Annotated in this window: 48 protein-coding genes, 2 pseudogenes and 1 riboswitch; of the genes and pseudogenes, 43 read left to right on the top strand and 7 right to left on the bottom strand. The window is 37.1% G+C overall.

All coding sequences use genetic code 11. The features are described 5' to 3' along the window. Positions 1–194 precede the first annotated feature (194 nt). Together CLLU_RS06675 and CLLU_RS06670 are read right to left on the bottom strand one after the other, a co-directional pair. Positions 195–3545, bottom strand: a complete 3351-nt coding sequence (locus tag CLLU_RS06675; protein ID WP_106008831.1) for a cell wall-binding repeat-containing protein — start codon at positions 3543–3545, stop codon at positions 195–197. Positions 3546–3668: 123 nt separating this feature from the next. Continuing rightward, entirely contained in the window at positions 3669–4115 is a 447-nt protein-coding gene (locus CLLU_RS06670; RefSeq protein ID WP_106008829.1) for a hypothetical protein, read from the bottom strand. 179 nt (positions 4116–4294) lie between these two features. Between CLLU_RS06670 and CLLU_RS06665 the strand changes: the two genes are divergently transcribed. The 4 genes from CLLU_RS06665 (at position 4295) to CLLU_RS06650 (ending at position 8365) form a co-directional block, all read left to right on the top strand. Next, the gene (locus tag CLLU_RS06665; RefSeq protein WP_106008827.1) at positions 4295–5647 is read left to right on the top strand and encodes an MATE family efflux transporter; all 1353 of its coding nucleotides are present in this window, start codon (positions 4295–4297) and stop codon (positions 5645–5647) included. Between the two features lie 410 nt (positions 5648–6057). Next, positions 6058–7002 carry a sensor histidine kinase gene (locus CLLU_RS06660; RefSeq protein ID WP_106008826.1) on the top strand — a complete coding sequence of 315 codons (945 nt, stop codon included), beginning with the start codon at positions 6058–6060 and terminating at the stop codon, positions 7000–7002. 74 nt (positions 7003–7076) lie between these two features. Then, positions 7077–7973, top strand: a complete 897-nt coding sequence (locus CLLU_RS06655) for a tRNA 2-thiocytidine biosynthesis TtcA family protein (RefSeq protein ID WP_106008824.1) — start codon at positions 7077–7079, stop codon at positions 7971–7973. Positions 7974–8077: 104 nt separating this feature from the next. Then, positions 8078–8365, top strand: coding sequence for a hypothetical protein (locus CLLU_RS06650; protein WP_170065741.1), 288 nt, complete (start codon positions 8078–8080; stop codon positions 8363–8365). Positions 8366–8427: 62 nt separating this feature from the next. Here CLLU_RS06650 and CLLU_RS06645 read toward each other — a convergent pair whose 3' ends face one another. Beyond that, positions 8428–8838 carry a hypothetical protein gene (locus CLLU_RS06645; protein ID WP_106008823.1) on the bottom strand — a complete coding sequence of 137 codons (411 nt, stop codon included), beginning with the start codon at positions 8836–8838 and terminating at the stop codon, positions 8428–8430. Between the two features lie 173 nt (positions 8839–9011). Continuing rightward, the gene (locus CLLU_RS06640; protein WP_106008822.1) at positions 9012–9452 is read right to left on the bottom strand and encodes a cell wall hydrolase; all 441 of its coding nucleotides are present in this window, start codon (positions 9450–9452) and stop codon (positions 9012–9014) included. A 270-nt stretch (positions 9453–9722) separates the two neighbouring features. On the opposite strand from CLLU_RS06640, the gene CLLU_RS06635 reads away from it, so the two are divergent. The 19 genes and pseudogenes from CLLU_RS06635 to CLLU_RS06545 all read left to right on the top strand — a co-directional run bounded on the left by CLLU_RS06635 (position 9723) and on the right by CLLU_RS06545 (position 34777). Continuing rightward, a complete protein-coding gene (locus CLLU_RS06635; protein ID WP_106008821.1) occupies positions 9723–10784 on the top strand; it encodes a cell wall-binding repeat-containing protein in 1062 nt (353 codons plus the stop codon). A 265-nt stretch (positions 10785–11049) separates the two neighbouring features. After that, a complete protein-coding gene (locus CLLU_RS06630; protein WP_106008819.1) occupies positions 11050–12102 on the top strand; it encodes a Fic family protein in 1053 nt (350 codons plus the stop codon). Positions 12103–12742: 640 nt separating this feature from the next. Next, positions 12743–16222 (top strand): cell wall-binding repeat-containing protein, encoded by a 3480-nt coding sequence (locus CLLU_RS06625; RefSeq protein WP_106008817.1) that lies wholly within the window; start codon positions 12743–12745, stop codon positions 16220–16222. A 175-nt stretch (positions 16223–16397) separates the two neighbouring features. Then, a pseudogene (locus tag CLLU_RS06620) lies at positions 16398–18097 on the top strand (ATP-binding protein). Between the two features lie 113 nt (positions 18098–18210). Beyond that, positions 18211–21522 carry a cell wall-binding repeat-containing protein gene (locus CLLU_RS06615; protein WP_106008816.1) on the top strand — a complete coding sequence of 1104 codons (3312 nt, stop codon included), beginning with the start codon at positions 18211–18213 and terminating at the stop codon, positions 21520–21522. Positions 21523–21799: 277 nt separating this feature from the next. Further along, positions 21800–22876 (top strand): Rpn family recombination-promoting nuclease/putative transposase, encoded by a 1077-nt coding sequence (locus tag CLLU_RS06610; protein ID WP_242977507.1) that lies wholly within the window; start codon positions 21800–21802, stop codon positions 22874–22876. Between the two features lie 397 nt (positions 22877–23273). Further along, positions 23274–23717, top strand: a complete 444-nt coding sequence (gene hsp18, locus CLLU_RS06605; RefSeq protein WP_106008814.1) for a heat shock protein Hsp18 — start codon at positions 23274–23276, stop codon at positions 23715–23717. A 113-nt stretch (positions 23718–23830) separates the two neighbouring features. Then, a complete protein-coding gene (locus CLLU_RS06600; RefSeq protein ID WP_106008812.1) occupies positions 23831–24379 on the top strand; it encodes a transposase in 549 nt (182 codons plus the stop codon). 51 nt (positions 24380–24430) lie between these two features. Beyond that, positions 24431–24736, top strand: coding sequence for a DUF4160 domain-containing protein (locus CLLU_RS06595; RefSeq protein ID WP_242977506.1), 306 nt, complete (start codon positions 24431–24433; stop codon positions 24734–24736). A 14-nt stretch (positions 24737–24750) separates the two neighbouring features. After that, positions 24751–25053: a DUF2442 domain-containing protein gene (locus CLLU_RS06590; RefSeq protein WP_106008810.1), complete on the top strand. Its 303-nt coding sequence runs from the start codon at positions 24751–24753 to the stop codon at positions 25051–25053. 68 nt (positions 25054–25121) lie between these two features. Further along, a riboswitch (cobalamin riboswitch) is annotated at positions 25122–25304 on the top strand. Positions 25305–25519: 215 nt separating this feature from the next. After that, complete coding sequence (locus CLLU_RS06585; protein ID WP_170065740.1) at positions 25520–26635, top strand: BMP family ABC transporter substrate-binding protein; 1116 nt, start codon at positions 25520–25522, stop codon at positions 26633–26635. A gap of 89 nt (positions 26636–26724) precedes the next feature. Next, a complete protein-coding gene (locus CLLU_RS06580; RefSeq protein WP_106008808.1) occupies positions 26725–28242 on the top strand; it encodes an ABC transporter ATP-binding protein in 1518 nt (505 codons plus the stop codon). Continuing rightward, positions 28235–29311 carry an ABC transporter permease gene (locus tag CLLU_RS06575; RefSeq protein ID WP_242977505.1) on the top strand — a complete coding sequence of 359 codons (1077 nt, stop codon included), beginning with the start codon at positions 28235–28237 and terminating at the stop codon, positions 29309–29311. The genes CLLU_RS06580 and CLLU_RS06575 overlap by 8 nt, the downstream gene beginning before the upstream one ends. Beyond that, on the top strand, positions 29308–30222 hold the full coding sequence (locus CLLU_RS06570; protein WP_106008807.1) for an ABC transporter permease: 915 nt from the start codon (positions 29308–29310) through the stop codon (positions 30220–30222). The genes CLLU_RS06575 and CLLU_RS06570 overlap by 4 nt, the downstream gene beginning before the upstream one ends. Positions 30223–30353: 131 nt before the next feature. Further along, positions 30354–31193, top strand: coding sequence for a dimethylarginine dimethylaminohydrolase family protein (locus CLLU_RS06565; RefSeq protein ID WP_170065742.1), 840 nt, complete (start codon positions 30354–30356; stop codon positions 31191–31193). A gap of 271 nt (positions 31194–31464) precedes the next feature. After that, a complete protein-coding gene (gene hsp18 / locus CLLU_RS06560) occupies positions 31465–31908 on the top strand; it encodes a heat shock protein Hsp18 (RefSeq protein ID WP_106008804.1) in 444 nt (147 codons plus the stop codon). 107 nt (positions 31909–32015) lie between these two features. Then, positions 32016–32687 carry an MgtC/SapB family protein gene (locus CLLU_RS06555; protein ID WP_106008802.1) on the top strand — a complete coding sequence of 224 codons (672 nt, stop codon included), beginning with the start codon at positions 32016–32018 and terminating at the stop codon, positions 32685–32687. 96 nt (positions 32688–32783) lie between these two features. Beyond that, positions 32784–33719 carry a DUF1861 family protein gene (locus tag CLLU_RS06550; protein WP_106008800.1) on the top strand — a complete coding sequence of 312 codons (936 nt, stop codon included), beginning with the start codon at positions 32784–32786 and terminating at the stop codon, positions 33717–33719. Between the two features lie 2 nt (positions 33720–33721). Next, positions 33722–34777, top strand: a complete 1056-nt coding sequence (locus CLLU_RS06545; RefSeq protein ID WP_106008799.1) for a glycoside hydrolase family 130 protein — start codon at positions 33722–33724, stop codon at positions 34775–34777. Between the two features lie 44 nt (positions 34778–34821). Here CLLU_RS06545 and CLLU_RS06540 read toward each other — a convergent pair whose 3' ends face one another. Further along, a complete protein-coding gene (locus tag CLLU_RS06540; RefSeq protein ID WP_106008797.1) occupies positions 34822–35778 on the bottom strand; it encodes a helix-turn-helix transcriptional regulator in 957 nt (318 codons plus the stop codon). A gap of 143 nt (positions 35779–35921) precedes the next feature. On the opposite strand from CLLU_RS06540, the gene CLLU_RS06535 reads away from it, so the two are divergent. The 3 genes from CLLU_RS06535 (at position 35922) to CLLU_RS19100 (ending at position 37756) form a co-directional block, all read left to right on the top strand. Next, positions 35922–36623 (top strand): metallophosphoesterase family protein, encoded by a 702-nt coding sequence (locus CLLU_RS06535; protein ID WP_106008795.1) that lies wholly within the window; start codon positions 35922–35924, stop codon positions 36621–36623. A gap of 184 nt (positions 36624–36807) precedes the next feature. Next, positions 36808–37305 (top strand): hypothetical protein, encoded by a 498-nt coding sequence (locus CLLU_RS06530; protein ID WP_106008794.1) that lies wholly within the window; start codon positions 36808–36810, stop codon positions 37303–37305. Further along, positions 37220–37756 carry a DUF4351 domain-containing protein gene (locus tag CLLU_RS19100; protein ID WP_242977504.1) on the top strand — a complete coding sequence of 179 codons (537 nt, stop codon included), beginning with the start codon at positions 37220–37222 and terminating at the stop codon, positions 37754–37756. Before CLLU_RS06530 ends, CLLU_RS19100 begins: the two co-directional genes overlap by 86 nt. A 90-nt stretch (positions 37757–37846) precedes the next feature. Here CLLU_RS19100 and CLLU_RS06520 read toward each other — a convergent pair whose 3' ends face one another. Further along, positions 37847–39403, bottom strand: coding sequence for a cell wall-binding repeat-containing protein (locus CLLU_RS06520; RefSeq protein ID WP_106008793.1), 1557 nt, complete (start codon positions 39401–39403; stop codon positions 37847–37849). A gap of 258 nt (positions 39404–39661) precedes the next feature. Between CLLU_RS06520 and CLLU_RS06515 the strand changes: the two genes are divergently transcribed. The 3 genes from CLLU_RS06515 (at position 39662) to CLLU_RS06505 (ending at position 42511) form a co-directional block, all read left to right on the top strand. Further along, complete coding sequence (locus CLLU_RS06515; RefSeq protein ID WP_106008791.1) at positions 39662–40807, top strand: TolC family protein; 1146 nt, start codon at positions 39662–39664, stop codon at positions 40805–40807. A 19-nt stretch (positions 40808–40826) separates the two neighbouring features. After that, positions 40827–41990 (top strand): TolC family protein, encoded by a 1164-nt coding sequence (locus tag CLLU_RS06510; RefSeq protein WP_106008789.1) that lies wholly within the window; start codon positions 40827–40829, stop codon positions 41988–41990. A gap of 122 nt (positions 41991–42112) precedes the next feature. Next, positions 42113–42511, top strand: a complete 399-nt coding sequence (locus CLLU_RS06505; protein ID WP_106008788.1) for a hypothetical protein — start codon at positions 42113–42115, stop codon at positions 42509–42511. A 49-nt stretch (positions 42512–42560) separates the two neighbouring features. Here CLLU_RS06505 and CLLU_RS06500 read toward each other — a convergent pair whose 3' ends face one another. After that, positions 42561–44315 carry a WG repeat-containing protein gene (locus tag CLLU_RS06500; RefSeq protein WP_242977503.1) on the bottom strand — a complete coding sequence of 585 codons (1755 nt, stop codon included), beginning with the start codon at positions 44313–44315 and terminating at the stop codon, positions 42561–42563. Between the two features lie 185 nt (positions 44316–44500). Here CLLU_RS06500 and CLLU_RS06495 point away from each other — a divergent pair, with 185 nt between their 5' ends. From CLLU_RS06495 to CLLU_RS18940, 14 genes and pseudogenes are all read left to right on the top strand, one after another. Further along, on the top strand, positions 44501–45373 hold the full coding sequence (locus CLLU_RS06495) for an SLAP domain-containing protein (protein WP_106008786.1): 873 nt from the start codon (positions 44501–44503) through the stop codon (positions 45371–45373). Positions 45374–45625: 252 nt separating this feature from the next. Continuing rightward, positions 45626–47347 (top strand): cell wall-binding repeat-containing protein, encoded by a 1722-nt coding sequence (locus CLLU_RS06490; RefSeq protein ID WP_158255890.1) that lies wholly within the window; start codon positions 45626–45628, stop codon positions 47345–47347. A gap of 151 nt (positions 47348–47498) precedes the next feature. After that, positions 47499–48833: a cell wall-binding repeat-containing protein gene (locus CLLU_RS06485; protein WP_106008782.1), complete on the top strand. Its 1335-nt coding sequence runs from the start codon at positions 47499–47501 to the stop codon at positions 48831–48833. Between the two features lie 186 nt (positions 48834–49019). Further along, positions 49020–50048, top strand: coding sequence for a DUF2140 domain-containing protein (locus tag CLLU_RS06480; RefSeq protein ID WP_106008780.1), 1029 nt, complete (start codon positions 49020–49022; stop codon positions 50046–50048). A gap of 68 nt (positions 50049–50116) precedes the next feature. Next, the gene (locus CLLU_RS06475) at positions 50117–50800 is read left to right on the top strand and encodes a YveK family protein (RefSeq protein WP_106008779.1); all 684 of its coding nucleotides are present in this window, start codon (positions 50117–50119) and stop codon (positions 50798–50800) included. Between the two features lie 33 nt (positions 50801–50833). Further along, positions 50834–51601 (top strand): tyrosine-protein phosphatase, encoded by a 768-nt coding sequence (locus tag CLLU_RS06470; protein WP_106008777.1) that lies wholly within the window; start codon positions 50834–50836, stop codon positions 51599–51601. A gap of 31 nt (positions 51602–51632) precedes the next feature. Next, the gene (locus CLLU_RS06465) at positions 51633–52355 is read left to right on the top strand and encodes a CpsD/CapB family tyrosine-protein kinase (RefSeq protein ID WP_207655951.1); all 723 of its coding nucleotides are present in this window, start codon (positions 51633–51635) and stop codon (positions 52353–52355) included. Positions 52356–52470: 115 nt separating this feature from the next. After that, the gene (locus CLLU_RS06460; RefSeq protein ID WP_106008774.1) at positions 52471–52695 is read left to right on the top strand and encodes a DUF1659 domain-containing protein; all 225 of its coding nucleotides are present in this window, start codon (positions 52471–52473) and stop codon (positions 52693–52695) included. Positions 52696–52782: 87 nt separating this feature from the next. Next, complete coding sequence (locus CLLU_RS06455) at positions 52783–53001, top strand: DUF2922 domain-containing protein (protein ID WP_106008772.1); 219 nt, start codon at positions 52783–52785, stop codon at positions 52999–53001. A 243-nt stretch (positions 53002–53244) separates the two neighbouring features. Beyond that, positions 53245–53892 carry a sigma-70 family RNA polymerase sigma factor gene (locus tag CLLU_RS06450; RefSeq protein ID WP_106008771.1) on the top strand — a complete coding sequence of 216 codons (648 nt, stop codon included), beginning with the start codon at positions 53245–53247 and terminating at the stop codon, positions 53890–53892. 599 nt (positions 53893–54491) lie between these two features. Next, entirely contained in the window at positions 54492–55139 is a 648-nt protein-coding gene (locus CLLU_RS06445; protein ID WP_106008853.1) for a sugar transferase, read from the top strand. Between the two features lie 62 nt (positions 55140–55201). Further along, on the top strand, positions 55202–56287 hold the full coding sequence (locus CLLU_RS06440) for a mannose-1-phosphate guanylyltransferase (RefSeq protein ID WP_106008769.1): 1086 nt from the start codon (positions 55202–55204) through the stop codon (positions 56285–56287). Positions 56288–56300: 13 nt separating this feature from the next. Next, on the top strand, positions 56301–57434 hold the full coding sequence (locus CLLU_RS06435; RefSeq protein ID WP_158255889.1) for a glycosyltransferase family 4 protein: 1134 nt from the start codon (positions 56301–56303) through the stop codon (positions 57432–57434). Between the two features lie 28 nt (positions 57435–57462). Continuing rightward, positions 57463–57671 (top strand): annotated as a pseudogene (locus CLLU_RS18940) (hypothetical protein); the annotation flags it as partial.

The raw sequence follows: 57671 nt of genomic DNA, 5'->3' as shown, positions 1-57671 counted from the left end.
GACAAATATATACATTTTATCAATATATTTCACTTATTGATTATAATATTCTACATTGGAAACGAAAATCCTTCTTTCAAAGGCAAATTCTTATAATATTTTTTTGAAATTTTGTAATATATATTATCGAAAAAGCTGATGTGCAATCAAGTTGTACATCAGCTTTCTCAACATTTAATTTTGTAATATTGCCTCTACTGCAGTAGCTGATCCACTATGCTCTGAGAAATTACACCCTCGCCGCCTAAAATGTTAACCTCATTGACATTTAACTTTTTATCTTTAATATAATTTTTTACATTATCCGATAAAATACTGTCCAGAAGTATGATAGGTGCTTTTTCTTGTCCAGCTGCTGCCGAGCCGCAGAGTGCGTCTGCGAAATCTTTGCCCGATGCCAGATAGACATTGGAAAGATCAAACTTATCGCTGAATTTGGCCAGCACGGCAAGATTTGTGGAATACCTGTCTGTGCCGGATATTCTCTCAGCATTGGAGATGCCTTGGAGCAGGCTGTCCTTTACAACGCCATTTCCACCTATTACATACACCCTGGCATTGCTGTCACCTATGAATTTTGCAGTATTGCTTTCCATTTCATTTCCGTTTGTTAAAATTACTGGACTCGATGAAAGTGCTGCATAGGAGGATACTGAAAGTCCATCAGGGAAGTTGGCGCCCGAACACAGGAATATCTGAGCAGGAGTTCCAAGTTTTTTAGCCACGGCCAGAGAAGTGGAATATCTGTCAGCTCCAGCTATTCTTTCGGTACTTATGTTCATGTCCTTTATAGAATTTTCCACCAGGTCCGATATTACACCGGTGCCGCCGATTATATAAACTTTTTTCACCTTTAATCTTGAAAGCTCTGATGCTGTGTTTTTATTCAGTGAATTGCTGGAAGTCAATAGTACAGGTGCATTCAATTGTTTTGCAAAAGGAACGGAGCTTAGAGCATCTGCAAAAGCTTCACCTGAAACCAGCACCGCAGCATCTGCATTGGTCCATTTATTCTGGGATATCTTTGCAGAGGTCTCATATCTGTCGGAGCCTCCCAACCTTACCTGTTCCTGTGAAATCAATTTTTTATCCGATATTATATAATCACTTGTGTGGCTTATATCAAATTCTATGCAGTTGTCGGAATCAGCCTTCAATCCGCTTTCTATGCTGTTCAATGCTTTGCTGCTTTCATTATAATAATATACATTCAAAGTGTTCTTATCTTTGTCCTTGAGCCAATTGCCGTCAAGCTTGATTTTCACTGTTGATTTTCCTGGAAGTTCACCATTGTTGAAGAAAGAAGCTACATAAACATCTGTATCCTGTACCTTGTTTTCTATTGACTGTTTGTTAGGTGATGCAGAATCTTTAATTGCTGCAATATCTGCTGTCATATCAACATCTTTAGAAGTTGATATATCATTTCCATTAAAGGTCCATTCTATATTATCTGCTTTAAATACCAATTTTTTATCTGTACCCTTTGCAGCTTCAAATATATCTTTTGATATTTTCTTGTTGTCATTTACGTCTATATTTATTGAAGCATTGTTTTTGGCTTTTTTTATGGAATTTACTACAGAATCGGCATTTGAGTTTTTCACATTTACGGATGATCCTGAAGAGCTTCCGCCTGAACCACCGCTTGATCCGCCTGAAGAAGATGGTTTACTTATGGTATAGCTGTCTGTGGCTTCCATGGTATCCGTTCTGTAGGTGTTGATTGTGAAACTGTCATCTGTTATGCTCACATCTGAAAAAGTAGGCACCTTCAGTTGCTCTTTTTTAGCTTCATAGTAGTTGTTTTGGTCAGGCTCCTGTAGTTCATAGTATTTACTTCCGCTGGCGGAATTTGCAGTTACGTATAAAACTCCCTTTGGATTTGTAATCTTGGTGTCTCCTGCAGCACTTACTGCCTTGCCGCCCAGCATCTGGTAGGTTCTGGTGTAGCAGTGATCATGTCCATCCAAGACCACATCTATTCCCAGCTTTTCAAATACTTCAGGGTGAGTATTTCTTCTCTCGGCTATATCTGCATCTGTTTCGTGATTTGCAGAGCTGTAGATTGAATGGTGCATGCTGACTACTTTCCACTTTACGTTTGGATTTGCATCTATAGCTTCTTCCATGAATGCTTTGTGGTCTTCAGCGTTTATATCGTTGCTGTTCAGCATCATGAAGAGAGTATTCCCGTATACAAAATAGTAGTCATTGCCGGTTGTCCCGTTACTATGATCCTGTTCATGACCGTTGTCTGTAAAAATACCATATTTATCGGACATGTTGGGGTAATTGAAATGTGTACTGTGTCCTGTTCCATATCCCTCATGGTTTCCTGCAATTGCTGCAACGGGGATATTTTTCAGCTGCTCCGGCTTGAAGAAGCCGTCATATTCCAGTTCATTGCTCTGTCCTGTGATTTCCTTTCCGTTGTTGACCTGATCTCCTATGGAAAGCAGGAAACTGCTGTCTGAAAATTTCTCTGCTGCCTTGTTGACTGTATCCACCCATCCGGTCGTATCCTTGTCTATGTCACCGCCGGCGCCAATCTGTGGGTCGCCTGCAAACAGAAAATTGAATCCTTTGGAGATGTCCTGTGTGGTGTAGGTGTTCATAGAACTCCAATTGGTTCCATCTCCCACACGGTAAACATATTCTGTAGCCTGTTTAAGACCTGTTACTGTGGCCTTGTCAGAATAATAGCCGTTGTTGCCGCTGGATTTTTCACCCTTGAAAGTCTGGGACTTTTCAGCAGGAAAATCACTGCCTTTGACATCGGATTTCGGTGCAATCTGCACCTGTGGTTCAGAATCACTTTTGGAATACCATGTGAAATTTACCTGGGATGCATCCTTGCCCGGAGCAAAGGTTATATCCTTTATGGCATCATTCGTAGGTTCCGGCTGTGAGGGAGACGGCTCATCTTTTTTGTTGGATATAAGGTTCATGTCAAATACTAGATCTGAGCTGTCTGCGCTTCTTTGATGAACCTCCACTGCTATAGTGTTTGTACCTTGCTTTAATACAGTTGGATCTACATCAAATTCAACATCGTTTTTTACCGTTCCAAGACTATCTTTTGAAAGGGTTTTGTAATCTACATTTCCTTCAGGCATATTTTCACGATGTATTTCTTTTCCGTTGATATAGAAAACTGCGGCATCATCTAGAAACACTGAAGCTTTTAAAGTTTTTACCAGGGCGGTATCTTTAACTTCAAAATTACTTCTGAAATAAGTTGTGATATACTTGTTATCTTTGTCGGGTCCATAGCTTACGGTAGTCTTTACATCATATTTGAAGCCCAATGGAGCAGCTCCAGATTTCCAGATTGAATCATCAAAATTTTCCTCTTTCCATGCTGTACCTTGATCAGAACCATCATCCAGGTATTTCCAGCTGGCGCCTTTTTCAATGAAAGTCTGGTTTTCACTTTGCTCTGTGGCAGCTTCCGCACTGACAGGAGAAGGTGTTACCATCCCTGAAAGCACGACTAGAAATGATAGCAGAAACACTGCTACTTTCTTTGTAAATCGTTTCACAATACTACCTCCTTAAGATAATTGTCAATGACAATTTGTCAATTGATATATTATAAGTGTAGCAGTGCTAATCTGCTTTATATGTAAAGCTCATGTAAAGTTTATGTAAAATAATAACAGCTGTCATCTGGATTTATTTTTTATAAAATGTTTTAAAATCAGTATGAATAACACCATCAGAATCAAGGAGGGAAAGGTGAACATGAATTTCTTGAGGGGAGGCATATGACAAATCGGTCCTATATTGAAGGGGTAAAGCAGCAGCTTGTTTAAAGATTCACTTATTATGAGCAGTAAAAGCATGGATAAGGTGCTGCATATGGCTGTAAACAGTGGAATTCCTTCAATTATAAGGATGCTTATGAGTGAAATTGTTATAATCATTGTATGGACGCCGAAATATATGGGCAGTTCTCTTACTAAGAAACCGTATAGACCCATGGCAATGCTTAAAATTATGTAATTTAATTTGTTGAAGGATTTGCCTGCAATTATATATATACCCCATATTACAATCATCATTTCAGGAATACACCTTAAAAAAATCTCTATCCAGTTAAGTTTTAACATATATGAGTTCCTCTCCTATAAATACATTATTTAAATATTTAAGTAAAAATTATACATACCTACACGACATAAATGAATTCTACATAAAAGATAAAAATCCTTTTTTTTACTCTGGAGAAATATATACTGTTGATGTATAATTTCATTTATATAATTATAATTGTGGGAGAAAAATAAAAGTGACATTCATAAGAAAAGATGTATTTAAATTAGCATTACCTATTTTAACAGAGCAGTTGTTTGTCATGTCACTGGGAATGGTAAATACCATGATGGCAGGACATATAAATAAAGAAGCGGTTTCTGCCATAGGCATGGTGGATTCGATAAACAACATATTCATTGCTTTCTTTTCCGCACTTGCAGTGGGCGGTACCGTGGTAGTGGCACAATATGCAGGAAAGAAAAATATAAGGAAGGCCAATGAGGCGGTGAAGCAGTCAATCTATTCTGCAGTGCTTATATCCATTGGAATTACCATAGTCATGTGGATATTCATAAAACAGATTATAATTTTTTTGTATGGTTCTGCAGATGTACAAGTTGTGAACTATGCCCATGTGTACTTTAAGATAACTCTGATAGCTTATCCTGCTATTGCGCTGGAGCTTGCTGCCAATGGAGCGCTGAGGGGAGCAGGGGATACCAAGACACCCATGAAAATTACCATGTTTATGAATGTCATAAATTTAATTTTGGGATACTGCCTGATATATGGTCTGCATGTGAAAAATTTTAATATTCCAAGTCTGGGAGTAGAAGGAGCTGCCGTTGGAATCTCTGTGGCCAGAGTACTGGGAGCAGTTTTGGTGTCAATTGTACTTTTAAGAGGTACAACCATTATAAAATTGTCCAGAATAACTGAATTCAAATTTGAAAGTGAATTGCTGAAGCCTGTATTTCAAGTGGGAATTCCAGCCAGTTTAGAATCCTTCTTATTCAATGGGGGGAAGCTCATAACCCAGATATTTATTGTGAATATGGGAACTGCATCCATAGCAGCCAATACGATTACAAATTCCATAACAATTATGCTCAATATACCTGGAATGGCCTTGAGTATTGCAGCTACTGCATTGGTAGGACAGTATATGGGAAGAGGCGACGGCAATGGAGCAGAAAGCTGCTTGTCTTATCTAAATAAAATGTCCACAATTTGCATTTTTGTGCTGGCACTTGCTTCTGTACCTGCGGCAGGTTTTTTAACTTCTCTCTATACCAAAGATTCTGCTATAATACAGCTGTGTGTGGAATTATTGAAGCTGAATGCACTTTTTATTCCACTCTGGTCTATTTCCTTTGTACTGCCTGCTGGTTTAAAGGGTGCAGGAGATGCCAAATATACTCTGGTTACCTCCATCATAGGCATGTGGATATTCAGAATAACCATGGGATATATACTTGGTATACCTTTAAAGATGGGACTTATAGGAGTATGGCTTGGAATGTATATAGACTGGCTTGTAAGAGGTATATTGTATTACATCAGGTTTAAAAGAGGAAAATGGAAAAGTCTTGTACTCATTAAGTGATTTTTAAGTTTATGTGAAGAGCTTTCTATTAATGTAGGTTTTCGGCTCCGGACGAAGACCTACCATAACTGTCCATTGTAAACTGTGAACTGATTTTATTCCGTCGTATAATGTAAATTTTATACATAAAAAATAAAAATTACAAAGATATCCTTATTATAAGGTTTATTTTTGTAAGAAGAGGTGATATAATTACCTTGAATCATACATTAAGAGGTAAATTGTGCTAATTATAACTTCAAAACCTTTTCATGGGTCAATTCTCTGCCTTCAACAATTTATGATTTAAATTATAAGATTTATTTTTTAAAACAGTTCATATAAACAATGATTATCAATATAATTTACATGTAGAGTAATTTGCGTAATAAAAATATAATTATTAATGATATGGAAATGGGTGTGAAAATATGGATAGTTTTGGTGAACAGAGCAAAAATGAATGTGGTAAACTGAAGAAATCTTCTGTACTGAATGTTCTTTGTGACATGACTCTGGAAAAACAAGTTCAAAAACTTAAAAGTGATGTGGAGAAGAATACTGAACTTTTAAATGAAAGCCAGGAGTTTAATAAGAAAATTGCGGAATTCATATCTAATATTTCTCATGAACTTAAAACACCTCTGAATGTTATTTTTTCTGCTATACAAGTATTGGAATTATATAAGGATTATACAGATGAAAAATATATAAATAAGCGGAATCAATATTTGGAAATAATGAAGCAGAATTGTTACAGACTGATGAGACTCATAAACAACCTACTTGATGTAAGCAAACTGGATTCAGGTTTTATAAAATTAAATCTTCACAATAGAAATATTGTAGATGTAATTGAAGATATTACATCTTCGCTGGCACCCTATGTAGAGAGCAAGGGAATAACACTTACCTTTGATACTAATGTAGAAGAAAAAATATTGGCTGTTGATTCGGATAAAATAGAGAGAATAGTTTTAAATCTGCTCTCAAATGCAGTAAAATTCACACCGGAAAAAGGTAAAATATATGTAGCAGTTCAAGATGAAGGAGACAATGTATATATTAAAGTAAAAGATACAGGTATAGGGATACCTGAGGACAAACTTCAGATTATATTTAAAAGATTTGGTCAGGTGGGCGGAAACTATATGAATGACAGCAGGGGCAGCGGTATAGGTCTTTATCTTGTAAAATCATTTGTGGAGCTTCACGGTGGTAAAATCAGTGTTGAGAGCACTTTGAATGAGGGCAGCGAATTCACCATAAAGCTTCCTGCAAGGGTCATAAAAGAGGAATATCCGGGGGAAGATAATTGTGGAAGCAGGAAAGAACAGATTGGCATGGAATTTCCGGATATTCACTATAAGGTTTGATACAGCTGTGATTTGATTGTGCCTTTACAAGTGATATCAAGTGATATAATGTTCTGGTAAAGGCGGGTGATGGCATGAGTAAAATTGGGGGAACTGGGTGTGATATATTGGTTCCTTTTAACGAGAGAAAACCATTGAAGGAAATAGAGCACAGTATTACTAAAAGATACAGGACACACATATGGTCCAGATTTGTTAAGGCAATAAGTGAATATGAACTGGTAAAAGAGGGAGATAAAGTTGCGGTGGCGGTGTCAGGAGGCAAAGACAGCCTTCTGATGGCAAAATTGTTTCAGGAACTTAAAAAACGGTGGAAAGTGAATTTTGATCTGGAATTTATATCTATGGATCCCGGGTACCACAAAAGTATCAGAGAGCTTCTTGAGAGCAACTGTCAATATCTGAATATTCCCCTGCACATTTTTGAATCTGATATTTTTCATGTAGTGGATAATATTGCCAGGGATTACCCCTGCTACATGTGTGCTAAAATGAGAAGAGGGGCACTTTATACAAAAGCCCGGGAACTTGGATGCAATAAGCTTGCCCTGGGACACCATTTTAATGATGTGATAGAAACAACTCTTCTTAATATTTTCTATTCAGGGAATTTTAAAACCATGCTGCCAAAATTGAAATCCAAGAATTTTAAGGGCCTGGAACTTATAAGACCCCTTTATTATGTGGAAGAATCATATATTCAGAAGTTTATACAAAGCAGCGGCATATGGCCTCTAAACTGTGCCTGCATGGTTGCCGCAGATAGAATAGGAAATAAGCGCTATGAGATTAAGGATTTGATAGCAGAATTGAAGAAGAAGTTTAAAGGTATAGACAGGTCTATTTTTCATGCGGCTGAAAATGTCAATCTGGACGGTGTTTTGGCCTGGGAGAAGAACGGGAAGAAACATTCTTTTCTGGAATCCTATGATAATAGTGAAGAACAGGGTGCGGAAAACAAACAGCAATAATAATGAAGATTTTCAGCGTTAGCTGACAATTCACCAGAATTATGAATTGTGCACTGTAAATTGTGAATTGAAAAAAGTTGAGAATTGAAGAAGGGTTGAAGCAGATGATAAGAATATGGGGAAAAATAATTAAAAACAATAAAATAGTAAAAGATGGCACAGTTCAATTCGGCAGTGAGGGAAGTTATCAGCAGAATTTAAAAAAGTGCATTGTAGAATTGTGCCGCCAATTTGATATTGAAAAACCATACTGGCTTCCTGCCAACATGGATGAATACAATAAGAGGAGCAAAACTATTTTTACCAGGGATAATTTTATTGATGAGTTTCCCTTTGACAAGTTTGTAATAGAAGAAGTTGATGATGAAAAACAAAGCGCAAAGAACAAATAGCAGATAATGAAGATTTTCGGCTTGCGCCGAAAATCCACAATAATTGATATTTTACCCTTGATTCAGCTGTCGAATATAGATACGAATTTTATTGAATATATGTCTGCCAGTTCTCTGGTATTTGAACCTTCTTCCCTCAGTATTATATAACTTATTCCTACGTTTTCCAGTACCCCTACTCTGTCCTGAAGAGTTCCGGTACCGAGTAAAAATGTAACTCTGACTCTTTTGCCTATCTGGGTTCTCAAGTAACCCTGAACATAATTTATGTCCTGTTGTATGGGGGAGCCGGGAGCCATTTCAAAATTGGAAGGTGTCTGAGTAACCTGGTTTGTCTGGTCAGATGTCTGGTTTTGTCTTGCCTCGATATCTTCTTTTGGGGATGTAGTGCCCGTTTCGGACATTTCAATTTCAGGCATTATTTCCGGAGCCATTGGCATGGTTCTGAAATAATTGGGATAATTTGATATCATTAAAATACCTCCATGTTATATTGATTGATATTTGATAGCAAAAATTTAATTGTGGACTGTGCAGTGTGTACTGTACATTGCAAGGCCTGACTGTTTAGATTGTGGACTGTGCAGTGTGAATTATAAACTGTCAATTGTCACTTGTCCATTGTTAATTGTGCATTGTCAATTGACTAAGTTTGAGCATAGAGCTCTGTGGGATTGTAAAAACAGTGCTGTAATATGCTTACCTGAAAAGATCCCACACCGTTGGGGGGAAATATGCCGGGGCAGGGACCATAGGGGTTGAAATACCATAGAGAATATCCTATGGTGAACAATCTGTTGCCGGCAAGCGCCCAGTCTGCTATGTCATAATGTATTTGGTCTGGAGGAATGGACCATACATTTTGATTGTTTATCACGCCGTTTATTTCCGTACGCATACAGTCAAATTGACCAGCTTGATAGAGTATACGCCTTAAATCTCCCTGGCCTATTCTGTGGTATTCACCGTAGGGAACCCTGACTCTGTTCATGATGACAGTGGCTACGGCCCTCATTCCCACGTCTCCCTCTCCTCCAGCTTCACACTTTATAATTCTGGCTAGAAGTTCTCTATCTGAGAAAGCCATATATTTTCACCTTTTGAAATTTACTTACACTATTATTTTATTTATAAAGATTTAAAAGGTTACAATTATTTATTACGGGACAAGCTTTATCCGAATCTGCCGCTTTTAACGGTGATTTTCGGTGGCAGTTGAAAATCCACCAAAATGAATGAAGGTGAATAAATTTACATAAATTACATAGTAAAGAAATTGTTATATTCACTGTAAAAAAAATTCCTCTTGTTATATAATAATTATGTATTGATGATAAATTGAAAGAGAGGTAGAGTAATGTTGAATAAGAAAAGATTTCTAGGCCCGGTGCTGACTGCGCTGGTATTGTCTTTTACACTTGGAGCTCCATCTGTGAATGTTCAGGCAGAAACAGACAGTATAGCGACTACAAGAACTGGACAGAGTGATAGAATAGGTACTGCCGACCAGGTTGCACTGGATTTGTTCAAAAGTGCCCAGAATGTAGTGCTTGTAAACGGCTATGGCTATGCGGATGCAGTAAGTGCCACACCACTGGCAAAACAACTCAATGCACCGATACTTCTGACACATGGGGAAGACAGTCTTGAATCGCAGGTATCCTCAACCATAAGCAGTCTTGGTGCAAAAAAAGTATACATAGTAGGTGGTACGGGAGTTGTATCCCAGTCCATAGAAGATGATTTGAAAAGTTCATATGATGTGGAGCGTATAACTGGAACCACTGATACTACAAGAATGGGTACAAACGCAGCGGTTGCCGAGAAAGTGCTTGACATGAGCAAGCAGAAGTCGGCAATTCTTGTAAATGGACAGGACGGGTATGCAGATTCTCTTTCCGCGGCTCCTATTGCAGCCAAGAATGGATATCCGGTTTTATTTGCAAATACTGAGGAAGTTCCAGATGTGGTTAAAAATATAATAACTTCCAATAGTTTAACTGTACAAGCTGTAGGAGGAAGTGGAGTGCTGCCACAGTCCGTGGTGAGCTCTGTGGGAGGAACCAAAGTCACTTCTGATTCCGATACAGTAAATAGATTTGCCACCAACCTGGCAGTTTTGAGTTATTTCAAGAGCAGCCTGGATTTCAGCAGTGTGTATGTGGCAGCAGGCGGTGCATCGGATGATCAGTTTGCAGATGCCCTGGTAGCTTCAGCAGCGGCAGCAAAAACAGGATCACCTCTGGTGCTTACAGGTGCCGGCGCAGGAGAAACTGAAATACAAAATGCCAATGCTTATATACTGTCCAATGCCAATGACAGTTCAAAGGCAATAATAGTTGGAGGAACAGCTTCTGTTTCCCAGGAAATACAGACAACACTTGAAAATGACGATTTTGGTATCATAGGTATTGAATAAAAAAAGCCCTCAGGGGCTTTTTTACAGTTATCAAAGTTCAGAGTTTAAATATGAAATCTGATTGATTTTTGGTGCAGCCGAAAATTTTCATTAACTGTGAACTGTGCATTGTGAATTGAAAAGAGCTCACTGCTTTTATATAATTAATATGTTCATAAATATGTTCATTTTGCAATAAACATATTCATTTGAGGTAGAAATGACTATGTTTATTGTAAATGGGTATATTAAAAATATATTATAATTAAAGAAGGGAAATAAGTTAATGAACTCATTTTTAAATGACAGGCTATTAAATATGAATGTTCCAATGCGTATAGTACGCCTCATAGGGAAAATCAATGAATATAAGGGAAAGCAGGATTTATACAATCAGCAGTCACCGCAGATTTTAGAAAGCCTTAAAAAAGTAGCAGTTATAGAAAGTACCAAAGCATCCAATGAAATTGAGGGCATTAAAATAGAATATAAACGTCTCCACGATATCATAAATAAAGGGAAACCTGTAAATTTGGAAAATAGATCTGAAGGAGAGATAATGGGATATAAAGAGGTATTGAATTTAATACATACATCAGCAGCTCATATTCCGATAAAACCCAGCGTGATTCTTCAATTGCATGGAGAACTATATAAGTTTGTTCCCACGGAAGGCAGGCATTGGAAAAGCAGTGATAATTTTATTCAGGAAACATTGCCAGATGGCAGCAAGTTTATGAGATTCAAACCTGTAAGTGCTTTTATGACTCCCGATGCTATAGAGAAATTATGCAATCTAACTAATGAAAGTATAAAAAATAATGAGATAGATCCACTGATTTTGACCGGTGCCTTTGTTTTGGATTTTCTATGCATTCATCCATTTGACGATGGCAATGGCAGGATGTCAAGGCTATTAACCTTATTGCTGTTATATAAATTTGGTTATGAAGTGGGAAGGTTTATAAGCCTGGAAAAAATAATAGAAAAGAATAAGGAAGAATATTATAATACTCTTTATTTATCTTCACAAAAATGGCATAGCAGCGAACATATCCTTTTACCATGGATAGAATATATGTTGGGAGTTATTGTTTCTGCCTATAGAGAATTTGAAAACAGGGTTGGAAATCTAGAAAATACAAAAGGAAGTAAAAGTTATAGAGTTGAAAATTCAATAAATCACTTTATAGGCCCATTTACTAAAAATGATATAAGAAAGGCATGTCCGGATGTAGGGGAATCAACTATAAATAGAGTCTTATCCAAGTTAAGGGAAGAAAATATAATAACTGCTACGGGCAAGGGAAGAAATGCAAAATGGACAATAATCAATTGAATCCGCCTGATTTTCGGTACATCCGAAAATCCTCATTAATTGTGAATTGTCAATTGAAAGAAGTAAGTTCTCAATTTGTTAACAATATAAAAAAGGATTTTTATAGATTTTATAGAATTATATATCATAAGTATAGCTATAATTAACTAATTCATTAATAAATAGTCATAATTTAAGGAATATATTTCTTGTCACACCTTAAATTACTAGGAGTTCAGGTATGGAAAAATTAGAAATATTGTTGTATAATTGAAACATGAACTGATGATTGCCAGTATATAAATTATTTATCATAATATATATACTATAGAAATTATGGATTTATTATGCTATAATCAAGGTTGAATTATAAGGAATATCACGTAAATAATAAATTTTTATGAAAAATCATGTTAAATTGTACAACATTAGTAGATTGTACAGCTTACATGTGGTATAATAAAACCTGTTTTAAGAATGTTGACCAAGCAGTATGGGTATGAGAGAAGTGAAATTTCACAAGGTACATAAAATTGAAAATTGATTTGTACATGCTTATGTTACTGAGGTTGGCATTTTAATAAAGTATATATTTTAAATATATATATATATATAAAGAATTTTAATTAAAATTCACTTAAATCGAGGAGGGTATTACAATATGAGTAAGAAAAGTACAAAGGCACTTGCAAGTGCTGCTCTTATGTCCTTGGTTTTAACTACAGCTTTATCAGCTGGTCCAGTTAAAGCAGCTCAAGGAGAAGTAACTAGAGTAAGCGGTGCCGACAGATATGCAACAGCTTCCCAGGTAGCAACAACAAACTGGGCAGATGGAAGTGACAACGTAGTATTGGTATCAGGTGAAGGTTATGCAGATGCAGTCAGTGCTTCAGCATTGGCCAAGAAATTGGATGCACCAATACTTTTGACTAAGTCAGATTCACTTAGTGCAGATGCTCAGACAGCACTTGAAACATTGAAACCAAAGAACATATATGTAGTTGGTGGAACTGCTTCAATTTCGCAGAGTATAAGAGATGAGTTGGCTAAGAGTTATACTTTGACAGAATTAGGCGGAGCCAACAGATATGAAACAAATACAGCAGTAGCTGAGGAACTTGTTAAATTAGGAGTTTCTGCCAGCGATGTACTGGTTGTTGGAGGAGAAGGATTTTCAGATGCTCTTTCAGTAGCACCAGTAGCAGCTGCAAAAGGACAGATACTGTTGTTGGCAAACAACAATTCCAGCCAGCCGGCAATCGATTTTGTAAAAGAAAACAATTCAAAAGTTACAGTTGTTGGAACTTCAAATGTAATAAATGACACTGTATATAATGCTCTTGGAGCAACTACAAGAGTAGATGGCGGAACAGACAGATTTGATACAAATCTTAAAGTATTGGACAACTTCAAAGACAGTTTGAAGACTGACAAATTGTACATTGCAAATGCAACTGCAGCTACACCAGATGATTTGTATGCAGATGCACTGGTAGCTTCCGCAGTAGCTGGAAAATATTCAGCACCACTGGTATTGGTTGACACTGAGACTTCAGATGCAACAACTAAGGCAATAGCTTACATTGGAAATAATGGAAAAACTTCTGATGTACAACTTATTGGTGGAACAGGAGTTGTTTCTGAAAATACTGAAACAGCAATCAATAATGCACTTAAGGGAGAGAACCCTGACCAGGATCAGGCAAGTGAAGTTCAGTCTGTTGAAGCTACAGGCTTGAATCAGATAAAAGTTACATTTAACGGTGAGGTTGATGAGGATACTGCTGAGGAATTAACAAATTATAAATTAGATGGGACTTTAATTTCAGACGAATATCCTAATTCTAAAGCTGTCCTTCAAGATGATAACAAGACAGTTTTGATTACTCTTGATGGAGTACAGGATCAAAATGATGATCTGGATGTTACAGTTAAAAAAGGAATACTCAGCGAGGACAAGTCAAATACAATTCCAGAGTTCACTCAAACTGTGACTTTCTCAGATACGACTGCTCCTACTTTGGATTCAGTGTCAGTTAGAGGAAATAAAAAAATAACTGTTAAATTCTCAGAACCAGTTAATATTGGTAAAGATGAAGATGCTAGTGATGTATATAGTAAATTTAAAATTAATGATAAGAATTTGACATCTTTTGGATTGGATACTTCAACTACTACAGCAAAAGATGCAGTTAAAGATTCTAATGACTATTATTGGACGAGTCAAATTGATTTTTACTTTAGTTCAGCTCTTCCAACAGGCAATAATACACTAAAAGTATCAGACGGTGAAGATAATGCATTGGAGGATGCGGCAGGATTCCCAATTTCTGAGGTCACACAGGATTTTGATGTAGATACTTTAGATACAGCACCAGAAATTCAAAGTATAGAAGCTAATGATGATGGAACAGTGTATATAAATTTTGACAGGCCGATGGATACTAAGACTGCTACAAAGGCTGCAAATTATAAAATAAATAATGGAGATCTTCCCAAGGATCCTGAATTGAAGAAAGATGATACTCAGGTTAAAATAAGCGGCGTAAGTGGTCTTACAAATAAAAATTCTAATACGTTATATATTTCCGATAATGTAAAAGATGCCTATGGAAACAAAGTGGCAGATGACACTTATGAATCATTTACATTGGATGAAGATGATTCAAAACCTACTGTAACTTCTGTTTCTACACTTGATGATGATACAATAAGAGTTAGGTTCAGCAAAGATGTAGATTCAATATATGCAGTTAATACTTCCAATTATAAATTAGAAGATAGTGATGGAACTGATATAACTAAAGATACATCTAAAGGAATAGAAAATATAACTGTACCAGGAGATAGTGATGTTGAAAATGGAGATTCCACAGATGTAGTTGATATAAATGTAAAGGCGAAACTTACTGATTCTAAATATACATTGACTATTAAAAATATAATAGATACTGCTAAAACTCCAAATACTATGGATGATTATACTACTACCTTTGATGGTTCTGAGGATGTAACACCAACTGTAACCGGAACTTATAAGGTAGAGGGAAACGCAAGAAAAGTTATTGTATATTTTAATAAGGAAATGGATTCATCTTCTTTATCGGATCTTGATAATTACAAGTATAAAAATGGTGATGGCGATATAAAGGCTTTGCCAAGTGGAACTGATATTACACCAAGCGGTGATAATAAGAGTGCCGTTGTAGAATTCCCATCAAGTTATGGTACTGACAAAGAGGGAAGTAATTTAATTAAGGCACTTGATGTATTAGATACAATTAAAGATGCCAATGGAAATTCATTGGATATATCTTATACAGGTGATATAGAAGATGCAGATAATAATCCAAATACAGCTACAATTGATTCTAACTCTGTTAAAGTAGCATATGACGATGATGATTTAACTGTTCAATTTAAGTTTAATAATCCTATAGATACATTGGATTATGAAGATTTTGAAGTAAATGGAGTAAAGCCTAGCACAGGTTCACTTGATGGAAATGTTGTAACACTTAGATTTAATGATGGTGATCTTGTGGAAGGAACTGAAAAAGATGATTCAGGATTTGTTGGAAAATCTGCTGGTTATACTCCAACTAAGATTCAGGCTGTTAAGTTTGCAGGGCCTAAAGCTATAAAGATTACAACAATTGATGAGCCTAAAACAGTTGACATTGCGGGTAATACTATAGATGCAATTTCAGCAGAAGATCCTGTTTATGCTTATGATTTTGAGGCAGCACCAAAGACTATAGCACAGGAATGGAATGCTGGTCTTCTTGAGGATGGAACAACTGGCTATGTTGATGTAGTATTTGATACTGCTATTGACAACAGTGGAATTGATGTAGATGATTTTGTATTTACTACCTCGAATGGAACTACTTTAACACCTGATTCAGCCGCAGTTTCCACTGGTACTACAGTAGGAAATGAAGCTAATACAGTTAGATTTACATTTAATAATTCTGCTAGTAGTTTTGCTGATACTAAAACTATTAAAGTTAGAATCAAAGATACTGCTTCAATTAGAACAATTAAGGATAATGATGATTCAAATGCTTACTATAAAGCATCTGATGATGATATAGCTGGCAGAACAATTACAATAGGTACTGTAGGTGCAGTTAAATAAAACACAATAAATTTTATAAAGTAAGATAAGGTAGAAAAGGGAACCGTCAAAAGACGGTTCCCTTTTTATGTAAGTGTAATTTGAAAATGCATTCTTCTAGAAAACGACATACAGGTATATTATTTTACTGTAAAATGGTAAAATAATATAGAGAATTAAAGAAGGAGCTGGGAATATGAAGAGGATACCTTACGGAATTTCTAATTTTGAAGTTTTAAGACAGAAAAATTATCTTTATGTAGATAAAAAACCTCCTATATAGAGCTGTTGGACAGATATACGCCTTATCAATTTTTTATAAGGCCCAGAAGATTTGGAAAAAGCTTATTTATATCGATGCTGGAGAATTATTATGACATAAATAAAAAGGATAAATTTGAAGATCTATTTGGCGATCTTTATATAGGTAGAAAACCTGCTGAAGGCAGAAACAGTTTTCTGGTCTGGAGAATAAGCTTTGCAGGGGTAGATGTAGGTAATGGGGAAGAAGAGCTTAGAAGGAGTTTTAATGAAAAGATTGTTTTATCTGTAGAAAAATTTATAAGTTACTATTCAAATTTGTTGGAAGATAAAATTGTTTCTAAAGAAATAAAAAGTGCGGAGACAGCAGTACAATATATATCGATTTTAGCCAGTAAAATAAATCGGCAGGTATTTCTTCTCATAGATGAATATGACAACTTTGCCAATGAACTGATAACCGGCGGCAGACAGAATACTTACAACAGTATTCTCCATGGTGAAGGCTTTGTGAAAGTTTTTTATAAAGCCGTAAAAGATGCAACTATGGATAATTTTACGAGAATATTTATGACGGGGGTAAGTCCCATAATGCTGGATGATCTGACCAGTGGTTTTAATATAACGAGAAACTATACCCTGGATGAAAAACTTAATGCCATGCTTGGTTTTACGTGGAAGGAGCTTTCCTGGATTATGGATGAAGTTAATATAGATGACGAAGAACTTAGAAAAAAAATCTGTACGGATATGAGTACTTATTACGATGGATATAAGTTTAACGAAAATTGTGAATCTGTTTTCAATCCTGATATGTCCATGTATTTTTTAGATAATTATCTGGAATATAATCGTTACCCCAGGGAAATGATAGACAACAATGTAAAAACGGATTACGGGAAGGTCAACCAGCTGGCATATAATTTTAACGATAGAGAAGCTCTTGAGGAGATAATGGCCGCAGGTGAAACTTCTACTGTTTTAGTGGATAGATTTAATATCAATACCATGTACAGTGAAAAAGAAAATTTTAAATCCCTTCTGTTTTATCTCGGCATGCTTGCTGTAAAAGAAGCAGGTCCTCTTGGCACTGTACTGAAGATACCAAACTATGTGATAAAGACAATTTATTGGGAACAGCATTTTCAGCATATAAGAAAAGAGTATAACATTGAAATTCAGAAGATTAGAATCGCAGTAAATGAAATGAGAATGCATGGCAGTATAGAAATTTTGATAGAGCTTTTAAAAGGTATATTGGAGGATTTCTCCAACAGGGATCTCATACAAATGGATGAGAAAAATGTGAAGATGATGTTTCTCACCCTGCTGGGTGTGGATGGCTCTTATTTCATAAAAAGTGAGGTTGAAAACAATAAAGGCTACATAGATCTGATGCTTAGAAAAAAGATTCAGTTTGCAGATATAACTGAATTCCAGTGGATTATAGAGTTGAAGTATATAAAGGAAAACGAGAGAAACACTTTAGAAAAGGTGAAAAGGCAGGGATTGAAACAGCTCCAGATGTATGGAGAAAGTAAAATGGTACAGCAGGAACTGGAGAAAGAGGGATTGAAGAAAGTATTGATTATTGTGGCAGGAAAAAGGAATATCTATGTATTTCAGGGGGACTGACCCCCTTACAAAAAATGTAAGGGGGTCAGTCCCCTAAAAAAATTTTCTAAAAGCATATTTCCTATGGTACAATATTCATATAATGTAAAAGAGGATTGGAGGTAGTAAATTTTATGAATAAAAATACCGTAAGAATCATAGGCAGCACTGCTGTATTTTCACTTGTCATTTCTGTATCTCTTCCTGTATTTTCCGTAAAGGCTTCGGGAAGTCAGTTCAATCAGTTTGGGGGATCGGATGTATATGGGACTGCAGCAGCTGTGGCTGATTCAAATTGGACTAGCAGTGACAATGTGATACTTGTGTCCAGCGAAGGTTATGCAGATGCTATAAGCGCGGTGGTACTTTCCAAGCAGCTGAATGCACCCATACTTTTAACCGGGAGCTCCAGCCTAAACAGTACTACATATGATGAAATAAATAAACTTAAACCGAAGAATATATATGTATTGGGCGGTGAAGGTGTAATATCCGGTGAAATAAGAACTAAATTGAAAAATGAAAATTATAATTTGATTGAACTTTCCGGAAAAAACAGATATGAAACCAATACAGCCGTGGCAGGCGAGCTTGTAAAACTTGGCATGGATCCGTCCCATGTGATGATGGTAGGCGGCGAGGGATTTTCTGATGCACTTTCTGCAGCTCCTGCAGCAGCTGCCAGAGATCAGATACTTCTTCTCGGTGTCAATAACAGTACGGCCATGGGTCCTGTAACTGATTTTATAAAGAACAGCGGCTCACAGGTTACAGTAGTAGGTACAAGCAACCTCATAGATGACAGTACTTATAATGCAGTAGGTGCAGTGGGCAGAATAGATGGCGGCGCGGATAGATTTGCAACTAACTTGAATGTACTTAAAGCTTTTGAAGGTGATTTGAAATCTGACAGCATATATGTGGCAAATGCAAGTGGTGACAGATATGCAGACGCCCTGGTGGCTGCTTCTGTTGCAGGAATAAATTCTGCGCCTTTGGTACTTGTGAACAATGAAGGGGATTCTCAGACCGTTAATGCTCTGGATTATATCAAATCAAAGTCCGATTCTTCTACCACGATGAATGTTATATCGGAAAAAGGCGCTATTTCAGACGGTACTATTTCAGATATCAAAAATGCATCTCTGGGAATTGCGGAGGATACTCCTACGGTGAATTCCGTAACTGCCATTGGACTTAATCAGATAAAGGTGGTTTTTAATACTGCTGTTGATAAAAATTCTGCTGAGAGAATTGCAAATTATCAGATAGATGGAAATTCCCTTGGTGCTGAAGCACAGACCCAGTCTTCTGCCTATCTTCAGGATGATGACAGAACTGTATTAATAACCTTTAGAAATCCATTTTCCCAGGGAAAAGATGTTACTTTTACTGTGAAAAACAACATACTTAGTGATGGAGCTTCTTCAAGTATAGGTAAATATGAAAAAAATATTACTTTTCAGGAAACAGGATCTCCTTCTATCAGCTCTGTAGATGCAGTGGGAGGCAATAAACTGAAGGTCAGATTTTCTGAACCTGTGAGAATTCAGGAAAGCGATCTGTCCTCCATGAAGATAAACAAAAGGAGTTTGAGAAACTACGGACTGGATACTTCAAATACAGAGCTGACAAATCAGTCTGGTGACTGGGCGGATGGAGTGGATCTTTATTTTGATTCCATACTTCCAATAGGGGACAATACCTTTACCATTCCTTCCGGTACATCGGGAAGCAAGTTTGACAATGGTGCGAATATTCCTATACAGAGTCAGTCAAAAGATTTTACTGTTGAATCTGTATCGGGAAGGCCCCAGGTCGAGAGTGTTACTACAAACAATGCAGGGACAATATATATAAAGTACAACAGGGCTATGGATACGGACACTGCTCTTGATCCTTCAAATTACAAGATAAATGGGGACACCGTGGATGTGGATTCCTCCTATGTTACTTTTGATTCCGGCTCCGGAGACAGTGTGGTAAAGATAAAAAATGTGGGAAGTATGCTGGATCAGGGCACCAATACTATCCTGGTGAAAGATACTGTAGAGGATACTTTTCAAAACACAGTTACTCAGACAAGCACTACCCTTTATTATGGAAGCAGCAGCCAGAAGCCTGAAGTTGTGTCCGCAAATATTCTGGATGAAGAAACTATAAGGGTTAAATTCAACAAGGATGTTGTCAGAAGCTATGCTACCAACAAGGGTAATTATACCATCGTGGATTCTGATGGAAATGATGTAAGCTATAAGATAGATAATGTGAATACTGTGACTGTGGATGGAAACAACAACAGGACCTTTGATCTTAAATTGGACGATGGTGCGCTGGGCGGCTCAAAGTACGTTTTGACTGTGAAGAATATCATAGATACTGAGGCAAAGCCGAATGTGATGAATACTTATACAGGTACGCTCTCCGGTATGGACAATGAGGGACTTGAAGTCACTGAAGTGGTTAAAAGGTCGGATAATTCTCAGGCTGTTGCCATATTTTTCAACCGCACCATGGATGATGATTCCATATCTGATAAATCAAATTATGTTTTCAGGGATGGAACCGGAGAGGTCAGGAGCCTTCCGGGCGGTGCCATTGTGACGCCTGCCTATGATGACAAGAGCGTTACTGTTGAATTTCCTTCAAGCTATAATATAGGCACCGGGAACACGGCTAGAGATGTAGTTCAGCTGGGTGTTAAAGATGTAGTTGATGAAGATGGAAATTCTCTTGCTCTGGGTTCATATATAGGGGATATAGGCACTTCCAGCGGCAACGGCCCTGGAATTATATCCGGCACTGCTCAGATGACCTTCAGTGGTGATGACATAAGGGTGAAGGTTTCTCTTTCAGAAGCTCTTGATGTTTTTGACCTTGACGATTTCAGGGTTGATGGGAACAAGCCTGACAGCGGTATTACCAGTGGAAATGATGTTATTCTCATATACAAATCCGGTGTGAAAAATGGTGAAAAGATAGAGGATATAAAGAATTCCGGTGAAAGTACCACAGTGAGTGTGGTGAACAATAGTTCTACGGATTCAGCAGGACGAAATATAAGGACAGGATCCACTAAGGTCTATATACCTCCTATGACAGAATCGGATCAGTTTGATGCAGTCAGCGCTTCAAATGCAGATACCGTGAACGTGGTGTTCAATCAGAAATTGGATACTGCTATAAATAACCAGTATATCGACGATTTTGTGTTTACAAATGTGACTACAGGAAAAACACTTTCTCCAAGCTCTGTAAGTGTTGACGGCAAAACCGTTGTTTATAAATTTAGTGCTTCCTCCTTTGATGCAGGTGATAGAATCAAGGTTGCTGCCAGCAGCAATTCCTCTTCCATAAGCATAAGAAGTCAGAAGCACGACAATGCTGCATATACCACTTATTCTCCTTCAAGTGATGACTTAAGCGGATATGTAATAGGGGACTGACCCCATTACAATAATTGGAAGGGGGTCAGTCCCCCTTCCTTTTTTTGGATGGAGTAAAAAAGACTATCAGTTTTAAATGCAGTTTTTATCTCTAGAGATTATTTTCATATCTGGTATTTTTAGCATATTCTAGATTTGAGGGCTGACTTTTATTATACTGTAGATTATCATAGGACATTTTGATAAAATAAAAATAGAAATATATAATAAGTTGTATAGGAACAGATGTTCTGGCAAATACTAATAATACAGTAAGATATTATTAGGAGGAGATGGTATGCCGGAAGATAGAGTTCATCATGAACATGACGTAGGTTACAAATATATATTTTCTCATAAGGAAACATTTCTGGAACTGCTGCGGGGATTTGTCAAAAAAGATTGGGTTGATTTAATCAAGAGTGAGGATCTGATACTTATTGACAAGTCATATGTACTTGAAGACTTCAGTGAGGAAGAATCTGATATTGTATACAAAGTAAATTTAGATGGGCGGGATGTTATATTTTACATCCTTCTGGAATTTCAGTCCAGGGTAGACTACAGGATGCCCATGAGACTGCTGTTTTATATAGTTGAGATATGGAGAGAAATTTTGAAGAATACCTCAAAGAAGGAAAGACGCAGAAAAGATTTTAAATTGCCCTCAATTATTCCCATGGTGCTCTACAATGGTAAAGGCAGGTGGACTGCTTGTAGAAATTTTAGGGATGTACTGAGTGGTGGTGAACTGTTTGGCGAGAATATAATAGACTTTAGGTATATACTGTTTGATATTTACAGGTATGATGAAAATAATCTCAAAGCCATGGCAAATATGGTATCTACTGTATTTCTATTGGATAAAGAGATAAGCAGGGAAGATTTGATAAGGAGACTTAGGCTTACAGTCTATGCTCTTAAAAAGATAACACCGGAACAATTTGATATACTTAAAACCTGGCTTAAAGGCATAATGAAGCCAAAGTTAGATGAAAAATCCAGAGTTGAGGTAGAGAAAATATTGGAGAAATCCAGTCAGAGGGAGGTGAATTCCATGGTATCCAATTTGGGCAAAACTATAGAGAATATCGTAAAAGAGGGTAAAACCAAGGGCCTGGAAGAAGGTAGAAAAGAAGGCATAAAAGAAGGCATAAAAGAAGGCAGGGAAGAAGGTAAAAGAGAAGGTAGAAAAGACGGGTTGCTTCAGGGATTGGAAAAGTTGCTGGGTATTAAGTTTTCTGATACTTCCTGCATTGGAAGGATAAAAAAGATAGAGGATGAAGATATATTGAATTCTGTGTTTGAAGATGCAGTTAAGAGCAATTCCATTGGAGAGTTTGAAGAAAAATTGAGACAGAGAAAATTAAATTAGTGGCAGTATTGGTTGATTTCCGGATAAGACCGGAAATCTTTATTTTTGTGTGAATTTAAGCTGTCACCGGGGATTGTAATAAACAAGGCAGGATATACAAAGTGAAATTATAGTGAAGAATATTTTTATTTTTTATAATATATTTCAAAAATTTTGCCGATTGTCGGAAAAACATTTACATATTTTATATATTTGGCTATTTATTATATATATAAAATTACATAGCTTTTACTGATAATATCTCTCAATTACGACATGAATCTATATTTTATAGACTTTGACTTTCTTTGACCTTTATTGTATTATAATAACTGTAATAAGGATTACCTTTATAGAAGGCAGTTAAAAGAATGAATAATATAATAAATAGTGTAGAGTGGAAAAGGAGGTATGTACCATGTTTGATATGGTTCCATTCAGAAAAAATAATTCTTTGAGTCAGGGTGATGCATTCAGAAATTTTGTAGATTCGTTTTTCAATAATGATTTCTTTTCACCGGTTTTAAGTGGATTTAACAGCGGATTCAAGGTTGATCTCAAGGAAGATGCAGATTCCTATAAAGTTGAAGCAGACCTTCCCGGAGTAAAAAAGGATGCCATAGATTTGGATTTTGAAAACAACTATCTTACCATATCCGCAAAGAGAGAGGACCAGAAGGAGGATAAAGGAGAAGGATATGTAAGACGTGAAAGAAGTTATGGAGAACTTAAGAGAAGTTTTTATATAGATAATGTAGATGATAAAAATGTCACAGCTTCTTTCAAAGATGGAGTTTTGGAAATTGTTCTTCCGAAGATAAAAAAGGGCCAGGACAAAACGGGAAAAATTGATATCAAATAGTTGACAGGCCGGGGACTGACCCCCTTACAATAATTGTAAGGGGGTCAGTCCCTCTTTCTGATTAAAAATATATATTTAGGAGCATAATCTAAAGCAGAAGGAGTGAAGGGAAAGTGCCAAGAAGAACAAGAGAGTGGTATCCAGGTGCATGCTACCATATAATCTGCAGGGGAAATCATAAGGATGATTTGTTTAAAGATAAAAAAGACTATCAGGTTTATTTGAATATATTAAAATATGCAAAGAAAAAGCTGGAATATGAGTTATACTGCTATTGCTTTATGACAAACCATATACATATGCTTATGAAAACGGAGGAAATACATATAGGTGTCATTATGAAAAGGATAAATATGATTTATTCCATTTATTTCAACAAGAAATATAATCTGATAGGTCATTTGTTTCAGGATAGATATAAATCCAAGATTATAAGAGATGACAAACATCTGCTTGAAGCGAGCAGATACATACACTTGAATCCCGTAAAAGCCGATATTGTGAAAAATCCTGAGGACTATCAGTGGAGCAGTTATAGGAGTTTTGTAGGATTTTCAAAAGAAAAAATAATAAACAAGGGAAAGATACTTTCTTATTTTGAAGATAGGGAAGAGTATAAAAAATTTGTTATATGGGGACTGACCCCATTACAAAAAATGTAAATAGTTCATATTTGGATAGTGCAATTAAAATTATGAATATTATGGGTTATAATGAAAGTAATGTTAAAAGAGTATTCTTGGAAGGGAGTGTTTATTTTACCTGAGATAAGTTTGTTTTTTGGTATAAGAATAACTATAAATTATAGTTATCACATGCCTCCTCATTTTCATGCTGAGTATAATGGAGATAGAGCATTAATTGATATAATGGACGTAAAAGTATTAAAAGGAATGCTTCCCAAACGTCAGCTAAAATTGGTATTGGCTTGGGCAGAATTGCATAAGGATGAACTGATACAAAATTGGGAATTATCAAGATCGCATGAGAGACTTAATAAAATATCACCGTTATCGTAAAGGGGGGACTTTTTATGGAATATTTTCCAGAAGTAATACAGGTAATACCTACTGAAAATTATAAAGTATACATTTATTTTGATGATGGCTCAATAAAACTGTTTGATGCCTCTGATGTGATAAATAAGGGTGTTTTCAAGCAGATTAAGAATAAGAATGTTTTTATGGACAGATGTACTGTTTTAAATGGGACTTTGGCGTGGGATATTGAGGGAAATTATGATCCGGGTGAATGTCTGGATATAGATCCCTTTGAATTGTATAAATGTCCTGAAGTTGAGGAGCCTTCTGAACTGTTTAATTCTCAGAAAAAGTAAGTATTTATGTTGACTGGCTGAAATTTATGTCATATACTTAATTATAATGTAACAAATAGTTTTTAAAAATTTAATATTTGATGTTAGGTGCTGTTTTTTGATAGTTAAAAGGAAAAGTGTAGTAAACACTGCAGCCCCACCGCTACTGTATGGAAGATGAAACCTTGTTTGTATCACTGGTAAGTTATCTGGGAAGATGAGGGAGTAGGATGAATCCGAGCCAGGAAGCCTGCCTGACATTTTTTGTTAATTCTTTCGGAGGGCAAGATATTATACATTTTATTAATTGCGTGTTTTATTGACAAGGTAATGCGGATAGTTGGACTGCAGTATAAATAGGAAGGACCCTCAGGGGTTCTTTTGTTGTTGTAAAATTATTCCACAGGGAATTTTGCCGTATGAACATACAATTTTCACTGATGAAACAATATTCTTGTTCACCATATTAGTAACTTAGGGGGAAGATATGTTGAAAAAATTTAGAATGGGAGGCTTGATTTTGCTGTGTGCTGCTTTGATAATGTCCACTTTGGCGGCAGGGTGTCAAAGCAATACACAGAAAAAGTCTGCTTCAAGTGGTGAAAAAATTAAAGTTGCGTTTGTCTATGAAGGTCCTATAAGCGATGTAGGATGGAATTTTGCCCAGGATCAAGGGAGAAAGTATTTGATAAGTCATATGCCCAATGTAGAAGTGACATATGTGGACAATGTTCCTGAAACTGCTGATTCTGAAAAGATATTTACACAGCTTGCCCAAAAAGGAAATAAGATTATATTTGGGACAACCTATGGATATATGGATTATATGGCAAATGTGGCAAAAAAATTTCCCAAGGTAGTTTTTATGCACTGCAGCGGATATAAAACTTCAAATAACCTGGGTACATATTTTGGACGTGATTATGAAGGGAGATATCTTTCGGGAATTCTTGCAGGTAAGTATACAAAAAGCAATATAATAGGTTTTTTGGCTCCATTTTCCATACCTGAAGTCATAAGAAACATTGACGCATTTACTCTGGGAGCTCAATCTGTAAATCCAGGTGTAAAGGTTAAAGTGGTGTATACAAATTCCTGGAGTGATCCTGCAACTGAAAAAACTGCAGCTAACAGCCTTGTAGATGCTGGTGCGGATGTACTTGCAATGCACCTGGATTCCACAACCGTGCCCCAGACTGCACAGGAAAGGGGAGTGTATGCAATCGGCTTCAGCTCCGACATGAGATCCAAAGCTCCAAAAGCAGTGCTTGGAGGGGCAGTCTGGAATTGGGGGCCACATTATGTAAAGATAGTGAAATCCGTAGCTGACGGTACGTGGAAATCGTCGCAGTACTGGGGCGGCATTAAAGATGATTCAATAATTGATATAGGACCTTACGGGAATATGGTGGACAGTGATGCGAAATCACTGGTTTCAAAAAAGAGAAATGATATTATAAGCGGCAGGCTGAATGTGTTTGCAGGACCTATATATGATCAGTCGGGAAATTTGAAGGTTTCCCAGGGTCAGAAGCTTACAGATGAACAGATGCTTTCACTTAACTGGTTTGTAAAGGGTGTTGAAGGAACAATTTCCAAGTAGAATACATTACTGATATTGAGAGATAATTCTCTGCTGCCGGCTTTTTAGAAAGGCCGGCATGTAAATTTTAAAGGTTGGAGAGGGGTAACATGAAAAAATTATCTGTAGTTGAAATGATAAACATATCCAAGAAATTTTCCAGAGTACCTGCCAACGATAAAATTTGTTTTTCGCTAAATAAAGGTGAAATTCATGCATTATTAGGCGAAAATGGAGCGGGTAAGAGCACCCTTATGAATATACTGTCGGGACTTTACAGGCCGGATTATGGTGAGATAAAAATAAATGGGAAAACTGTGGAATTCAATTCACCCAAAGACGCCATAGCATGTGGTATAGGGATGGTCCACCAGCATTTTGAACTGGTAAAAGCATTTACCGTATCGGAAAATATAATGATTGGACTTAAAAATTTAAAGCAGATTTACAATAAAAAATACATAGACAATCAGATTGTAGAAAGTGCTCAAAAATATGGACTTGAGGTAGAGCCGGATGCCAGGGTGCGGCAGCTTACAGTAGGGGAAATGCAGAAGGTTGAAATTATAAAAGTGTTGATGCAGGGGGCAGAAATACTTATAATGGATGAGCCTACGGCAGTGCTTGCGAAAAACGAGATAGAGGCCTTTTACAATACACTTCATCTGATGGTTGGAGAAGGGAAATCAATTATAATAATATCCCATAAAATGCGGGAGGTTATAAAAAATACTGATAGAATTACCATACTGCAAAATGGCAGATCGATAGGTACCTTTGACACAAAATCTGTGGAGGAAAGCAAAATTTCAGAAATGATGATGGGAAAGGATAAAATATGCAATTTGGTTAAAAGAACGGCGGTAAAGCCGGAAAAGGTCCTGGAATTAAAGAATGTATGCTGCAGTTCTTCAGAAGGTTTTGTGAAGCTGAAGGATATATCTTTCAGTATACATCAGGGAGAGATACTTGGTATTGCAGGAATTGACAACAACGGGCAGAGAGAACTGGCAGAAGTCATTGCAGGACTCATTCCCGTCCAAGAAGGTAATATAATTTTAAAGGGGTCAAGCTGTACCGGTGAAAACAGGAAAAGACGTATAGAGCGTGGAATAGGCTATGTACCGGAAGACAGGATGACTACAGGTCTTGTGGGGAATATGAACCTCTGTGAAAATGCAGTACTTGAGAGTTATCGCAGTACTCCGGGAATTTTTATGAACTGGAAAAAAGTACGTGAGGATACAGAGGACATAGTTGAAAAATTTAATATTAAAGTGTCTTCCATATATGATCAGGCTGGTACAATGTCGGGCGGCAACATGCAGAAACTTCTTCTGGCAAGGGAAATAGAGATGAATCCCGTCGTGCTTGTTCTTTCCTATCCATTTAGAGGACTTGACATAGGAGCTTCACAATATATGAAGAAACTTTTGCTGGAGGAAAGAAATAAAGGCAGGGCGCTTCTTCTTATATCTGAAGAAATTGACGACTTGCTGCAGCTTTCAGACAGGATTGCCGTATTACATCAGGGACTTATAGTGGACATAGTAAATCCCATGGAAGTTACTGCTGAGTCCATAGGTATGATGATGTACGAAGGCGGAAAGGAGAATTACAGTGGCTAGTTTTGATTTTACAGGGTGGAAATTGGAAAAAACAAATTCCTGTTCCATGAAAAAACAGATAATTGTTTCCATTTTGTCTCTGGCAGGCGGAATTATATTTTCTTCTTTCATAATTGCCGTTACTGGAAACAATCCGGCAGATGTGTGCTACCAGATATTTTCAGGAGCCTTTGGATCTGCATATGGAGTTTCTGAAACTCTGGCAAAATCCATACCTCTTATGCTCACTTCACTCGGAGTTTCACTGTCTTTTCGTATGAATCTCTGGAACATAGGCGGAGAAGGGCAGTTTTTCATGGGAGCTTTCGGGGCCTCCTGGGCAGCGCTTGAATTTCCTTCACTGCCTTCCGGTGAGCTTCTGCTGCTTATGCTGGCCTGTGGGTTTGCAGCTGGAGGAATATGGGCTTTAGCTGCAGCAATTCCAAAGGCCTTCTTAAATATAAATGAAACCATAAGCACACTGCTTTTGAATTATATAGCTATTTTATGGGTTCAGTATCTGGTATTTGGACCATGGAAAGATCCTAAAGGAAAAAATTTTCCGGTGACTGCAGCTTTTTCACAGAATGCAGCACTGCCCTGTCTTGGAAATACGGATATAAATATAGGTCTGTTTGCTGCAGTGATAATTGGGCTGCTTCTGTTTCTTTTCCTGAAATATTCCAGGTGGGGTTATGAGATAAAAGTAAGCGGAAACAGCAGGAATACGGCAGTTTATGCGGGGATGAACTATGCAAAAAACATATTGATAGTAATGTTTATAAGCGGCGGAATAGCCGGGGCAGCCGGGATGATAGAAATATCAGGTGCTGTTCACAGGCTCCAGCAGGATATATCTCCCGGATACGGTTATACAGCAGTTATAATTGCACTTTTAGCCAGGCTTAATCCCTTTGGAATAATGATTGTTTCATTTTTTATGGGAGGACTTTTTGTAGGAGGATATAATCTGCAGACCTCGGGTTTTTCGCTGAGCACGGTTTTGATGTTCCAGGGTGCCATACTGCTTTTTGTGCTGGGCAGTGAAATATTGCTCCAGTATAAATTGGTGAGAAAGGAGAGAACATAATGAGTACATTTATGATTTCCATGCTTGCTGCGGGAATTATTGCAGGTACTCCGCTGCTATATGCCTGTCTTGGAGAGCTTTTGTCCGAGAAATCAGGAGTTATAAATTTAGGGGTGGAGGGCATGATGCTTGTAGGAGCCGTAGCGGGATTTTCAGTCAGTATCAATACTGGAAACAGGTGGATTGGATTTGCGGCAGGCTGTGGTGCCGGTGCAGTTCTGGCATTTTTTCATGGGCTGCTTACAGTAAAATTGAAGGCAAATCAGGTGGCAAGCGGTGTGGCACTTGCCATATTTGGGACGGGATTTAGTGCATATCTGGGAAAATCCTACATAGGTGTGCTGCCGGTTGACTCATTTAAGGCAGTGAGCATACCGCTTTTAAATAAAATACCTGTAATAGGGGCAGTCTTTTTTAAAAATGATGTTCTGGTGTATTTGAGTTTTATACTGGTCTTTGTAATGTGGTTTGTATTATACAGGACCAAAGCGGGACTTATAATCAGGACTGTAGGTGAAAATCCCTTTTCTGCAAGTACGGCGGGTATAAATGTTTCACTGGTGAGGTACGTATGTGTGGTTTTGGGCGGCATGCTGTCAGGAGCCGCAGGAGCATATATATCACTTGCATACTCACCCTCCTGGAGTGAAAATATGACGGCAGGCAGAGGCTGGATTGCCATAGCTCTTGTTATATTTGCCATGTGGAATCCAGTTCGTGCCATGGCAGGGGCATATATTTTCGGAATCATAAGTTCCCTTGGCCTGCATCTGCAGGCTTTCGGCTTCACTGTACCAGTACACATACTTCAAATGCTCCCCTATATTTTTACTTTTGTGGTTCTCATTATTACCACCAAAGAGACCAAAACAAGGCGTTCTGCCATGCCGCAATCTTTGGGTAGGGACTGACCCCATCCCATTTTTTTACAAAATATTATAAATTTCCAGTTACATCCTAGTACTTTGAAAGAAGAAATGGGCAATATAAAGTATAGAAGACTCTATGATCATAAGGGAGGATAAAATGGATGAATACGAAAATGAGTGAATGTTTTGTGAGAAATTCAACTGCATCTTTGAAAAAAGTGCTTATGTGTCCGCCTACCTATGCATATTTAAAAAAGCATACATATGGTGAAGATAATGGGATCAGAATAAATGGTGCTCTCTGCATGAAGGAACATGAAGAACTTGTAGATGCATACAGATCAAATGGTGTGGAGGTGGTTTTGATGAAACCTGATCATGATCTCCATGATCAGGTATTTGCCAGGGATTTTGGTGCCAGCATAAGAGAAGGCTATATACTTGGAAACTTTAGAATAGAACCCAGAAAGTCTGAAACACAAGCCTACCGGAAGAAAATGGAGGAACTCGGCATTCCCTGTGTGGCAAGGTGCAGCAGAGGACATTTTGAAGGCGGCGACTTCTGGATGCTGGATGACAGCACCATAGCCATAGGTATACTGGAGCGCACTGATGAATTGGGTGTCGAGGAGATAAAACAGCAGATAGCAAGGTATGGTTATGAAGTCATAGGGGTTAAGTCGCCCGAAAAATGTCTTCACCTGGATATGTGCTTTAATATAGTTGCGGAAAAACTTGCTGTAATATGCAGTGAGGTTCTTCCGGGCGAGTTTTTGGACATATTGAAGGACAGAAATTTCAAACTCATAGAAGTGGACAGAGACAATCTGCTTAGATGCCACTGCAATCTTCAGGCGCTGGGAAACGAAAAAGTGGTATCCTTTCGGGATAATAGAAAAGTCAACAGTGCTTTGAGATCCTATGGAATTGAAGTAATAGAGCCCCATATAAGTGAGATGTTTAAACATGGAGGCGGAATACACTGCATGACTTTCCCGCTGAAAAGGAAGTAAATACGATTTGATTATGGAAAACAGCCGTTAAAAAGGCTGTTTTTTTGTATCAAATAAAAAATTTTTTTGATTTTTTCAGTTAATTACTATAAATACATAACAAGCACAGTTTATTTTTTTATATACTGCTCATACTAAATTATATGACCAGTGCTGTTTTTGACGGCTGGTTAAGTTAAAAAGCTATATTTATTAGACTTTGACTTTCTTTGACTTTTACTGTACTATAATAACTGTAATAAAGATTACCAATACGAGGAGGTTATGTATTATGTTTGATATGATTCCATTTAGAAAAGATAATTCCATGAGCAGAGGCGACGAATTTGAAAAATTCATGAAGTCCTTTTTCAATAATGACTTTTCACCGGTTGGAATGAATGTTTTTGGCAGGGACTTTAAAGTTGATCTTAAGGAAAATGATGATTCTTATCTAGTTGAGGCAGATCTTCCTGGAGTAAATAAAGATGATATAAATTTGAGTTTCAAAAATAACTATCTGACTATATCGGCCAAGAGGGAGAACTCCAGAGAAGATAAAAAAGAGGATTTTGTAAGGCGTGAGAGAAACTATGGAGAATTCAAAAGAAGTTTTTATATAGACAATGTAGATGACCAGAAAATCGATGCTTCCTTTAAAGACGGAGTTTTGAAAATAGAACTTGCTAAATCTGAAAAAGGCAGGAATAGAGGCAGGAAAATAGACATCAACTAATACAGCCCATACAAAAACGCGGCACTGTAATTGACTTTACAGTGCTGCGTTTTATGTTATAATTGAATACTATAGAATATGCTAATATATACAAGAGGGGGTAATTTATGTATTTTGTAAGCCAGTGGGAAATGATAATTAGATTGGTACTCTCAGGAGTACTTGGAGCTTTAATAGGTTTTGAAAGAAGAAGTCACTTCAAGGAGGCAGGGCTCAGAACCCATTTTGTAGTAGCGGTGGGCAGTGCACTTATTATGCTGGTATCAAAATATGGGTTTTCAGATCAGCTCTATACAAATGCCATATCACTGGATCCAAGCAGGGTAGCTGCCCAGGTGGTGAGCGGAATCGGATTTCTGGGAGCTGGAACTATAATAGTAGAGCATCAATTTGTGAGAGGCTTGACTACTGCTGCCGGATTGTGGGCCACTGCAGGAATAGGCATAGCAATTGGTGCCGGTATGTATATTCCCGGTATGAGTGCCACTGCGCTGATACTTGTAGGTCTGGAAATATTCAATAAATTTCATAAGACCGCTTCCTATTCTATCGGCAGGATGGATCTTTCAGAAGAGGGAATCAACCCTGTGCTGGATATTCTAAAAAATTCAAAAGTGAAAATATCGGATATCCGTGTGAACAGGCACCATAACAAAGACGACAAGAATTTTGAGACAAGACTCACCTTCAGGGTGTATACCAGAAATAAAAATGAAATAAAAAAAATTGTAGTAAATATTTTAAAAATACCTTATGTAAAAAATGTAGATGTAGAATAATATAATAGTATAATAGTAAGTACACATAGTGATAATATTATTAAAAACTTGGTGTTGTCGGTTGTACGCCAGTTAAATAAAGAAGGTGCAGGGTTTATGATTATTAATTGTGATGAATTGCTGAAAAAACACAGAATAATAAAAATGAGAAAAACAGCCAAAAGAGTAAATTTTATAGGAATATTCAACAAGGATGTATATAATATAACGGCTCCCTTTACAAATAAGGGAATAACCGTAATAGCCGGCAGAGTTGAATCAAAGATGGGAAGAGATTCCATGGTGCTGTTCTTTGAAAAATACAAAGGTGCCTGGTGTCATATAGTGGAATCACCTATCATGGAGCTGGAGGATCCTTTTTTTACAAGAATAGGCAGCGAAATAGTGGTAGGCGGGGTGGAAGTGTTCAACAGCATAAATAATCCCTATAACCTTATATGGAGAACTATAATGTATAAAGGAAGAGATATTTTTCACCTCAAGCTTTTCTTTGTAGGACCTGACGGCATGAAGGATTTGCGTATAGCCGAGCTTAAGGACGGGAGTATAGGTGTACTGACCCGGCCGCAGGGAGCCAAGGGAGGAAAGGGAAAAATAGGTTTTACCAAAATAAAAAGATTGAATGATTTGAGTATGGGAGTTATAGAAGATGCACCTATTCTAAATGACTTTTTACATGATGATGAATGGGGAGGAATAAACAGCATATATCCCATTGATGAAAATAATATAGGCCTGCTGGGTCATATAGCCAAAATGGATGAAAATGGAATGAAACATTATTATTCCATGACTTTTGTACTGGACATAAATTCCATGACATATAAGGATGTGAAGATAATTGCGGCCAGAGAGGATTTTCTGCCTGGGCCAAGCAAGGACGAAAGTCTGTATGATGTTGTGTTCAGCGGCGGGCTTACATTTGAAGGCAAAAAAGCCACTTTATATGCAGGAATAAGTGATATTGAGGCTCAGACCATTGAAATAGATAATCCTTTTTATGATCATATCAAAGACAAAGAGGAAGTGTAAGCATGGATATAAAGAGGTATGAATTCAATCCGATTATAACCTGCAGGGATGCAGAACCCTCCAATAAGAATTTTGAAGTTATAGGGGTGTTCAATCCTGGAGCAGCGGAGTATGAAGGTGAAACAGTACTTGCCGTCAGAGTTGCAGAGAGATTTAAAGACAGTGGTGATGGACATATCAAAATTCCTGTTGTAGATGGTGAAAGCGGACTTTTAAAAGCTCTTGACATAGATAAAGGGGACATGACCTATGATTTCAGTGATTCCAGGGTGATAAGGAAGAGAGAAAGCTCTCATGATTTTGCCTATCTCACCTCCATGTCACATATAAGGCTTGCCAGGAGCAAAGACGGAGTGAATTTCAAAATAGAGGACAGACCTTTTATATTTCCTAAAAATAAATATGAAAGCTTTGGTGTGGAGGATCCGAGAATAACCAAGATAGAGGACAGCTACTATATAACCTGCAGTGCGGTGTCACAATACGGCATTGTCACTGCATTGTCCGTAACCACTGATTTTAGAAGTTATAAAAGACTCGGAAATATTTTTGGCACGGAAAACAAGGATGTGGTGATCTTCCCTGAAAAAATAAATGGCAGGTACTTTGCACTTAACAGGCCTGTGTCAAAAAGTACAGGCGATCCTGTAATATGGATATCTGAATCCGAAGATCTCATTCACTGGGGAAACCACCAGGTACTTGCAGGTACCAGAAAAAATTTCTGGGATTCTAAAAAGATAGGAGCTGGAATACCTCCTATAAAAACAGGCAGTGGCTGGCTGGAATTGTATCACGGAGTGGATGATCAGGAGCATTACAGTATGGGGGCACTTCTGCTTGACAGCAGCTGTCCTTCAAAAATAATTGCCCGCAGTGAAAAACCTATTCTCAAGCCTCAGGAAAATTACGAAACAGAAGGATTTTTTTCAAATGTGGTTTTCCCCTGTGGTGCTGTAGAAAAACAAAATCAATTATATATATACTATGGAATATCAGACAATTCCATTGGACTTGCAACTGCAAAAGTAGAAGATATTCTAAATACTCTGGTATGACTGCCTGCTGTGAGTTGCATTGACAACTGTGCATTGTAAATTGCCTAAAGTTCCGCTATGATGTTTCCTGTCTCTGAGAGATCATAGCCTCCTATGCCTGAAAGCTCCTGCTTGAAATTGTCTGACTGCAGTATTTTAATTATTGATTTAAAAGGAGGATTATCCAGATCCTCTTTTTTTATTACCAGCTCATATCTCTCCTTCTGCATGGGTATGAAATCTATGTTCTTGACCTGCAGGCTGGTTTTTTCATTTCCAATTCCCACATCCGCACCTCCTCTGGCCACGGTGCTGGCTACGGCAAGATGAGAAAGACACTCTCTGCCATAACCCGGTATGTTTTTGCCGTTTATGTTGAGCAGTCTCAAATGCTCATCCAGTAAAATCCTGACGCCGCATCCCTTTTCCCTGTTTATAAGGTTTATATCCGGTCTCTTGAAATCCTCCCAGCTGTGAATGTTTTTAGGATTCCCCTTTGCAACATAAAAGCCTTCCATCCTGCAGGCCAGATGGATTATAACTGTTGGAATGCCGGGAATCAGCCTTCTTACAAAAGGTATATTGTATTTACCGGAGTCTCCATCCCATAAATGAGCGGTAGCCACCTGCACCTTTCCCATGTAAAGTCCCAGTAATCCTTTATAACTTCCCACATATGAACGAAATGTCCTTATTTCCGGATAGTACAGCTCTATGTAACGGGACAGTATATCCAGAAGCATATCCTGACCGCAGATCACGAAATCGTCTTCTCTGGTATTTCCCGGGTAAAAAATATCAGAAGACGAAAAATCACGGTTTTCAAGTAAAGCATCCTGATGGGTGCCCATATTCTTTCCCCTGTTCTTGTATTCCTCTACATCCTTTATATCAACCCGGATTTTTTTGCCTACCTTGTATCCCTTTAACTCTCCTCTTTTTATCAATTCATATACTGTATTCTTAGCTATTTTGAGCATTTCTGCTACTTCCTGTGGAGTCAGGGCGCTGTTTTCCATCATAAATATACCCTCCTCATCTGCTTATATTAGTAATTCTAATACATATTTTTCAAAAACACAAATTCATTTGTAGAAATATTTATGATATTTTACTGGATATAGCGGCTGTGATAAAATAGAATGTAAAAAAGGAGGAGGATAATATGAGAATAGCAGTTATTTCTGATATACATGGAAATCTGGAAGCACTTAAAGAGGCTTTCTCAAATATAGAAAAAAGAAAAGTGGATACAGTAGTATGTCTTGGAGATTTGGTGGGCTATGGACCATATCCCAATGAAGTTGTAGAATTTATAAAAGAAAAACACATATTGAATATACTGGGAAACTACGATGCGGCGGTACTGGAAAAAAAGTTCAACTATATAAGAGATAATAAGATCAATAAATTTTCCATGCCCTGGGCTGCAGATGAACTTAAAGAGGAAAACAAAAGTTATTTGAAAGCACTTCCTGAAAAAATAAGCCTTGAGTTCAGCCACAAAAAAATCTGTTTTGTGCACGGCAGCACCAGATCCATAAATGAATATCTGAAGGAAGGTTCCAGAGAGGCCCGGGAGGTGATGGAGTCTTTTACAGGAGATGTACTGGTATGTGCCCATACTCATATCCCCTATGAAAATAATTATGGATCCAAAATACTTATAAATGACGGCAGTATCGGAAAGCCTAAAATAGGAAGGCCCAACGGCACTTATGTAATTATGGATGTAAGAGATGGAAATGTATATGCAGAACTGGTGGAATTCACCTATGATTATGAAAAAACCATATCTGCCATGGAGAAGAAAGGCATAATAAAAGCCTGCATTGACAACATAAGAACTGGAAAAGAATATGTTTAAATTCAAAATAATGAAGGTTTTCGGCATACGCCGAAAACCAACTATCTATTGGGTAAAATGAGTGATGATAAATAAATGCAGTATGGTATAATAATATTAACATATCATTTCGTGAGTAAATTCATAAGTTCCAGAAAAAAGTTTCAGTTATATAATATAATAAAATTAAGGCGGATTGATAAGATTGGCAGATGATAAAATAAAATGGCATCCGGCATTTGCGGCTGCAGTACAGCTGGAGTTAAAAGAATACAAAGATGATCTGGAATTTATAACAGAATATCAATTGACGGATGAGCCGTTGAGAATAGATGTACTTGTTATAAAGAAACTTAAAGACATACAGATAAACAGGGCTATAGGCAGAATATTCAGGAAATATAATATACTGGAATACAAGTCGCCCACGGATTATATCTCAATAGATGACTATTACAAGGTGAAGGCATATGCTTATTTATATAAGTCACTGTCAGAGGAAACCAACGGTGTGGATATAGATGAAATTACAATTACGATGACTTCAAGCAAATATCCCCAAAAACTGATGGATTATCTAAAAAACAAACAGGGTGCTGTAGTGGAGACTGCAGACAATGGTATATATTATATATGGTATATATTATATAAAGAATACAGACATAGAGACACAGCTTATAGTATCGAAAAGACTGAAGGATGATGAAGCAAAATATCTAAAACTGCTTCAAACCCAGCAGCAGGATAAAAATCTGATGGAGAATTGGATGGCAGAATACATAAAAAATATAAAAAGCCCATTATATGCAGTGATAATGGATGTATTGGCAAAAGTGAATCCCAATAGAGTAATGGAGGTGTATAAGAATATGGGTAAAATAGAATTGAATGAAGACAACAGGATATTTTTGATGGATATGCTGAAGAAATTTGAAATTGATAAAAAGCTTAAGCAGGAGGGAAAAGAAGAAGGCAGAGAAGAAGGCAGAGAAGAGAAGGCAGAGCTTCTTGCTAAACAGTTAAGAAAAAAATTCAATGGATTGCCCAAAATTTATGATGATAAAATAAAAACTCTTTCAAATGACAAGATTGAAGCTATTGCAACGGATATATTTGACATGGAGAAGATAGAGGATTTGGAGAAATATTTTTAGCAGATTCAGTTTAGAGTGAATAGTTAAGATTAATAGTAAAGGATAGGCCATACCTGGATTTTAACATAAATCCAGGTATGGCCTTCTTGTTTACTGCTGATTCAAGTTGTCCATGGCAGTTGTGAGCCTTATATATAGGTTATATATGTCGCTGCTGTCTTGAACATCTGTAATGCTGTTCATTTCCTGACTTAAGTCCTGTAATTTCTGGGACTCCGTTTCTATTTTATCCTGATCCTGGGCATCTATCCCCTCTTCTATGGAATTCAGTATCTCTATGCAGCTGTTCGTATAATCTATGGACTGATTGACAGAATCGATTTGTTTATTTATACTGTCTAGATACTGTTTATTTAAAACTTCCAGTCCATCAGGCACAGATAACTTGGACACATCATCTCTGAGTACTGTCAAATTGCTTTTGTAGGTCGTGAGAGAGGAACTGCCGCTTGTTAGTACCTGAATCATCTGATCGAGATACTGGCGTATTTCCTCAATACTGCTGGCGGAATTAAGTTCTGACATTGTGCTGGTGGCATCGGTATAAGTTTCATTTAATTCATCTGCAGTATTGGAAGTTTCATTTTCATAGGATTCACAGTAACTTTTCAGGCTGTTTACATAGTCCTTCTCAGTCTGCGGCACTGCCGAAGGAGCCTTTAACAGGTACTCAACAGGCAGATCTATGGAGCCGAGTCCTCCCAGAAGATATACATTCCTGTAATTTTCCTTGTCTATATATGTCTTCTGATTTGACAGGTCATTTCCATCAGTTAGAATTATAGGCGCATTTAATTTGGAAGCCAGAGCGCTCCCGGAAAGTGCATCAGGAAAATTTTCACCATTTGCAAGTACTGCTGTACTGGAATTAAAATCGAAATTTTCACATATGCTCATGGAAGTGTCATATCTTGTCTGGCCTCCCAGTCTTGTTATATCTTCATCCTTCAAGTATGACAGCTGAGTTTTTAACTCGTCTATGGCGTCCTGAGATACAGAAGCTTGTCCTCCGATTACATATACCTTGGATGGTTTTATGGTTGAAATGAGGTTCTTTGTCTCGTCAGGCAGATTGTCCGTATTCACCATGAATATTGGATATCCCTTCGAAGCAGCTATGCTGGATATGCTCAAGGCATCCGCAAAACCCCATCCATTGGCCAGAACTATTGGAGTTCCGGTTTTTACATTCAGAGAACTGATTATATATTTGTTGGTGTCGAACCTGTTGGCCCCTCCCAATCTCGTGATATTCTTGTATCCCATCTGTGTTATATGATCCAGAATGTCATCGCTCACCGATGAAGTCCCGCCCAGTACGTAGATATTTCCAGAAGTACTCAGATGACTTTTTATATAATTCAAGGCATCTGAATTTTCATCTACAGTGGAATTCAATAAAAGTATGGGTGCATTGTATTTTTTGGACAGAACACTGCCGCCCAGAGCATCTGGAAAATCTTTTCCGCTGGCGAGTATTATATTCTGCAGGCTTCCGCTTTGAAAACTGTCTGCAATTTTCACGGATGTTTCGTATCTGTCAGTACCGGCAAGCCTTGTTATGTTGTATGTAGTTTTGGCGTAAGCCGGGGCTGAAGTGCAGAGCAGCACAGCTAAACCCACAGCTAGTCCGAATGTTTTTTTCATTGCATATATTCCCCCTTACAAGTATATACCTAAATTTTAGCACAAATGTGGTAAAAACTATATAAGAGAAAGATGGAATTTACGCTGCATGTTGTGTAAAATTGTAATTATAACTATGGAAATGTATATATAGTTATGATAAAATTAGTTCATTAATAGAATATTATCTAATTTTAAGGAAGTATTATTGGACATTCTGGAAAAAAATGTGATGTATTTTGAATAATTCAATACATTAATGTGTGAAAGGAGGAGAATATGAATAAATTAAAAATATTTACTGCAGCAGTGCTAATTGCATTTGGTACAAGCACTTCGGCTTTTGCCCAGGGGAGTACTCTGGATATTGATGCTTCCATTGATGCTGCGGTGAAAGATTCCTACGAAGTAAAAAGTGCCGATATTTCAGTGCGACAGGCTCAAAACTCCTATGATCAGGCTGTAAAAAATGCTGTTAATTATGCAGATCAGCTGGATGAAGGAGGAGATAACCTGGATAGCTATACCAGACTTACACTTATGCAGGGTATAAGCAATCCTTCGAAAGAAGCCCAGTTTTCCATTTATAAATACTCCAATATAGGTAAAGTTGCTGAAAGTCAGGTGAAATTATCCGCCTATACCCAATATACGGCCCTTATGGATGCAAAGGATGCTCTTGATCTTGAAAATCAAAAATTTCAAAATGCCAAAGAGCAGTACGATGCAGTACAGCTGAAATCAAATTTGGGAATGGCTTCTCCTGCGGATGTAAAGCAGGCGGAGGTTGATTACTACAGCGAGAATGCAAATCTCAATAAGACTCAGAGGCAGTACGACCTTGCAGTTATGAAAATGAATCAGATTTTAAATAAGGACATATATACTAAATACGATGTGCTGCTTAGAGATAAGATTACAGAATCACCTTATATAAGAAGCTATGATGATTATGTAAATGATGCACTGAAAAACAGGGCGGAAATTTTAAATGCACAGGAAAATATAAATCTCAAAAAATTTGAATATGATGTTATAAAGGGAATATTCCCATCTAAATATGATACCATGAATCAAATTGGACAGTATAATGTGGATCAGGCAGGTGACGCACTTGATATTTTAAAGGTAGATATACCTGTTGAAATAAACAGTCTTTATAATGATTTGAAGAACAAGACCAAGATGCTCGATTCCAAAAAAGATGCTCTTGCCCTCGCACAGAGGAATTATGATGTGGCACGGGTGAAATATAATGCAGGTGTGATGAGTAAAATAGATTTCGATGCCCAGGCGGATGATTTGAAGTCTTCCCAAAATGACTTGAAGTCCTTTCAAAGGGATATATGGATGGCACAGCTTAAATTGAACCTGGCCTGCGGCATTGGGTATGACACGTCAAAATTGAACACTAGTGTGAATTAAATTATCAGGAGGAAGAAAAATGAGAAAGAAATTAAGTGTCCTAGTTGGACTTGCCGTGGTACTCACTGCAGGCAGCACTTGTTTTGCAGAAACTCCCACAGCTGCTGTGAGTGCAGCTGATACCGCTGTGGCAGCTGATGTTTCAAATGACAGCGGTACATCTCTTACTTTAGATGGAGTGCTTGGAAGTATAGAAAAAAACAATGTGGAAATTCAGATGGATGATCAGAAAATACTTCTTTATCAGAGACAGTATGACAGAGATCATCAGAATGCAATGCTGAATGCGGATAAAGAGCCTGTTAATTTCCCTGCAGGTCAGTATGCAGCAGTAAAAATTGCAGTAGATGTAACTCCTAAACAAGATGAACAAAATATTCAGGATGCCAAGCATGACAGGGATGATGCACTTCAGAATTTGAAGTTTTCAGCAGAACAGCAGTATCTAAATGCTATAAATGCCCAGGATCAGATAACTACCATAAATGCGCAGATAGCAAATGTTGATAAGAAAATTGCACAGACAAATGCAAAAATACAGCAGGGACAGCTTACAAATGATGCTCTCCAGTCTCTTCAGGTTCAAAAGAGCCAGTTTGAAGCATCGCTTAATACTCCCAGGTCCCAGCTGCAGCAGTGTGAGCTCAATATAAAACAGGCCATAGGCCTGGATTTGAATACTGATGTAAACCTGGTTTTGCCTGAATCCAAGGAATTTGTTAAATTTGATGACAGTAATATTCAGTCCAGAATCGACGGTGCAGTGAACAATTCCTATGATATGAAAAAAATAACCAATAATATTGCCATACTCAAGATTCAGCAGGATATATACAAACAGTATTCTTACAACGATGCCACAGGAGAAGTAAATACCGGCCTCAGCATAGAAAATCTTCAAAACAGTCTTTACAATACACAATTAAATCTCAAGACCAATTTGTGGAACAGCTATTATTCCTTGAAAAACAGTGAGGATTTGGTGAATACGGAAAATATCAAGGTGGAAAATGCACAGATGAATTATGACAATACTTCGGTCAAGGTTAAAGCAGGAGTGCTCACTGAAGTGGATCTTGATTCTGCTGCACTTGCCCTTCAAAGTGAAAAGATAAGTTTGAAAAATGCCCAGGACAATTACAGAATAGCTTCAGAACAGTTTCAATATAATCTTTCCAAGTAAATTTTTTATGAATAACTTAAGCGGCATCTGTTAAATCTCATCAGGTGTGATAGAATATAAGCTGTAGATTGAGGGAATTTCCCCATTCAATCAATTAGTTATGATATAGGAGAGATAATTTGATGAGAGGGAAGATTAAATCACTTGGAATTGCTGTAGTTATCATGATGCTCATTGTATCTTTTTCAGCCTGTTCTTTCTGGAATAAATCAGGACAGCAAAATGGTGATTCCAAAAAGACCACCCAGGCTTCCGAGAATGAAAAGAAACTTAAAATTACTGAGGATACGGACAAGACTGCCAAGCTTAAAAAGGAAAAGTCTATATTGAATGGAAAGGTATATGTTCAAAACAACAGGGCCATAGCAACTATGGTGATTAAAGAGGGTACAAGTGATAAGGAAGCAAAGGATCTGGCACAGAAATATGCAAATGATTTAAAAAAGAAATATAAAAACATGCAGGTCAATGTGATGGCAGTCAGAAACAACAAGAACATAGCCAATATAACTGTAAAATAAAATTAAGAGTGAAATAGCCTTTAGCTATTCACTCTTAGTTTTTTCAAATTCAATTGACTATTGAAAATGGTATCTCTATAATGGAAGGTTTTAAGGTATTTCCGTCTTTATCCCTTATATTGTATTTGTTGTTGCTGAGTATGGTTATGGTATAATCCTGGGAGGTTTCGTACCCTTCATAAGGAGGATTTATTGTTATAACATTTGGAGCCTCCAGGGAAAATGAAACATCTACGTATTTTCCGTTTTTGTCTGTAACTTTGATATTGTCTGTCATGGTCATATCTATATTATTTATCACGGTGTCGTCATCTTCATTTTTGACTGCCTTGTCATCAATTGGCTTGCTGAATTTTATTTTCCATACTTTGTATGGATCTGCGGTACTGAGACTCTGCATTGACTTTATGTCTGAAATTTTTATGGTGCTGCATTTATTGTCCTGTAGGACCAGAGCGGTATCACCGTCAAAAGGCGAGGCACTGTCAAAATCATAGGATATAAAAGTGGAACCCAGTCTGTCAATATATCCCCATTTTATATATTTTTTTATAAGAGCTGCATCACCGGAATCTTCAATACCTGCAGAACCTGTATTCTTTTTAACTGCTGCATAACCCTGGCTGAAATCTGAGGCATTATCAAATACAGTATCTATTATGGTATCTCCATTTTCATTTATAAAGCCCCATTTGCTGCCCTTTTGTACTCTGGCAAGACCCTCACTGAAAGCATATATTTTATCAAATTCAGGCATGTATTTTATTTCTCCCTTGGTGTTTATGAATCCATATCTTCCGTGGGAGGTTATAATGGCCTTTCCCTCATGATAGCTGTCTATCCAGTCAAGCTCAGGTTTGACAATTGTTTTTCCGGAATCATCTATGATGCCGCACTTGCCGTTTTTAACTATTTGACTTAAGCCACCGCTGGCGGGTGTGATGCTGTCATAGCTCAAATTCAGAATCAAACGGCCATTTTTGTCAATAACACCGTATTTACCTCCGCTGGAGACTTTTATAAGATTTTTACTCAAATAGGAGATGTCCTTGTATTTGGGTTCAAGAACTATTTTTCCGCTCATGTCACAAAGTCCCCACTTGTCCCCTGTTTTCACAGGAACAAGTCCCAGCACAGGAGATTTTATTTCATCGAAATCGAATGATTTGAAACTGCCATTTGTATCTATGAGTCCCCAGGAATTATTTATTTTTACAGCTGCATAACCCTCCTGAAAATCATATGCGTTGTCATATTTACAATCTGAAAATATGTTTCCCCTGCTGTCTACAAAGCCGTATTTTCCTCCTTTTCTCACTCTCATGAAGCCCTGCTGAGAACCATATACGGCGTCAAATTCAGGCTTTATGACAATATCTCCTCTGGTATTTATAAAGCCCCATTTGGAATCTGAATTTATTGGTGCCAGGCCTTCCTTTGAAAAATCTCCTGCATTTTCATACTGGGGCTGTACTGCAATATTTCCATTCTCATCTGCAAAGCCGATTTTGGTGCCCTTATAAATTTTTGCATAACCATTTTTGAAAGATTCTATGGAAGTAAATTCAGGATTTGTTTTTATTTTACCGTTTTTATCCATAAGACCGTAGAAATTACCGCTTCGAAATTTGGCAAGTCCATTTTGAAAGGGATATATATTGTCCGCAGTTATCTGTGAGTCCACAATTGTGTAATTATTGTTGCCTGATGCTCTTGCATCTGATGGATTCCATGTAAATGTGAAACAGAGAGACAATAGAAGAAGCATGGTGAAACCAGCATATTTTCTGAGATATTTTTTCAAAACACCTTCCTCCTTTATAGTTTTTTAGATTATTATACCATTAATAGAAATCAATCACTATGACTATTGATTAAATTTGGCTGAATTGTATTTGATTTTATAAAATCCTTATGATATATTTAGTTAAGATAATCAATAGTTTTATTGTGGGTGATTGTGCTATTAAAAGAATTCGGAGGTATAATATGGTTAAGAAAAAACAACAGGACAAGAAAAACAACGGTGAAGGATATGTTTCCACTGTTCTTTCACTTTTAGATGAAGAGGAAAATGTAATTTCGGATGTGCAGAAAGAGATTTTTATAGATGAGATAAGGGAGCTTCCGCCAATAAAAGAAGGACAGCTTAATGTATCAGGTGTGTATGCCTATGATATGGGAGATAAAGTTGAGGTCAAGGTTTATGTGAGAAATGGACTTTCAACTAATTTGAATCTGCAGAAGATACCTTTTTTAATCGTAAATTCAAAAGGGGACACGCTGGCTTCTCAGACTTTTAACCTGGCATCCCTGGGAAAACTTCCACCTCATTCTGCCAGACCTGTAAAACTCTATTTTGACAAGAAAAATTTTAAAGTGGATAAAATACCTGCAGATGACTGGAAAATTGTTTTAAACGGAGAATTCAATGTAACTTCTAAAGTGAGACCCAGATATGAAGGACTGCCTGAGAAAATATCTGTTGAGGACAAACTTGTTTTCGATAAATTTTTAGACGAGCTTCCTGAAATGGAAGAGGGAGAGTTCAGTATATCCACCTTCAGCATAGGACTTCAGAAAAACGGCAATATTCTTGTAACAACAGTTATGAGAAATGCCACAAACAAGCCTATTACCATCAGCAAGATGCCTATGACCGTGCTTGACAAAAACAAACGTGCGGTAAAATCCCAGAATTTTATCATGAAGAATTTCACAGTGAGCCCTTATAGAGCTAGATTATGTAATTTTGCATTTCCCACAGATGTTCATCCCGAAAATGATCAGAGCCTGGAGGGCTGGTCGGTAATTTACAAGCTGGTAAACATAAACGGCGGCAAAAATATAAAAAAATTGTAATTATTATAAAACTATGAAATTGCTTTGAAAGCAAAGTTTATTTCATAGTTTTTTATAAATTTCGGATAAGGTCTAAAAAAAATTGAAATGTAGACGAATACTAAGTAGTAAAGGAGCCTATATGCTATTGGAAAATAATTATTTTAGTAGTATAATATAGATATGTCAAATTTGTTAACACTAATATTGTAAATGGAATATGATGTTTGTCTATGGTTAAGGCTTTATTAAACATGAATGGAGGGAATACATATGCAAAAAAATAGTAAAAAGGTATTGTCGGCTTGCAGCGTGGCAACTTTGCTGATTGCAGGTACGACACTTCCGGCAACTGTGAAAGCTGATTCATCCAGTAATGTAACCCGAATTGGAGGGGCTGACAGGTATGAGACAGCTGCAAAAGTTGCAGATGCAGGCTGGACTTCTTCAAGTTATGCAATAGTGGCAAATGGAGAAGGTTATGCAGATGCACTCTGTGCAACACCACTTGCAAAAGCTAAAAATGCACCTATACTTCTGACTTATGGAAACAGCTTGAATCAGAATGTATTGGATCAGCTTAAGAATTTGAAGGTGGAGCATGTAATTGTAGTTGGAGGCACAGGTGTGGTTCCAGACAGCGTTGTAGATGAAATAAAGGCTCAGGTTTCTGATGTTCAAAGATTAGGTGGACAAGACAGGTATGAAACTTCTGTGAAAATAGCCGATGCTCTGGGTACTAAACCTACAAAAGCAGTTGTAGCAAGCGGGGAAGGTTATGCAGATGCACTGTCCGCAGGTCCTGCTGCAGCTATAAACGGAATACCAATACTGTTGACAACACAGAACACTCTTCCTGATGCTGAAACAAATTACCTTAAAGCAAATTCAAATATAACTGCAACTTATGTAATAGGAGAAACCGGTTCTGTAAGTGATTCCGTCAAAGATTCGCTTCCATCTCCAACGAGACTGGGAGGAGCAGACAGATATGAGACCAATATAGCCGTACTTAAAGAATTCAAGTCCGACTTCGGTTTTGGAAATGTATATGCTGCACTGGGCAACGGTCCTGTAGGCAATGAATTTGCAGATGCACTGACAGGCGGTGCACTGGCTGCCAAGAACAAGAATCCTCTCATAATAACTGGATTATCACTTAGCTCCGCTACAACAGATTTTCTTGATGAAAATGTACCTAAGAACAGTACACTTACAATACTGGGCGGAACAGGCAACATATCCGATTCACTGGCTGACGAGATCAAAGACGCCTTTGGCAAAGCATCCACAGGCGGCGGTGGTGGTGGAAGTACTACTTATAAAAATATTACATCAGATGTAGCTAAATACTATGGACCTAAAATTAAAGAAGTTGTAAATAATAATCCAAATTTAAGTAAATATTTTAATGTGAATGATGTGGCGAAAGATGGAAAAATAATTTTAACTGTAACAGATGAGTATAAGAATAGAGTAGTTGATTATGAGACCTTATTTGATAATTCAGATAATGCTGATTTGGATACAATAAAGAGTAGAGTGGAAACAGCATATGATTTGGCAAATGAACATTCGAAATCAGTTACTATTGATGGAAAAACATTCAAAGATTATTTAGTACAGGAAAAGGCCAAAGGTGATGAGTCTAAATTCTCAAAATATATTGAAGAGGATGGTACTATAGACTCGCAAGCTATTGCTGAAAAAATAAAGAGTGGTACTATCACCTATGATGATTATCAGGCATTTGTTTCAAGCTTGAATTCCGCAGTAAAGGGCTCTATTGATTTAAATCAGCCTTCCCCGGAATTTACCCTTAAGGATACACAGTGGAAGGTAAATAGGGTTGATCAGGATGGTGTAACTTTATATAATAGTAATGATTCAAGAGCAGATAATGTTGATTCAATTTTAAGTTCAGATAGTCCACTTGGAACATATAGAATATATACAAATACTAATGAGTATTTTGTAGTTACAGTACAAAAATAAAAGCAGAATAGAATTTAAACATTAAGACAGAGAACTCAGGCCAATCCCCTGGGTTCTCTTAATAAAGAGCAAAGTATAAAATTCAAAATACATTGCAGAAAATCCTCCACAATTATCAATTGTGAATTGAATAAGAAAGGAAGGTGTTTTTATGATAAAGGGAAATAAGATATTTTCAAAACTGATTCTTGGAATATTTCTGGCTTCCTCAGCAGGTATTGTACTGCCTGAAAAAGCCTCGGCAGCAGTGCCCAGACTGGGAGGTCAGGACAGATATGAGACATCCGCGAAGGTATCTCAGGATGGATGGGATACTTCGGAATATGTAGTGCTTGCCAGCGGAGAGAACTATCCGGATGCCCTGTGTGCTGCACCTCTGGCAAAAAAATATTCCGCTCCCATACTTTTGACTGCCAGCAAGACTCTCGATGTGAATACCAAAAACGAGATAACAAGGCTAAAGGCAAAACATGTAATAGAAATAGGGGGAACGGCATCCATATCGGCGGATATAGAAAATGAACTCAAGGGAATGGGACTTGTCACCGAGAGAATAGGTGGACAGGATAGGTTTGAAACTTCCGTAAAAGTGGCGGAAGCACTGAAGCCTTTCACAAGTGCAGTGGTGACCTCTGCCTATGGCTTTGCAGATTCTCTTTCCATAGCACCTGTAGCTGCCAGTGAAAATATGCCCATACTTTTGACAGGAGCTGGTTCCCTGCCGGACGCAGTGAAAAATTATATAGATGCAAACAAGACTTCCATAGAAAGTTCCTACGTAATAGGCGGAAGCGGAGTCATAAGTGACAATGTGCTTGCACAGCTTCCCTCTGCTGAAAGAGTCAGCGGACAAAACAGGTTCGATACCAACTTGAATGTACTTACCTATTTCAAGGACAAAATTAAATTTGACAATAATATATATGTGGTTCAGGCAGACGGCCCTACGGGAAATGAATTTGCAGACGCGCTTTCGGCTTCTGCACTGGCTGCAAAAACAGCTTCACCGGTAATTCTGACCTATAATTCCGTAAACATCGGTATAGAGAATTTCCTAAAGTCAAATGCTGCAGAGACTGTCAAAGTCACTGCCATAGGAGGAACTGCAGCAGTTCCTGAGAGCATTGTAAGTTCACTTCAGGATTTGCTAACTGGAAATGGAGGAAATTCTGGATCTGGTGGAAGCGGTGGATCACAGTCCGACTATGATGTTTTCAATTCAGTTCTGGGAAAGCTCAAAACTATAGATATTTCAGATAATTCATCTTTAAACAATACCCAAAAGGAGATAATATCTGATACAATAACTTCCATGGGAAAATATGTTGCCGATGAAAATTATGATTACAAGCAGGATGCACCCGGCATAGAGGCTCTTTACAACAGCCTTTCAAGTGAAGAAAAAGCTGCTTTCCAAACTGCCATAATTAATTCCGGAGTCACCATTTCGGAGGGGTATACTCTTAAAGACAAATTTGGGCTTTAGTGGAAGATATTGAATTTGTTATTAATTTTAAATTTACATATAAGTTATCCTAAGATATGTTATAATAAATAATATATTTCTGGATAGCTTATAGTTTTTTAACTGGCTTTATTTTTCCGGATTTAAATTGTAATTGCATGTAGATGGTCGGCAAATATAAATATATTAAATTTTGGGAGAACGTATATGGAAAATTCAAAGAAGAGAAAAAAATTGATACCTTTAATTGTAATTGTTGTTTTGATTCTGGCGGCAGCAATTTTTGGGAAGCTTGTTTTCTGGCAGTCATCCTATACTGTACCTGAATATAAATTTTCAGCAGAACTGCTTGGTAAAATAATAAAAGCCCAGGACACGGGAGGAACTGCCCAGCTCACAAAGGACGAAGTGAATCAGGTTATATCCCTGTATTCTAAAGAATACAAAAGCGGCAGCATTACCATAAAAGCAGCAGAGGCAGACTTTGACGGCAGCAATATGAAATTTTATGTGCCTGCTGCTTATAAGGGGTTCAATGTACTTGTTACATCAGAAGGAAGTATTTCCAAAGAAAGCGGTAAAATAAAATATACTCCTGATTATTTTAAAGTGGGAAAAATCACACTGCCTAAATCCTATGTATTTAAGAAACTGTCCGGCAGACTTAAAGACAAGACAGCTGTTGAGCAGAATTCCATAGTGATAAATACAGAGGGATTTCCGGTGGGAATCACTGCCCTTGACGTTAAAAATGACAGACTTCTGGTTACACTGGAGAAGAGAAAAATCAATATTGAAGATATATTGAAGGGAAAATTTGATTCTATAAAAAATATGGTAAAGGATTATTCCGATCTAAAGAATTCGGAGATATCCACGAAAACTAATGGTGAAGCTGGAAAAACTCAGCAAGACAATGGGACAAATTCCAGCACTTCAGGAGGCAGTACTGCTGCTTCAACTGAAAAGCAGCAGGCACTCGACCAGGTCATAAGCGGATTGAATTCGGCTTCAGGTTCTGTGAGTACATCAGGCCAAAAAGCAGTCATATCCCAGATGATATCCGTGGTGGGAAGCATGAAGGATCCATCATATAATCCCTATTCGGCAGAGAGTGGTGTAAGAGCCATGTACGGGAAACTTTCGCAAAATGAGAAGCTGCAGCTTAAGGCCGCAGTATTTGCAAATGTGGATACATCTTCTGCAAGTATACTCTACAATATGATTGGGAAATAGAGAAGACTTGACAGGATGTGCAGGTCTGGCTGTAAAATGATTACTAAATCTTAGGAGGGAATAGCTAAGTGGAAGAAGAAACGACACTGGATCTTAGAGACTTTTATAATATATTGAAAAAGAGAATAAAGCTTATAATACTTGTAGTTGTAACATGTACTTTGGTGTCTGGATTATTGAGTTTTTTTGTAGTAAAGCCCACCTATGAGGCAAGTACTACCATAATAATAGGCAAGCTTACGGAAAATGGGAAAAGCAATCCCCAGTACAACGACGTTATGATGTACCAGAACCTGATAAAGACATATGCACAGATTGCAGGTTCAAACCTTGTCATGCAGAATGCCTCCAATAAATTAGGTGGAGCCCTGAGTCCGGAAAAACTTAAAAAGGTGGTTTCCGTAACACCCCAGCAGGGAACCCAGATTTTGCAGATAACCGGGGAGAGTGGTGACCCTTCTGAAGCTGTGAAGATGGTGGATGCGGTGAGCAGTTCTTTTATAGCTGAATCAAAGAGGGTATTTCCCACAGGCGGAGATATAAACGTGATGGACAAACCACAGTTTCCGGATAAACCGGTAAAACCCAAGAAAATGCTCAATATAGCCATTGCGTTTTTTATAAGCCTTTTAGCTTCTGTGGGATTTTCATTTGTGCTTGAATATATGGACAATACTATAAAAACCGAGGCAGATATAAACAAACAGCTTGGAATTCCGGTGCTCGGGATAATACCAAAAGGGGAAGCTTAATCAATTCACAATTGAACAAGGGTGGTGATATTTATGCTGGACATACACAGTCACATACTTCCTGGCATAGATGATGGTTCAAAGTCCATGGAGCAGACTGTGGAAATGCTCAAGCTTACGGAAGCAGATGATGTAAAAACCATAATAGCAACCTCTCATTTTTACAGAGGCTATTATGAAAACAGATATGAGGACATAAAAAAGCTTGTGGAAAAGGTGAAAACCAGGGCCCGGGAAGAAAGCATAAATTTGGATATTATTCCAGGCCAGGAGGTAATGCTTGACCATCGCAGCCTTGAGGATTACAAGAAAGGTGAAATAGGCTGTATTGGCGGTACGGATTATATGCTGGTAGAGCTTCCCATGATGGATATGCCAAGGGATGCCCTGGATATAATATATGAACTTGAAATCAGGGGAATACATCCAATTCTGGCTCACCCTGAAAGATACAGATACATTATGGATAAGCCATCTAAAATAAATGAATTTCTGAATGAAAAATGTCTTATTCAGGTAAATACAGGAAGCATAATGGGCATGTTCGGGAAGAAAGTGAGAAACACTGCCAGAATTTTAATAAAGAATGGAATATGCAGTTTTATAGCATCGGATGCCCATTCTACCGGAGGAAGATGTCCGGGTATCAGCAGTGCACTTGAAACAGCTTCTGAAATCAATCACAATATGCCCCTGTACATGGAAAAAAATTGTGACAGATTATTGAAAAATCAGCTTATAGATCCGGTAAGCGAGAGAATAAAAGAGAAAAAGGGAATTTTCAACTTTTTTAGAACATAGTAATAAGATTTGAGATACAGATGGAGTGAAGATGATGGAAAAGTTACATATTGTCACTGTGAGAAATCCTAAAGATCCTATTGCAGAAGCCTACAGGACCTTGAGAACAAATATTCAGTTTTCTTCTTTTGATAAAAAGATACAGTCTATAATGCTCACCAGCTCAGGTCCGGGAGAAGGAAAATCAACTACCTCTGCCAATCTGGCGGTGGTTATGGCTGAAACAGGTGCTAAAACCATACTTGTGGATTGCGACCAGAGGAAACCCAATCTGCACAAGATATTCCTGACGTCCAATGAAAGCGGACTTTCAAATGTGCTGGCGGGAAAGGTAAGTTTTGAAGATGCAGTCAAACAGAATGCAGTTGAAAATCTGGATCTTTTGACCTCCGGCATAAGGCCTCCCAATCCGGCGGAGCTTCTGGGTTCCAAGAAGATGGAAAATTTTTTGCAGCAGCTGAAGGAGAAATATGAGTATATAATATTGGATACCCCGCCTGTAGTGGCGGTGACGGATGCCCAGCTTTTGTCCCGTTATGTGGACGGCTGTCTTCTGGTGGTATCGTCTTCTCAGGTGGAAAAGGAAGCAGCTGTAAAGGCCAGAGATCTTCTGACAAAGGTAGGTGCCAATATACTGGGAGCTGTCTTGAACAAGCTTGAGATAAAGGAAAAAGGATATTATGGTTACTACTACCACTATTATTATGGAAATGACGGCAGCAGGATACGAAAAAAGAAGAAAAAAAGAAAATAAATGCGGAAGGTGTAAAGATTTCAATATAATTGATCTTTATGCCTTTATTTTTTTACAAAAATCCTGCCTATTTTTCAAAAACTGCATATATATTATATGAAAGGGGATGATTGATATGGCAGCAAAGGAAACACTTCTGCAGACTTCGGTTATATTGAAATATAAAGATGGCCTCGATGAAAATGGAAAAGAGATAATCAAAAGGCAGACTTTTTCAAATGTAAAAATAGATGCTGCTGTCCAGGACATCTACGATGTTGCTTTGGAAATAGAAAAGCTTCTTGGAAAGACTCTGGATGAGCTGGTAAAACAGGATCAAAGCGGCATAACAAACGCTTAGACAATTAACAATGTACAGTGAACAATTGTTAATTATGAATCGTGAATTTTCAATCGTAAATTGTCAATTAAATAAGGGGGTGACAATATGTCAAAGTCATTGATTATGAATTTTTTAACTGAAGAAGGCAAAAAGTCCTCTGTGAGAATTTCAAATGTAAAAGAGGATATAACGGATTTGGAAGTGAAGACTGCCATGGAGACGATTATTGCAAAGAATATATTCACTACCAAAAATGGAGACTTGAAAGCCATAGATTCTGCTCATGTACAGGACACTTCTGTTGAGGAGCTTGAAGTCAAATAATGATTAAAGGCGGGTTTGGATTATGCGGGGTGCTTATTCAGAACCGCCTCTTTTCATCTCATATCTGATGAAAAATATGGCAAAAAGGCACGAAATTCTGAATTTATAATAAAATATTTAAGACAGGAAATATATACTTGAATGTAACAGCCAAATTTATCCTAATGTATAAAATCTCAGCTGAATCTGAAAATCACTTGATACTGCATTGGGATGAATTTGAAATTACAGGGAGAGAAGGATATGAAATATGAATTCAAACCCGAACACATTGTGGACAAGCATCCACAAAGGACTATTGATGCAAATGACCCTTTACTGGAGAAAATCAATCTTGAACAACTTCTTACAAAGGCCAAGAGCAAGAACAAAAGGGCCATAGGTGAAATCTGCAGAAGATTTGACGGAATGATTGTAAATCTGGCTGTATCCTTTTATATAGAGGGATACACCATAGAGGACGTGATACAGGAGGGAAGGCTTTCCCTTATAAAAGCCATTTACAAGTATGATATGAAATCCAAATACCACTTTCCCGCCTATGCTGCAGCTGCCATCAAAAAAAATTTTTACAGCAGAATAAGGGGCAGTGTAAAAAAATACGGCTCCTGCAGCCTCTACAGTGTAAATGATATGGGCGGACAGCTCATAGACATGATAGAGTCAGAAGAAGACATCGAAGAAGAGTTTATAAAGAGACAGCAGAGTACTAAATTGTGGAGAGCTTTAGGAAAACTTTCAAAAAAGGAAAGGTATATAATAATCTGGTATTATATATGGGAAAGAGGTCTAAAGGAATATGCAGCAAAGCAGAACATGTCCTATAGGACAGCAGCGGTCAGAAAAAAAAGAGCATTAGATCATTTGAGAAATATCATGGATTCCCCATGATACAATATAGGATATTCAGCCAATCCAATGTGTCCATGTAATTTTGGAAGTATTGGATTGGCTTTTTACATAAATCCATGTCCAGACAGGAGAAATATGACAAAGGTCTATATTGCACAGGAAATAGTTAATAAAATTTGAACTTATTTTAATCCCGGTAAAATTATTATCTCTGGATACGATAATATTTCAAGAGGTAAAATTGCATATAGGAATTTAAAAATGTTGAGCTGTGGAGAATATTCAGCTAATCCAGTGTGTGCATATAATTTTAGGGATACCAGACTGATTATTTTATGTAAATTTATATTAAAAGTTAAAAAAAGAGAAAAATGTAAAAACAAAATTTGTGGCGAAAAATATAATAAATGCTCATATTGAGTGATAATAAATGAACAAATTTTTAATAAAAATGAATTTGATATTTAAAAAAATATAATAACGTTTTCAAGAGCAAAATTGTACAAATAGACAAGACCTGAGGGTTGTCTACCGATTAGTACGGTGTTATAATGGAAATAACATTTGTTACATTTGTGTGAATTTTGTTGGTATGAGGGGGAAGCATAGTGACGGAATTGGAAGATAGAATTATTGATATGCCAGTAGTGGAAAATGAAAGCAAAAATGATTATGCAAAAACTACTGGCTATTATTTTCTTAAAAGAGCAGTGGACATATTGTTTTCAGCAATTGGAATTATTGTATTATCACCTGTTATGCTTGTAGTGGCAGTTGCAATTAAGCTGGATTCAAGAGGTCCTGCAATATTTTCACAGATAAGAGTTGGGTTAAATGGAAAGCCCTTCAAGATGTATAAGTTCAGGTCTATGGTGGATGATGCAGAAGATCTTTTGGACAAGCTAAGAGATAGAAATGAAATGACAGGTCCCATGTTTAAAATTAAAGAGGACCCGCGTGTCACAAGAATAGGAAGGTTTATCAGAAAAACGAGTATTGATGAGCTTCCTCAGCTGTTCAACGTGATCAAAGGCGAGATGTCACTTGTAGGTCCAAGACCTAATCTTCCAAGGGAGGTTGTAAAATTCACGAGGCACCAGAGGATAAAATTACTGGTTAAACCAGGGCTTACCTGCTACTGGCAGGTGATGGGAAGAAGCAATATTGATTTTGATGGCTGGATGAAATTAGACTTAAAATACATAGAAGACAGGAGCACAATAGTTGACTTAAAACTTATATTTCAAACCTTTAAAGTGTTTTTTGGTGATGACGGAGCTGAATAATATTTATTATAGTAGATTTTTGAAGAGATGTTTTAAAATATATAGACAGGATGGTTATTGATATGCTGTGTGCACTTATAATGGCAGGTGGAAAAGGCGAGAGATTCTGGCCTCTTTCCACAGATGAAAAACCAAAACAGTTTTTAAGACTTTTAGGCGAGAAAACCATGATTCAGATGACTGTGGAAAGGCTTATGCCGCTTATACCTGCGGACAGAATATTTGTGGTGACCGGGAAGAGGTATGTGGAACTTGTAAAAGATCAGCTTCCCAATTTGCCGCAAAGCAACATAATAGTGGAACCTGTGGGAAGAAATACGGCGCCCTGCATAACACTTTCAGCTTTTTATATAAAGAGGCAGTATAATGATGCAGCTATTGTGGTGCTTCCTTCAGATCATCTGATAGTAGACGAGAATAGATTTAGAAGTACCATAGCTTTTGGATATGATTTTATAATAAACAGTAGTGATGGGATAGTTACACTGGGAATAAAACCTGACAGGCCCGAAACAGGATATGGATATATCCAATTCTCAGTATATAATTCACAATCTACAATTGATGATGAGGCCGCGGTTACAGAGGAAGATTTTAGTACTTTCAAGGTTGAAAGATTTGTAGAAAAACCGGATGCAGATACTGCAAAGAGATATGTACAGGGAGGAAATTTTCTTTGGAACGGCGGAATGTTTATATGGAAATGCAGTACTATATTGAAGCTTACAGAAAGATATTTGAATAATACATACAGTATTTTAAAAGGTGTATTTGAAGAAAAAAATGAAAATTTCAGCAGCCTGCTTGAAAAAAAGTATCCTCAGGTAGATAATATTTCTGTAGATTACGGTATAATGGAAAGAGCTGAGAACATATATGTGGTTCCATCTGATTTTGGATGGGACGATATAGGAACCTGGTATGCAGTTGAAAGATACAGGGAAAAGGATCAAGACAACAATATATGTATAGGTGATATAAAAAGTCTTGAAAGCAGCAATAATATTGTGTATTCCAAGGACAAACCAATTGTAGTGGTAGGACTTGATGATGTCTTCGTAGTGGAAAGTGATGATATCATTTTTGTGGGGAAAAAAGAGGATATTGAAAGGATTAAAGAGATAAAAATAAGAATAAATAAACATTAGTGGGATGGAATCTATGAAGAAAATCAGAATATTACATATAGCTCAGTCAAATGGTGGAGTTTTAGAATATTTGAAAATGCTTATTAAATATATGGATACGGAGAAATTTGAGTTTTATTTATTAGCATCCAAAGAATATGAAGAGGAAAGAAAAAATTTTGAAGAAATTGGATGTAAATTAGATACAATTGTTATGGTAAGAGAAATTTCCCCTAATCTGGATTTAAAGTCCATTATAGCGATAAGAAGATACATAAAAAAAGTTAATCCGGATATTATTCATTTACATAGTAGCAAGGCGGGAGCGTTAGGAAGAATAGCATCTATGTTTTTAAGTATACCTGTTGTATATAATGCACATGGTTGGGCTTTTGATATGGACGTGAGTAATAAAAAAAAATTAATATATGCATATGTGGAAAAAATGTTGGCGAATTTTACAGATGTGATAGTTAATATATCTGATCATGAAAAGAGCAACCAATTAAAGTATAATATAAAACCGAAAAAATATACCGAAGTTATATATAATGGTATAGATTTAAGAAGATATAAAATTAAATATAATATCAAAAAGATAAAAAGTGAATTAAATATACCATTTAATGCATTTGTTGTTGGAATGGTAGGTAGAATATCAGCACAAAAGTCCCCCGAAAGCTTTATTCAAATAGCTAATAGTTTGAAAAAAAAATTGGATTGTTGTTATTTTATATTAGTTGGAGGTGGTGAATTAAGAGATAAAGTTGAACAATTAATTTGTAAATATGGATTAAGAAATAATTTGTTGATAACAGGTTGGACTGATGAAGTACCTAAATATATATCTTTATTTGATGTTGGTATATTGACGTCAAAATGGGAAGGATTTGGACTTGTTTTAGCAGAATATATGGCATCTAAAAAACCAGTGGTAGCTTTTAATTCTGGTGGAATTCATGATGTAGTAAAGAACAATTATAATGGATTATTAATTAATTACGGAGATATAGATGGATTTTGTGATGCTATCATTAAAATTAAAACTAATAACAAGTTAAAGGATAAATTAGTAAATAATGGATATAAGAGTGCGAATGAAAAATTTAATGCTGAAAGAGTAGCTAGAGAACATGAAAAATTATATTTGGAATTAATAAATGTTTAAATATGTTAATAGAATGTGGGTGTTTTCATTGAATATAATTTTTATTTCTGCGGAGTTACCTTATCCACCTAATTCTGGAGGAAGAATATATACATGGGAAAGGTTAAAACAGCTAAAGTTAAACAAGAATAATATTTTCCTATATACTTTGGTAAATCAAAATGAAAATGTAGATATAAATAAATTAAATAAAGTTTGTGTTGAAATACATGCATATATGAGAAAAAAAAGTTATAT

Origin of the sequence: Clostridium luticellarii (assembly GCF_002995845.1) — a bacterium.
Lineage (GTDB): Bacteria > Bacillota > Clostridia > Clostridiales > Clostridiaceae > Clostridium_B > Clostridium_B luticellarii.
The sequence above is the reverse complement of the archived record's forward strand: the minus strand, read 5'-3'. Positions and strand labels throughout refer to the sequence as shown.

Coding starts and splice junctions, on each gene's coding strand:
- CLLU_RS06670 (WP_106008829.1), bottom strand. CDS start 4,115: ATGTTAAAACTTAACTGGATAGAGATTTTTTTAAGGTGTATTCCTGAA.
- CLLU_RS06660 (WP_106008826.1), top strand. CDS start 6,058: ATGGATAGTTTTGGTGAACAGAGCAAAAATGAATGTGGTAAACTGAAG.
- CLLU_RS06655 (WP_106008824.1), top strand. CDS start 7,077: ATGAGTAAAATTGGGGGAACTGGGTGTGATATATTGGTTCCTTTTAAC.
- CLLU_RS06650 (WP_170065741.1), top strand. CDS start 8,078: ATGATAAGAATATGGGGAAAAATAATTAAAAACAATAAAATAGTAAAA.
- CLLU_RS06645 (WP_106008823.1), bottom strand. CDS start 8,838: ATGATATCAAATTATCCCAATTATTTCAGAACCATGCCAATGGCTCCG.
- CLLU_RS06640 (WP_106008822.1), bottom strand. CDS start 9,452: ATGGCTTTCTCAGATAGAGAACTTCTAGCCAGAATTATAAAGTGTGAA.
- CLLU_RS06635 (WP_106008821.1), top strand. CDS start 9,723: ATGTTGAATAAGAAAAGATTTCTAGGCCCGGTGCTGACTGCGCTGGTA.
- CLLU_RS06630 (WP_106008819.1), top strand. CDS start 11,050: ATGAACTCATTTTTAAATGACAGGCTATTAAATATGAATGTTCCAATG.
- CLLU_RS06625 (WP_106008817.1), top strand. CDS start 12,743: ATGAGTAAGAAAAGTACAAAGGCACTTGCAAGTGCTGCTCTTATGTCC.
- CLLU_RS06615 (WP_106008816.1), top strand. CDS start 18,211: ATGAATAAAAATACCGTAAGAATCATAGGCAGCACTGCTGTATTTTCA.
- CLLU_RS06610 (WP_242977507.1), top strand. CDS start 21,800: ATGCCGGAAGATAGAGTTCATCATGAACATGACGTAGGTTACAAATAT.
- hsp18 (WP_106008814.1), top strand. CDS start 23,274: ATGTTTGATATGGTTCCATTCAGAAAAAATAATTCTTTGAGTCAGGGT.
- CLLU_RS06595 (WP_242977506.1), top strand. CDS start 24,431: ATGAAAGTAATGTTAAAAGAGTATTCTTGGAAGGGAGTGTTTATTTTA.
- CLLU_RS06590 (WP_106008810.1), top strand. CDS start 24,751: ATGGAATATTTTCCAGAAGTAATACAGGTAATACCTACTGAAAATTAT.
- CLLU_RS06585 (WP_170065740.1), top strand. CDS start 25,520: ATGTTGAAAAAATTTAGAATGGGAGGCTTGATTTTGCTGTGTGCTGCT.
- CLLU_RS06580 (WP_106008808.1), top strand. CDS start 26,725: ATGAAAAAATTATCTGTAGTTGAAATGATAAACATATCCAAGAAATTT.
- CLLU_RS06565 (WP_170065742.1), top strand. CDS start 30,354: ATGAGTGAATGTTTTGTGAGAAATTCAACTGCATCTTTGAAAAAAGTG.
- hsp18 (WP_106008804.1), top strand. CDS start 31,465: ATGTTTGATATGATTCCATTTAGAAAAGATAATTCCATGAGCAGAGGC.
- CLLU_RS06555 (WP_106008802.1), top strand. CDS start 32,016: ATGTATTTTGTAAGCCAGTGGGAAATGATAATTAGATTGGTACTCTCA.
- CLLU_RS06550 (WP_106008800.1), top strand. CDS start 32,784: ATGATTATTAATTGTGATGAATTGCTGAAAAAACACAGAATAATAAAA.
- CLLU_RS06545 (WP_106008799.1), top strand. CDS start 33,722: ATGGATATAAAGAGGTATGAATTCAATCCGATTATAACCTGCAGGGAT.
- CLLU_RS06540 (WP_106008797.1), bottom strand. CDS start 35,778: ATGATGGAAAACAGCGCCCTGACTCCACAGGAAGTAGCAGAAATGCTC.
- CLLU_RS06535 (WP_106008795.1), top strand. CDS start 35,922: ATGAGAATAGCAGTTATTTCTGATATACATGGAAATCTGGAAGCACTT.
- CLLU_RS19100 (WP_242977504.1), top strand. CDS start 37,220: ATGGTATATATTATATATGGTATATATTATATAAAGAATACAGACATA.
- CLLU_RS06520 (WP_106008793.1), bottom strand. CDS start 39,403: ATGAAAAAAACATTCGGACTAGCTGTGGGTTTAGCTGTGCTGCTCTGC.
- CLLU_RS06515 (WP_106008791.1), top strand. CDS start 39,662: ATGAATAAATTAAAAATATTTACTGCAGCAGTGCTAATTGCATTTGGT.
- CLLU_RS06510 (WP_106008789.1), top strand. CDS start 40,827: ATGAGAAAGAAATTAAGTGTCCTAGTTGGACTTGCCGTGGTACTCACT.
- CLLU_RS06505 (WP_106008788.1), top strand. CDS start 42,113: ATGAGAGGGAAGATTAAATCACTTGGAATTGCTGTAGTTATCATGATG.
- CLLU_RS06495 (WP_106008786.1), top strand. CDS start 44,501: ATGGTTAAGAAAAAACAACAGGACAAGAAAAACAACGGTGAAGGATAT.
- CLLU_RS06490 (WP_158255890.1), top strand. CDS start 45,626: ATGCAAAAAAATAGTAAAAAGGTATTGTCGGCTTGCAGCGTGGCAACT.
- CLLU_RS06485 (WP_106008782.1), top strand. CDS start 47,499: ATGATAAAGGGAAATAAGATATTTTCAAAACTGATTCTTGGAATATTT.
- CLLU_RS06480 (WP_106008780.1), top strand. CDS start 49,020: ATGGAAAATTCAAAGAAGAGAAAAAAATTGATACCTTTAATTGTAATT.
- CLLU_RS06470 (WP_106008777.1), top strand. CDS start 50,834: ATGCTGGACATACACAGTCACATACTTCCTGGCATAGATGATGGTTCA.
- CLLU_RS06465 (WP_207655951.1), top strand. CDS start 51,633: ATGATGGAAAAGTTACATATTGTCACTGTGAGAAATCCTAAAGATCCT.
- CLLU_RS06460 (WP_106008774.1), top strand. CDS start 52,471: ATGGCAGCAAAGGAAACACTTCTGCAGACTTCGGTTATATTGAAATAT.
- CLLU_RS06455 (WP_106008772.1), top strand. CDS start 52,783: ATGTCAAAGTCATTGATTATGAATTTTTTAACTGAAGAAGGCAAAAAG.
- CLLU_RS06450 (WP_106008771.1), top strand. CDS start 53,245: ATGAAATATGAATTCAAACCCGAACACATTGTGGACAAGCATCCACAA.
- CLLU_RS06445 (WP_106008853.1), top strand. CDS start 54,492: ATGCCAGTAGTGGAAAATGAAAGCAAAAATGATTATGCAAAAACTACT.
- CLLU_RS06440 (WP_106008769.1), top strand. CDS start 55,202: ATGCTGTGTGCACTTATAATGGCAGGTGGAAAAGGCGAGAGATTCTGG.
- CLLU_RS06435 (WP_158255889.1), top strand. CDS start 56,301: ATGAAGAAAATCAGAATATTACATATAGCTCAGTCAAATGGTGGAGTT.